At 46.6% G+C, this 57,671-nt stretch carries 46 protein-coding genes and 1 riboswitch (1 of these 47 cut by a window edge); of the genes, 11 read left to right on the top strand and 35 right to left on the bottom strand.

The genetic code is table 11. The features are described from left to right. Positions 1–36: 36 nt before the first annotated feature. Both L4D06_RS02960 and L4D06_RS02955 read right to left on the bottom strand, forming a co-directional pair. Positions 37–417 carry a nuclear transport factor 2 family protein gene (locus tag L4D06_RS02960; protein WP_274163897.1) on the bottom strand — a complete coding sequence of 127 codons (381 nt, stop codon included), beginning with the start codon at positions 415–417 and terminating at the stop codon, positions 37–39. A 16-nt stretch (positions 418–433) separates the two neighbouring features. Further along, positions 434–919, bottom strand: a complete 486-nt coding sequence (locus tag L4D06_RS02955; RefSeq protein WP_429737805.1) for a VOC family protein — start codon at positions 917–919, stop codon at positions 434–436. 131 nt (positions 920–1,050) lie between these two features. On the opposite strand from L4D06_RS02955, the gene L4D06_RS02950 reads away from it, so the two are divergent. The 5 genes from L4D06_RS02950 to L4D06_RS02930 all read left to right on the top strand — a co-directional run bounded on the left by L4D06_RS02950 (position 1,051) and on the right by L4D06_RS02930 (position 10,021). Then, positions 1,051–1,968, top strand: coding sequence for a LysR family transcriptional regulator (locus L4D06_RS02950; RefSeq protein WP_429737804.1), 918 nt, complete (start codon positions 1,051–1,053; stop codon positions 1,966–1,968). A gap of 412 nt (positions 1,969–2,380) precedes the next feature. Continuing rightward, on the top strand, positions 2,381–3,694 hold the full coding sequence (locus L4D06_RS02945) for an anaerobic C4-dicarboxylate transporter family protein (RefSeq protein ID WP_429737803.1): 1,314 nt from the start codon (positions 2,381–2,383) through the stop codon (positions 3,692–3,694). A 387-nt stretch (positions 3,695–4,081) separates the two neighbouring features. Further along, the gene (locus tag L4D06_RS02940) at positions 4,082–6,337 is read left to right on the top strand and encodes a hypothetical protein (RefSeq protein WP_429737802.1); all 2,256 of its coding nucleotides are present in this window, start codon (positions 4,082–4,084) and stop codon (positions 6,335–6,337) included. Between the two features lie 4 nt (positions 6,338–6,341). Next, entirely contained in the window at positions 6,342–8,246 is a 1,905-nt protein-coding gene (locus L4D06_RS02935) for a toxin-antitoxin system YwqK family antitoxin (RefSeq protein ID WP_429737801.1), read from the top strand. A 92-nt stretch (positions 8,247–8,338) separates the two neighbouring features. Further along, on the top strand, positions 8,339–10,021 hold the full coding sequence (locus tag L4D06_RS02930; protein ID WP_429737800.1) for a toxin-antitoxin system YwqK family antitoxin: 1,683 nt from the start codon (positions 8,339–8,341) through the stop codon (positions 10,019–10,021). Positions 10,022–10,154: 133 nt separating this feature from the next. Here the strand turns inward: L4D06_RS02930 and L4D06_RS02925 are convergent, their stop codons facing one another. The 6 genes from L4D06_RS02925 to L4D06_RS02900 form a co-directional block, all read right to left on the bottom strand. Continuing rightward, the gene (locus L4D06_RS02925; protein WP_429737799.1) at positions 10,155–11,195 is read right to left on the bottom strand and encodes a histone deacetylase family protein; all 1,041 of its coding nucleotides are present in this window, start codon (positions 11,193–11,195) and stop codon (positions 10,155–10,157) included. Then, positions 11,195–12,223 (bottom strand): ABC transporter substrate-binding protein, encoded by a 1,029-nt coding sequence (locus tag L4D06_RS02920; protein WP_429737798.1) that lies wholly within the window; start codon positions 12,221–12,223, stop codon positions 11,195–11,197. The genes L4D06_RS02925 and L4D06_RS02920 overlap by 1 nt, the downstream gene beginning before the upstream one ends. Before the next feature lie 374 nt (positions 12,224–12,597). Further along, positions 12,598–14,580, bottom strand: coding sequence for an alkyl/aryl-sulfatase (locus L4D06_RS02915; protein WP_429737797.1), 1,983 nt, complete (start codon positions 14,578–14,580; stop codon positions 12,598–12,600). A 105-nt stretch (positions 14,581–14,685) separates the two neighbouring features. After that, the gene (locus tag L4D06_RS02910; RefSeq protein ID WP_429737796.1) at positions 14,686–15,594 is read right to left on the bottom strand and encodes a LysR family transcriptional regulator; all 909 of its coding nucleotides are present in this window, start codon (positions 15,592–15,594) and stop codon (positions 14,686–14,688) included. A gap of 133 nt (positions 15,595–15,727) precedes the next feature. Beyond that, on the bottom strand, positions 15,728–15,904 hold the full coding sequence (locus L4D06_RS02905) for a DUF6435 family protein (protein WP_274163907.1): 177 nt from the start codon (positions 15,902–15,904) through the stop codon (positions 15,728–15,730). 168 nt (positions 15,905–16,072) lie between these two features. After that, positions 16,073–16,837, bottom strand: coding sequence for a nuclear transport factor 2 family protein (locus L4D06_RS02900; protein ID WP_274163908.1), 765 nt, complete (start codon positions 16,835–16,837; stop codon positions 16,073–16,075). Between the two features lie 360 nt (positions 16,838–17,197). On the opposite strand from L4D06_RS02900, the gene L4D06_RS02895 reads away from it, so the two are divergent. From L4D06_RS02895 to L4D06_RS02885, 3 genes are all read left to right on the top strand, one after another. After that, positions 17,198–18,058, top strand: a complete 861-nt coding sequence (locus L4D06_RS02895; RefSeq protein ID WP_274163909.1) for a PA4780 family RIO1-like protein kinase — start codon at positions 17,198–17,200, stop codon at positions 18,056–18,058. Between the two features lie 309 nt (positions 18,059–18,367). Beyond that, positions 18,368–19,741 (top strand): tetratricopeptide repeat protein, encoded by a 1,374-nt coding sequence (locus L4D06_RS02890; RefSeq protein WP_429737795.1) that lies wholly within the window; start codon positions 18,368–18,370, stop codon positions 19,739–19,741. A gap of 74 nt (positions 19,742–19,815) precedes the next feature. Continuing rightward, positions 19,816–20,451, top strand: coding sequence for a DsbA family oxidoreductase (locus L4D06_RS02885; RefSeq protein WP_429737794.1), 636 nt, complete (start codon positions 19,816–19,818; stop codon positions 20,449–20,451). A gap of 95 nt (positions 20,452–20,546) precedes the next feature. Here L4D06_RS02885 and L4D06_RS02880 read toward each other — a convergent pair whose 3' ends face one another. The 10 genes from L4D06_RS02880 to torC all read right to left on the bottom strand — a co-directional run bounded on the left by L4D06_RS02880 (position 20,547) and on the right by torC (position 35,471). Then, positions 20,547–21,170, bottom strand: a complete 624-nt coding sequence (locus L4D06_RS02880) for a CDP-alcohol phosphatidyltransferase family protein (protein WP_429737793.1) — start codon at positions 21,168–21,170, stop codon at positions 20,547–20,549. Then, complete coding sequence (locus L4D06_RS02875) at positions 21,163–21,843, bottom strand: ATP-binding cassette domain-containing protein (RefSeq protein ID WP_429737792.1); 681 nt, start codon at positions 21,841–21,843, stop codon at positions 21,163–21,165. The genes L4D06_RS02880 and L4D06_RS02875 overlap by 8 nt, the downstream gene beginning before the upstream one ends. Further along, the gene (locus L4D06_RS02870; protein ID WP_429737791.1) at positions 21,806–23,512 is read right to left on the bottom strand and encodes an ABC transporter permease; all 1,707 of its coding nucleotides are present in this window, start codon (positions 23,510–23,512) and stop codon (positions 21,806–21,808) included. Before L4D06_RS02870 ends, L4D06_RS02875 begins: the two co-directional genes overlap by 38 nt. A 40-nt stretch (positions 23,513–23,552) precedes the next feature. After that, the gene (locus L4D06_RS02865) at positions 23,553–24,692 is read right to left on the bottom strand and encodes an ABC transporter substrate-binding protein (protein ID WP_429737790.1); all 1,140 of its coding nucleotides are present in this window, start codon (positions 24,690–24,692) and stop codon (positions 23,553–23,555) included. A 25-nt stretch (positions 24,693–24,717) separates the two neighbouring features. After that, complete coding sequence (gene lpdA, locus L4D06_RS02860) at positions 24,718–26,874, bottom strand: dihydrolipoyl dehydrogenase (protein ID WP_429737789.1); 2,157 nt, start codon at positions 26,872–26,874, stop codon at positions 24,718–24,720. A 1,246-nt stretch (positions 26,875–28,120) separates the two neighbouring features. Next, positions 28,121–28,714, bottom strand: coding sequence for a TfoX/Sxy family DNA transformation protein (locus tag L4D06_RS02855; protein ID WP_274163917.1), 594 nt, complete (start codon positions 28,712–28,714; stop codon positions 28,121–28,123). 123 nt (positions 28,715–28,837) lie between these two features. Next, positions 28,838–28,934, bottom strand: a riboswitch (cyclic di-GMP riboswitch). A 302-nt stretch (positions 28,935–29,236) separates the two neighbouring features. Continuing rightward, positions 29,237–30,247: an HTH-type transcriptional repressor PurR gene (purR, locus tag L4D06_RS02850; protein WP_274163918.1), complete on the bottom strand. Its 1,011-nt coding sequence runs from the start codon at positions 30,245–30,247 to the stop codon at positions 29,237–29,239. 684 nt (positions 30,248–30,931) lie between these two features. Further along, on the bottom strand, positions 30,932–31,579 hold the full coding sequence (gene torD, locus L4D06_RS02845) for a molecular chaperone TorD (protein WP_429737788.1): 648 nt from the start codon (positions 31,577–31,579) through the stop codon (positions 30,932–30,934). Positions 31,580–31,693: 114 nt separating this feature from the next. Beyond that, complete coding sequence (torA, locus tag L4D06_RS02840; protein ID WP_274163920.1) at positions 31,694–34,222, bottom strand: trimethylamine-N-oxide reductase TorA; 2,529 nt, start codon at positions 34,220–34,222, stop codon at positions 31,694–31,696. Between the two features lie 85 nt (positions 34,223–34,307). After that, positions 34,308–35,471, bottom strand: a complete 1,164-nt coding sequence (torC, locus tag L4D06_RS02835) for a pentaheme c-type cytochrome TorC (RefSeq protein ID WP_274163921.1) — start codon at positions 35,469–35,471, stop codon at positions 34,308–34,310. A 412-nt stretch (positions 35,472–35,883) separates the two neighbouring features. Between torC and torR the strand changes: the two genes are divergently transcribed. The 3 genes from torR to L4D06_RS02820 all read left to right on the top strand — a co-directional run bounded on the left by torR (position 35,884) and on the right by L4D06_RS02820 (position 37,875). Next, entirely contained in the window at positions 35,884–36,594 is a 711-nt protein-coding gene (gene torR, locus L4D06_RS02830; RefSeq protein ID WP_274164025.1) for a two-component system response regulator TorR, read from the top strand. A gap of 23 nt (positions 36,595–36,617) precedes the next feature. After that, complete coding sequence (locus tag L4D06_RS02825) at positions 36,618–37,088, top strand: DUF2947 domain-containing protein (RefSeq protein WP_429737787.1); 471 nt, start codon at positions 36,618–36,620, stop codon at positions 37,086–37,088. Between the two features lie 391 nt (positions 37,089–37,479). After that, a complete protein-coding gene (locus tag L4D06_RS02820; protein WP_274163923.1) occupies positions 37,480–37,875 on the top strand; it encodes a hypothetical protein in 396 nt (131 codons plus the stop codon). Between the two features lie 408 nt (positions 37,876–38,283). On the opposite strand, the gene L4D06_RS02815 is transcribed toward L4D06_RS02820, so the two are convergent. The 17 genes from L4D06_RS02815 to L4D06_RS02735 all read right to left on the bottom strand — a co-directional run. Then, positions 38,284–39,336: a TRAP transporter substrate-binding protein gene (locus L4D06_RS02815; protein ID WP_274163924.1), complete on the bottom strand. Its 1,053-nt coding sequence runs from the start codon at positions 39,334–39,336 to the stop codon at positions 38,284–38,286. A 283-nt stretch (positions 39,337–39,619) separates the two neighbouring features. Further along, positions 39,620–40,942, bottom strand: a complete 1,323-nt coding sequence (locus tag L4D06_RS02810; protein WP_274163925.1) for a TRAP transporter large permease — start codon at positions 40,940–40,942, stop codon at positions 39,620–39,622. Beyond that, positions 40,939–41,520, bottom strand: a complete 582-nt coding sequence (locus L4D06_RS02805) for a TRAP transporter small permease subunit (protein ID WP_274163926.1) — start codon at positions 41,518–41,520, stop codon at positions 40,939–40,941. The genes L4D06_RS02810 and L4D06_RS02805 overlap by 4 nt, the downstream gene beginning before the upstream one ends. A 35-nt stretch (positions 41,521–41,555) precedes the next feature. Further along, the gene (locus tag L4D06_RS02800) at positions 41,556–42,269 is read right to left on the bottom strand and encodes a glutamine amidotransferase-related protein (protein ID WP_429737786.1); all 714 of its coding nucleotides are present in this window, start codon (positions 42,267–42,269) and stop codon (positions 41,556–41,558) included. A 12-nt stretch (positions 42,270–42,281) separates the two neighbouring features. Continuing rightward, a complete protein-coding gene (locus L4D06_RS02795) occupies positions 42,282–43,448 on the bottom strand; it encodes an iron-containing alcohol dehydrogenase (protein ID WP_429737785.1) in 1,167 nt (388 codons plus the stop codon). Between the two features lie 9 nt (positions 43,449–43,457). Next, the gene (locus tag L4D06_RS02790; protein WP_429737784.1) at positions 43,458–44,843 is read right to left on the bottom strand and encodes an aldehyde dehydrogenase family protein; all 1,386 of its coding nucleotides are present in this window, start codon (positions 44,841–44,843) and stop codon (positions 43,458–43,460) included. Positions 44,844–44,852: 9 nt separating this feature from the next. Beyond that, positions 44,853–46,223, bottom strand: a complete 1,371-nt coding sequence (locus L4D06_RS02785; RefSeq protein WP_429737783.1) for a glutamine synthetase family protein — start codon at positions 46,221–46,223, stop codon at positions 44,853–44,855. 218 nt (positions 46,224–46,441) lie between these two features. After that, entirely contained in the window at positions 46,442–47,425 is a 984-nt protein-coding gene (locus tag L4D06_RS02780) for a LysR family transcriptional regulator (protein ID WP_429737782.1), read from the bottom strand. A gap of 137 nt (positions 47,426–47,562) precedes the next feature. Further along, positions 47,563–49,242 carry a pyridoxal-dependent aspartate 1-decarboxylase PanP gene (gene panP, locus L4D06_RS02775; protein WP_429737781.1) on the bottom strand — a complete coding sequence of 560 codons (1,680 nt, stop codon included), beginning with the start codon at positions 49,240–49,242 and terminating at the stop codon, positions 47,563–47,565. 185 nt (positions 49,243–49,427) lie between these two features. After that, positions 49,428–49,964 (bottom strand): hypothetical protein, encoded by a 537-nt coding sequence (locus L4D06_RS02770; protein WP_429737780.1) that lies wholly within the window; start codon positions 49,962–49,964, stop codon positions 49,428–49,430. 332 nt (positions 49,965–50,296) lie between these two features. Further along, positions 50,297–51,364, bottom strand: a complete 1,068-nt coding sequence (locus L4D06_RS02765; RefSeq protein ID WP_429737779.1) for a sn-glycerol-3-phosphate import ATP-binding protein UgpC — start codon at positions 51,362–51,364, stop codon at positions 50,297–50,299. A gap of 48 nt (positions 51,365–51,412) precedes the next feature. Next, the gene (ugpE, locus tag L4D06_RS02760; RefSeq protein WP_017009426.1) at positions 51,413–52,261 is read right to left on the bottom strand and encodes a sn-glycerol-3-phosphate ABC transporter permease UgpE; all 849 of its coding nucleotides are present in this window, start codon (positions 52,259–52,261) and stop codon (positions 51,413–51,415) included. Next, positions 52,261–53,142: a sn-glycerol-3-phosphate ABC transporter permease UgpA gene (gene ugpA, locus L4D06_RS02755; protein WP_429737778.1), complete on the bottom strand. Its 882-nt coding sequence runs from the start codon at positions 53,140–53,142 to the stop codon at positions 52,261–52,263. Before ugpA ends, ugpE begins: the two co-directional genes overlap by 1 nt. A 115-nt stretch (positions 53,143–53,257) precedes the next feature. Then, a complete protein-coding gene (gene ugpB / locus L4D06_RS02750) occupies positions 53,258–54,562 on the bottom strand; it encodes a sn-glycerol-3-phosphate ABC transporter substrate-binding protein UgpB (protein WP_429737777.1) in 1,305 nt (434 codons plus the stop codon). 328 nt (positions 54,563–54,890) lie between these two features. After that, positions 54,891–56,174 carry an ABC transporter substrate-binding protein gene (locus tag L4D06_RS02745; RefSeq protein WP_429737776.1) on the bottom strand — a complete coding sequence of 428 codons (1,284 nt, stop codon included), beginning with the start codon at positions 56,172–56,174 and terminating at the stop codon, positions 54,891–54,893. Between the two features lie 10 nt (positions 56,175–56,184). Beyond that, on the bottom strand, positions 56,185–57,627 hold the full coding sequence (locus tag L4D06_RS02740) for an ATP-binding protein (RefSeq protein ID WP_429737775.1): 1,443 nt from the start codon (positions 57,625–57,627) through the stop codon (positions 56,185–56,187). Beyond that, a protein-coding gene (locus L4D06_RS02735; RefSeq protein ID WP_274163938.1) for a response regulator crosses the window boundary here: on the bottom strand, positions 57,617–57,671 show its final stretch. The gene runs 668 nt beyond the window's last position; 55 of the gene's 723 nt are visible here — the last part of the coding sequence; its start codon lies beyond the right edge, outside the window; it ends in the stop codon at positions 57,617–57,619. The genes L4D06_RS02740 and L4D06_RS02735 overlap by 11 nt, the downstream gene beginning before the upstream one ends.

Raw genomic sequence — 57,671 nt, 5'->3', positions numbered from 1 at the left:
CCGAGTACGACACAAACCTCGGTTTTTACGCGCGTTTTATAAGCCTGAAATGTCTGCGAAAACTAAATAGTCCTCAATCAAGCCATTTTTCACATCGAGAAATGTAGAGAAAACGGCTGAGTACTCGCTACCATCTAACCTGACATAGTCTACGGTGCCAAAACAACTGATACGGGTAGAATCGGTTTTAACTGAACCTTGAAACATAATGTCATCGATGGTGTGTTTCATGGATTCTATGCTGGAAAAAAACTGACTATTTCCCTCCAAAATCTTCGCTTTGTTCGTCACTTCAGGGTAGTTCCCTAGACGAAAACGGCTGTGCTCGCTCAGTGCGGTATTCAAATAATCGACGTCTTTATTGTCGACGGCTTGGTATAAGTTTCGTACTAGGGTGTCGACTTGTTGGTTGTCCATGCTGTTCTACCTCTATTTATGCGTTGGTTGATATTTTGTTTGTCTGTTTCTTTTCAAGCTCACCACTTTCGCCGCCATACATGTTTTTCTCTGAAGGCTTTTCACTGCTGTATTGAATAAACTCAAACTGAAAGCCTGCGGGATCGTTGTAATACACGGTTTGGCGGAAAGGGTGGTCGCGGCCTTTGATATCTACGCTAAAGCCTTTAAGTGATAAGCGATCAATGATGCTCTGTAGGTCATCTACTGCAAAACCGATATGTGCTACGCCTGGTTCGATGCCTTTAACACTGCGAATTTGGCCAACGGCACTGTCGTTTAGCGTCAGGTAATAATCATCGTCGCCGACATGCAGCCAATGACGCGTGGAGGCGTTGTCTCCCGATCCCCATGCCATATCGCCTTCGCCACGCACTCGCCATTGTGGAAACGCAGTGAGTAAGAATGCCAATGTGGGTTGAATGTCTTCCATCACTAAATTGATATGTTCTAAGCGCACCATAGGTATCTCCAATTTGCTGCTGGTATGTTCTCAGTGGATGGTCAAACTTTAGATTCATCACGTTGCATTAACAATACGGTTACATGTAGACTCTGAGTTGAGTTTTTCTCAACAATAGTGTGGGTAGGTCTTTGGATACGATTAATGCGATCCCGATTTTTGTTGCTGTTGCGGACAGTGAAGGCTTCTCTCGTGCTGCACAAATGCTGGGTATTTCTAAATCGGCGGTGAGTAAGCGTATCACTCAGTTAGAGGCGCAACTCGGAGCGCGATTGTTCCATCGCACAACGAGAAAATTGAGCCTGACGGAAGCTGGGGAGCGATATTATCAATATGCCGCTCAGGCCAATCGTGCAGCACAGCAAGCCGAAGATGCAGTGAGTGAAATGCAAGGCGAACCCAAAGGGCTATTGAAAATCCTGTTGCCGATGACGATTGGGCAATTGCACATTGCCCCGCTGATTCCTGTGTTTCTTGAGCAATATCCTCAATTAGACATCGATATTATTCTGGATGACCGTGAGGTGAATCTTGTTGAGCTGGGATTTGATTTAGCGATACGAACAGGCGGAGATTTATCTGATTCGACGTTAGTGGCGCGTCGTTTGGTGCCATTGCACAGTGTTGTATGTGTTTCTCCAACGTTTTATGAAAAGCATCAGGCACAGTTGATGACACCGCATCAATTGGTGGATCTCAACTGTCTTATCTATAGCTATTCCAGCAACGCATCCCTTTGGCAGTTTACGTCTGAGAACGGAGAGGTGTGTAAGATAAAAGTGGCGGGAAACTACCGCGTGAATAATATTGCCGCGGTTCGCGATGCGGTGATCGCTGGGCTGGGTGTAGCACGGCTCCCGACATTCATTGCAGGAGATGCCATTCAACGGGGCGAGTTGGTCGCACTATTCCAAGGCTATAACATGCCGCATAAACTTCTCTATGCAGTGTACCCAGAGCGACATTATTTACCTGCGAAGGTTAGAGTGTTTTTAGATTTCATTGTCGAGAAGCTAGGAAATGGATCTGCCTATTGGGATCGCTTTTGACATGAAAACGACATACAAATCGCCATTAGCACGACGAGCACTTTAAACATCATTAGCACCATTCGCATTGATTGGGCTGGTGTGATGCCATCCTGCATATGCTCAATTCTATGCAAAATCCGTTCAATATGTTTAGTGCCTCCTTAGATATCTCCTTTAAGCTTTCCTCCAATACATCCGTCAAGACCAGCAATAGGAAAGTAAGAACCACTTCCGTGTTACATCTTTTACTCTTTTTTGATCGCATTACGTTTCGGAAACTCCGTAAAACTAGATATCACTCTAAATTATTGAAGTTAAGGTATTTACATTTAAAATTTGACCATCTTCTGTGATGTTAATTCGATAATTCGCGAGAATAAATATCTATGATTTGCGCGTTAATAATAACGTTGTCATCAAGGAGTTTGATGTGTTTTTCATCGAGTTTTTCATTGTTCTCGGTTGTATCTTAATTGGTGCTCGCATCGGCGGGATTGGTCTAGGTGTATTGGGGGGTGTTGGTCTTGCTATCCTGAGTTTCGGCTTTGGTCTTCAACCTACGAGCCCACCTATTGATGTCATGCTAATGATCATGGCGGTTGTGGCGGCTGCGGCAGCAATGCAAGCGTCAGGTGGCTTAGATTACCTCATCAAGATTGCTTCAAGCATTTTGCGCAAAAATCCTCGTCACATCACTTTTATCGCGCCACTTGTTACCTATCTATTTACCTTCCTTGCTGGTACTGGCCACGTAGCGTATTCCGTGCTGCCTGTTATTGCTGAAGTTAGCCGTCGCAGCGGTATTCGTCCTGAACGCCCGTTGGGTATGGCGGTTATCGCTTCTCAGTTTGCGATTGTAGCGAGCCCAATTGCCGCAGCGGTCGTTGCCTTGGTTGCGTTTCTTGAGCCTCAAGGCATTACCCTTGCACAAGTACTGGCTATCACGATTCCAGGTACGTTCCTTGGTTTAGCATCAGCTTGTGTCATCGTGAACAAGCTAGGTAAAGAACTGAAAGACGACCCTGAATACCAACGTCGTATGCAAGATCCTGCATTCCGTCACGAGATGGAACAAGATGTTGAAGTGGCGGAAATCGTTGTTAAAAAAGAAGCGAAAACCGCCGTTGGCCTGTTCTTATTTGGTGCATTGGCTGTGGTCCTCATGGGGGCATTTCCTGCACTTCGCCCTCAGTTTAATGGCTCGGCGATGGGCATGGCACACACCATTGAAATCATCATGTTATCAATGGGTGCATTGATCATCCTGATCTGTAAACCTGATGGCAATGAAATCACGCAAGGTTCGGTGTTCCACGCGGGTATGCGCGCGATCGTGGCAATCTTCGGTATTGCATGGCTGGGTGATACGTTTATCGCGGGTCATGGCGATGTCGTGAAAGAAACGGTGTCTGGTCTTGTTGAAATGGCACCGTGGACATTTGCTTTTGCGCTGTTTGGTTTATCTGTGATGGTAAACAGCCAAGGCGCAACCACTGCGGTGTTGGTGCCCGTTGCTATTGCGCTTGAGTTGCCAGTGGAAGTAATTATTGCGACGTTTGTGGCGGTGAACGGTTACTTCTTCATTCCTAACTATGGCCCAATCATTGCGTCTATCGACTTTGACCGCACGGGAACAACCAAGATTGGTAAGTATATCTTTAACCACAGCTTTATGATCCCGGGTCTATTGAGCATGGTGTTTAGTATTATCTTCGGCTTTATCTTTGCAGGCTTCGTTCTGTAATTACTCACGCTGAAATAAAATGATACAAATTTGCCGCCCTTCGGGGCGGCTTTTTTATTGTTTATTATCATGAAAACGCGAGTTGCATATGCGTGCAGTTCAATATTTGAAGTCAGCGCAGAAATCTAGAATTGAGGTTTAAATCAATATGTTGTGGTGTAAATATAGCGCGCGTTAGAAGAGAGGCTGTTGGCAAAAGGTTACCTGCTTCTTGAATTAAACATGAATAGTTTACATGGCAAACACAGCGAGAAAAAAACAGTTTGATCTTAGACATTACTAGGTGATGTGCCAATCGCCTTTGTTGTACCCACCTACCTACAGTTTTATTTATTTTGGAATATATGGATGTACCTGAATAATTGTTTTAGAACTCTTTTCCTACCAATGGTTTTATTCCTTACAGCATGTGGTGAATCTGTCACTTTTTCCCCAGAAATCGGTGATGAAAAACGCTATTGGGTATATGCACATACCACCCGCGATGTGGCGACTAACCCTGAAACAGTGATGCTCAGTGAGAGTTTACTTCACTATAAAGTGGAACAAACGGGAGATGTTCTGAGCTTGCATGTTACTCCTGAGCACTTGCAATTTTCGACAGGGCGTTCGGGTTTTTCAAGTGTCGATTCGTCTAAACGTAACCCACAGATACAGACAATATTTAGCGCTGGCTTTGATGTTTCGCTGAATTCGGAAAGCGGAGAACTGACCGATTTTACAGCAAGAAATAGAGAACAGTGGGAGTCGTTTGTTAAGCGAGGTGGTCAGATTTTGATGAACAGCTTGCAATCAACCATTAACGCGCCGGGGTTCATCCAATCCATTCCGGTTAAAGTTGGCAGCGAAGTGCAATTAACGAACTTTAAAGGCGTTCCTGTCACATTGACGGTTCAGAGTGTTTCTGAAAAAGCGGTGTTTGCAACAATGTCTTCTAGAGGCACAGAGGCTTCTAAAGACACAGAGGCTTCTTCGGTAGAGCAAAACGTCTTAGAAAAACAGCTGTTTGGTCAAGTCGAAATTAATCGTGCTACCGGCTGGTTAGAACAGATGCTGCTTGTGATGAATATTCCCGTAGAGGTTTATGGCAAAACCAAAATGACACAATTCGCTTTTGCTATGCATCCTGAAGATGAATCGGTAGGGACTTTCGCTGAGATTTTTTACAACACCTATTACGATGACGAACAGCATTGGTTTGATATTTTTCCGTTACCAGAGGGGCAGCCAACAAACGAGATGCTGACTGCGGAAGATGTTCTACCTTATCCTCGCGGTATGCTACTTGAAGAAGATGCGGGTTTTCGCCTTGCTTACCCGACGGACATAGCTAAACAGCAACAGATCGGGCGAATCGCATTTCGCGATGTTAGAGGTTATATCGACGGTCAACCTACCAAGGTGAAATTTTCTGCACCGCTAGATCAACAATTCATTGATGAAGGGATGAATGTCTCAGCGCATATTCAGCCCTTGGGGTGGCAGATCGAGCGAGAGCTAAATGATCTGGAAACCGTTGCTGCCTACGTTGATTACTACAACGTATCGGAGGCGCGTTACAACGTGCCGTGGACAGGTGGGAAAACACAAACGTTCCAGTTGGGAGAGATAACGCTTACTGCCACCTTGGTTACAGGTACACATAATGAGTATCGACTTGAATATACCAATACGGCTAATAGCCGATTAGCGTTAACTGTTGGTGGACTTCAAGGTCAAATGAGCTTCCCATCAGATCCGAACCTCCCGTCATGGTTGGCACCGAGTTCAAAACAAATGCTTAGCTTCTTAGGAAACTCAGTTCTCCAACAGAATGCTATTGCAGTGAAGCTCTTTTCAGCCCCAACTGAAGTGACCTTCACTGTGCATAGTCAAAGTGAGACCCCGAGCTTTTCTCGCGAAGTGGTTTTTTGGGATCAAGCGTGGTTCTTGTCCAGTGCTGAAATGCCGCCTATGGGTCTAGTGCCTTCAGAGAATTATTTGTTTGACGCGGAAGACCTTGCAGCGTCAAGCGAGCAAGAATCAACGTTTGATTTTAATAATGACCTGCACATTGCGACCGAATCTCCTCACAACGCGGTCGTTGCACTGCCTTATGTATGGGAGAACGTGTGCCAGTTAAGTATTGATAATACGCCGAACGTTAACGGTCATCCTTTGGTGTGGAAACCGCAACCAAAAACCAGCAATGACGTAGCGGGTGGACCGAACAAGATTGAAGACAACACGACTGCGTACCAACTGACGACGCCAGATGGCATACGACGCTATTTCTATGACATGGAAGTTACAACACGTTTATCGTGTGAAGGAACACCGTCATGGGAAGAGATGGCGCTTGCCCCGAGTCCATTTCCTTGGCTGATTGATGTGAGTAAGGTAGTCGATTTTGACCATCAGCAATCAGTGAAACAGTTCATCAGCGGATACCGAATTTACAATAAACATGGTGAACCATTGTCACCCATCGATCGATATGGCAAGGCGGTGACTGTCGATGATAGCCCGCTTTCAGAGGCTCTTTTTGATGGAACCTACATCAAAATGTCAGGCAAGATTTCTCGCATTGAGCACTTCAAGGTTGAAGGTGAACCGTTAGAGAAATCCTTTGTCACTAAGCTTCCACCGATCAAGAAGGGGTAAGACGATGCAATCAATACTGAAGCATATACTTCCTCTCGTTTCGTTGTTAAGTGTGTCGGTCGCTTGGGCTGCCCCAGTATGGCTTGATGACGATTGGAATATCGTAAAAACTGAATCTCAAGCCAGTTATTACCTCGCTGAACCTCTGGCTGAACGAGATGGCGTATGGCCTGTTAACGTCTACTTTCAGGGTGGAGAAATACTCAATTTTGAAGGGACGCTTAACAGCGCTGATATTTCTTCGGGGAAATCCGTGGGAGCCTACAAAATTTATCGGGAAAACGGCAACTTGCTGACAACGGGTAGCCGCAACGAAAAAGGACAGTATGAAGGGTTAACGCGCTTATATAACGAAAACGGTGTGTTAATTGAAGAAGCTGATTTTCTCGCGGGGAAAAGGCACGGAATCAATCGAAGCTTCAATCTAGATGGTAGCGTTGAAGAAGAATATACAAACCGAAACGGTATCAAAGAGGGTGAGAACATCCATTACTTCGAAGATGGAACGGTGTCGCATCGCTTTCATTTTGTTAATGGGAAATCAGATGGCCTTCAATTGTATTACTACCCAAATGGTGCGATGAGTTACAGCGTCAACTACAAGATGGACAAAGTGCATGGTGAATACGCCAGTTTCTATAAAAACGGGCAAGTTTCGCATCGCGTTAATTATGTTGATGATAAGACAGAGGGGCTGGGCTACTCCTACAACGAGAATGGCTTCTTGTACCTAGAAACCCCATACCAAAGAGGGAAGAAACACGGTGTTGTTCGCGGGTGGCACATCGAAGGTAAGTTGCGTTTTGAGGAAAGTTACCGTGATGGAAAACAACATGGTGCAGTGACTCACTATTACGAGTCCGGCAACTTAAAACGCACCAACAACCTTGTTAAAGGATTGCAGAGAGGCACTCAGCGAACGTATTTCGACCAAGTTGATGCGGTGCAAGAAGAGTCCATTATCAACAATAACGGCAACGTTAAGTCTAAAACGCGATTCAATAAGGATGGTGAATTGACCTACGAATATGTTGCCTCTTACCCCAACCAAAGAGAAATCAGCGATGAGAAGAAATATCGCGACGGTGTGCTGATTTCGCGTATTCAAACAAATGCTCAGAAGAAGTGGGAGCTGGAAGAGCGCTTCGACAACAATGGCCAGCTAACTCGTCGCTCGGAAGAGGTCAACGGTAAGCGAAACAAGGCTTTTATCCAATTGGATGTCTACACCAACAACATAGAAACGACTCATTACAAGCATGGGATCCGCCATGGCAAGCGCCTTGTTGTTTCGCCAAAGGGTGAACCAGTTGAAAGTGGCACTTACCATCAGGGTAAGAAAAGCGGTGCTTGGGTCATGCACTTCGATGGCACCGTACGCACGGAGAACTACAACCGCAAAGGCCAATTACATGGCGAACTGACCCAGGTGAACGCGAGTGGTCAGCAAACCACGTCGGAGCATTACCTCAATGGCAAACGTCATGGCTTGACCGAAAACTATAACAACCAAGGCATGTTGCTCGCTAAGGGGAATTATGTTGCCGGTGAAAGAGACGGCCAATGGCAACATCAAGAAGACTATGAGTACGATGTAGTGCTTTGGTCTGGAGAATATCAACAGGGCAATAAAGTCGGAAAGTGGTTTGCGCACTCAGAGGCAGGTTATGAGTTGGGGCGTCAGCAGTTTGATATTCAAGGTCGTAAGCAAGGAGCATTCTACTACTTTGGCGAAAGCGGCAATGTAAAACGCGTTGAGCGTTATGTCGATGATGAGCTGGATGGCGATGTCGACACCTATGGAACCGATGGAGATATTTACCAGACGCAAAGTTATGACATGGGTAAATATGTGCGGAGCAATGACGAAGACGACTCGTCGTCATTCCTGTTTAGTGACGACAAGTAACCATAGACATAGCACGTGCAATATCTTGGCACCCAAAAGGGTGCCATTTTCAATGTTAAACCCATTTAGTCAAAAGCATAAACGAGGGATTGATGCGCTTTTTTACTCTAATTTCACTCATGATTTTATCATTGAGCATGATTTCACCCGCTTTTGCAGAACGAGTATTACTTGATGCCAATTTAAAGGCAGTGACGGGTGATAAGAAAGCCACGTATTACATGACGGAGCCACTTACGGAGCAAGACAAAAAGTGGCCTGCGGTTGTCTATTTTGTTGAATACGACACTGTCTACTTTAAAGGCGGGTTTAACGGCAAAGAGCCTGCGAAAGGGAACGTCGTTGGAGACTATGAGTACTATACGTGGAAAGGGGTGATTAAATCTAAGGGACACAAAAATAGTGAAGGCAAAGAACACGGATTGAAGCAGACATACTCTTCAGGCGATTTGAAAAAAGAACAACACTATGTGAACGGGGTTTTGAATGGGACGCAAAAGGTCTTTTATTCAAATGGTCATGTGTCTGAAGAATTTGAAATGTTGAATGGAAAACAAACGGGTGAAAGTATCAGCTATCAGTATGACGGTTCTGTCAGGTCTTTGACCACATGGCTGGATGGAGAGCAGCATGGGCCGATGTTTAATTACTACCCAAATGGCAATCTCAATTACGAGATGAACTTTCAACATGATCAGCGGCATGGAAAATACCGAGCGTACTATTTTGACGGTCAGCTAAAGAGTGAAGGTCAATCCGCATTTAGTCAGTATGAAGGTGTGTTTAATCGGTACGACAAAGCCGGGAACAAAATTCAACAGCAAAACTACAAGAACAATGTAGAGCATGGCGTGACGTTGAGCTGGTATGCCGATGGCCAACTGTCTTCTGAGCAACACTTTGTTGCTGGCGAGCTGCACGGCGTTTCAACTGAGTATGACGAAGTCGGAAATACCACGAAAATCTATCATTATATGGATGGAAAGAAAGTGGGTGAGCAGCGTGTATTTCATCAGCAGAGTGATGTTGTTGAGACCCTTTATGAATACAATGCTGACAGTCGTTTGATCGCGAAAAAAGAATTCAATCAACAAGGCGAGAAAACCTTCGATCTTTCTGTGAGTTTTAATGAAAACGGCGAACGTATCAGTGATGAATATCGATATCGAAAGGGTGTTGTCACGGCAAGGCTTCAGGAAGATGAAAGTAAGGCTTGGAAGCTGACTGAGTTTTTTGACGAAGGCGAGCTAACTCATCGCACAGAGAGCATTGATGGCAAATACCACAACCTGTATTTCACTCAACTTGTGGATCATAAAGCAAGGAAGCAGCACTATAAACATGGTGTTAAGCATGGCAAGTTTTCGGTGACACAGTTTGGTGAAATCATTGAACAGGGCGAGTATTTTGAGGGTGAAAAATACGGTTATTGGGAGCATGACTGGGATGGTAAGCGCGTCTTTAACTATAACAAGAAGGGCGAATACCATGGTGAGGTTAAAAAATACTACCGTTTGGGTGGGTTAGATCGATTGGACACCTATGACAACGGTATTCAGCATGGCCTGTCAGAATCATACAGGGATGACGGCACACTTTGGTCAAAAGGCAACTTCGTGGACGGCAAGGAAGAGGGGGAATGGCAAACCATTATTCCTGAAAAAAGTAAAACCGCGATGTGGACGGGTGTTTATCGTGCGGGGGAAAAAGTAGGCAAGTGGACCGGACATTATCCTGATGGCAGTGACGCTGGTCACCTGCTTTTTGATAATTAGGTGGAGTTTGATATTTAGGTGCAGTTTAATGATTGATACCTCGTCGAATCTCAACGCCTTTGACGCAAAGCAAAGCTAGATTCGCATAAAGCCTCACACTTTCGTGAGGCTTTTTAGTTTGAGTTATCTGCAGTTAGTAGGTGGATTTAAACCCGTTTAACACAGCAACCGTATTATGGCCTAGATCGTCAACGGCGTATCCGCCTTCAAACACAAACAGGGTTGGTAAACCAAGCTCGCCCAGCATCTCACCGATGTTCAGGTAGTCTTCAAGCTTTAGCTTGAAGTGGCTGATTGGATCGTGCTCATACGTGTCCATGCCCAATGAAATCACGAGAGACTCCGCGCCAAAGCGGCGAATTCGCTCGATAGCGGTTTCAAGCGCAGGGCGATACAAAGACCAATCGGTTTTACCTTGTGGCAATGGCAGGTTGAGGTTGAAGCCTTCACCTTTGCCTTCGCCGTGTTCATCATCAAAGCCTAAGTAGTGCGGGTAATCGTAATCTGGGTCACCATGAATCGATACGAAAAGCACATCGTCACGGTCGTAGAAAATGCTCTGGGTGCCGTTACCGTGGTGATAGTCGATATCAAGAATCGCAACTTTCACGTGCCCTTGTCGGCGTAAGCCTTCTGCGGCAATGGCGGCATTGTTGATGTAGCAGTAACCGCCCATCAGATCTGGCGCGGCATGGTGGCCGGGTGGACGACACAATGCGAATGCGGCTTTCTCGCCACTTATCAGAGCTTCAACACCTGTCAGGGCGCAATCTACCGCCGATGAAATGGCTTCAAAACTAGTTTTGGTGATGGCTGCGGTCATGTCAAAGCTGTAATAGCCCAGTTTACCTTCAATGTCTTTCGGCACGCGGTTGCGAAGGTGGCGAGCAGAAACAAAGCAGTAAGGCGAGGCATCACGCTCTGAGCCGTAGGTTGCTTCCCACTCGTTCCATGCGTTTTGAAGAAACTCGACGTAATCTGGGGTGTGAACCCACAGCATAGGGTCGATGCCAAACGTTTTTGGCTCGATAACGTCGTAGCCACCATTGCTGTTTATGGCGTTGAGTACCATGTCGGCACGCTCTGGCTTTTCAAAACACGCGGTGGGTTCACCACCAAGGAATTCGTATTTTACTTGGTGAAGCTTTTGCTTCTCGCTGTAAATGACCTTCATTATCTTTTTAGCTCCAGCCAGTACTGATTGTAGATAGACACGGCATCACCAATGTCTGACAGGAATTGACCTTTGTCTTTAACCTCTTTAGGAGGGAAGATCACGTCACTGTTTCTCAGCTCGTCAGGCAGATGGTTAAGTGCGCCAAGGTTTGGAACTGCATAGCCAATCTCTTTCACTAACACCGCTTGGTTTTCCGGTTTCATCAGGAAGTTGATGAAGGCGTAAGCCGCGTCTTTGTTTTCAGCATGTTTTGGAATGACGATGTTATCCATCCAGAAAATGGTGCCTTCTTCTGGGTAAACATAGTGGATGGAAGGATTTTCAACCGTTGCGCGGTATGCCGTACCGTTCCACTGCATGCCAACATTCACTTCACCCATGATGAGCGGCGTGTGCGGCGCATCTGAGTTAAACAAGGTGACGTTTGGCTTCAGCGCTTTTAGTTTGTCATACGCTTGGCGAATTTCATTTTCATCGCGGCTGTTTACGCTGTGACCATTCATGATCAGTGCCATACCGAACACATCGCGTACATCATCAGTCAAAATCAACTGACCTGCGAATTCATCTTTCCAAAGGTCAGCCCAACGCTTAACGTCTTTTCCATCTACCATATCTGCGTTATAACCCATGCCAGTGCTGCCCCACATGTACGGGAGAGAGTAGCGGTTTTCTGCGTCAAACGGTTGGTTAAGGATAGATGCATCAAGATTGGTAAAAGCAGCGATTTTGCTTTTGTCTAATTCGTGCAGCAGGTTTTCTTGTGCCAGCAAAGAAACGTAATACGTGGAAGGCACTACTAAGTCATAGCCTTTTGCATTGAGTAATTTCAACTTGGCGTACATGGTTTCATTACTCTCAAACGTAGAGTAATTGACCTTGATGTTGGTTTCTTTGGTGAACTGTTCGATCAGTTGTTGTGGAAGATATTCTGACCAGTTGTAGATGTTCAAGAATTGTTCAGCATGCACAGAGGCAGAGAAAAGCAGGCTAGAGGTCGCTGCGATAACAAAGGTTTTTTTCATTTATGTCGTGTTTTCCGAAAGCATAATATCAGTAAAGCTCGCTGAATCCTGCACCTTCAGGATGGTTGGGTGTTCAGGTTGCTTGGGTATATTGATAAAGCGCGATATTGCGCGCGCGAATTACATAGGAAATCGAAGTCAGTCGCAATAATTCCCTCGAATTTTTCGATATTTAAGCGCGTTCAATTGATCTCACCCCACTTTTGTCTTGGTGTCATTACGCCAAGGAATAATAAGCCATACATCGTGTTGAGATAGCGCGTAGTTCTTGTCGATAAAGGGGAGGGGAAGCGGAAAAAAAACCTCCCCTAGATGAGGAGGTTTTGCTGAATCAGGCGTTAGTAAAGCCTGTTTTCTTGATTAGCGTGTAGTGATTACTTTTTCGGTTCGATGATGTTGAACCAGAAATCAAAGCTGTCCATCATGCCTGCGATATCGGTTAGGGCTTTACCGTTACCCTCGACATTTGCTTTACCCGCTTTCACTAACTCAGAGATACTGGTAGTGCCCATCAGGACTTTGTTAAGCTCTGAACGGTTTATGGTGAGCGTCATGTCTGGGTTTTCAGATTGCACACCTTTGAGGTTGTTCAAGTGCGCGTTTTCTAGCTCTACCAAGAAGGTTTCATTCACGTCAGGCAGTACAAAGTTGATGGTGTAATCCACGTTGGCCGCTTTCATGCCGTTCAAACGCACGCCGAGGTAATCCAAGAACAGCTCGGTATCCATAGCGACCACCATGTCAGCACTCGCAGTTTTGGTTGCGTCACCTTTCGGCGTGCCGTTACGAAGCTCAAATGCGCCCATTAGGTAGGTGTTTCGCTCTCCCGCAGATTCACTTTGGTAGCCCAATTGCTCTAAACAATCAGCTTGCAGGAAACGTGCTTTCTTATTGGTTGGCTCGGCGAATACAGCCTTATCGACAATCTCGGCACACCAACGGTAATCGCCGCTGTTAAAGGCTTTTTGCCCCACACTGATGACATTTTCGATACCACCCATAGCTTCAACATACTTTGGTGCAGCATCGGCTGGCGATAGAGGGCGCAACGTTGCTGGGTTCATGTCGAAGTAACCCAAGTATTTGTTGATCACTGCTTTCGCGTTGCGGTGGTAACTGCCGTGATAGCCACGGTTGTACCATTCATTCGCAAGTACGTCTGGCACATAGAACTCATCTTGAATTTCGTTGATGGTGACACCGTGGTTTGCCATGCGAAGCGCTTGGTCATGAATGTAGCCATACATGTCACGCTGTTTACGAAGGAAGTGATTGATCTCTTCTTCGCCCCAACGTGGCCAACTGTGCGATGCGAACATCACGTCAGATTTGTCGCCGTACATATGAATGGATTCATTGATGTACTTGCTCCATGCTTTGGCATCACGCACTTCTGCGCCGCGTAGCGTATAGACATTGTGCAGACCGCCTACGGTATTTTCCGCCATCCATAGCGCATCGAATTGCGGGAAGTAGGTGTTCATTTCAGCTGGAGACTCGGTACCCGGTGTATTTTGGAACTCCATGGTGATGCCGTCGATAGTTTTGGTTTCGACTTCTTCGACAATCACTGTAGTTGGTGCGATCAGGCTGATTTCACCCTGCGCTACACCTTTACCGATGGCTGCATCCACTTGCCCTGTTGCCGCTTTTTCCAAAGCGTTACCGTATTGGTAGGTCACGCGGCGAGACATAGCATTGCCTGCTAGCACGTTTTCCGCGACAGCGTGATGCAAGAAACCGCGAGGCGCGATAATAGCGACTTCACCGCTGTCAGCTTGTTCTTGTGTCACGATTCCTTTTACGCCGCCAAAGTGATCAGCGTGCGCGTGGCTGTATACCACGGCTTTTACTGGGCGTTCGCCAAGTTCTTTGTTCACGAAATCCAGCGCGGCTTTTGCGGTCGCTGGCACGGTGAGTGGATCGAAGACGATCCAACCAGTATCACCTTGAACAAAGGTAATGTTTGCAAGGTCATAGCCGCGGACTTGATAAATGCGGTCGGTGACTTTGTATAAACCGTGGTGCATGTTTAGTTGTGCTTGGCGTTGGAGGCTTGGGTGAATGCTGTCGTAGTCTTTACCTTCAAGCAGGAACTCATAGTTACCGAGCTCCCATACGACTTTTCCGTTGGCATCTTTAATTTCTAGATTTTCTTGCTGCGCGATAAATCCTTTTTCGACTAACTCAAAATCCTTCTTGTCTGAGAAAGGAAGAGTGGCACGTTGCTCTGCGGCGAAGGCTTGTGTGGTTGCCGTCGGCGCTTTGGTGTTTGGTGTGAACGTGTGGGCAACGGCAGGAATACTAACAGCTGCAACTAACAATGCGATTAACGTCGGTTTGAATGTTGTTTTCATTGTGATCTCGCTTTCTTCACTAATAGAACAGGAAACGAGATTCACTATAAGGAAACAGGCGTGTGGGAACGATTCGTGCTTCAATAATCTATTGTTAAGCCTCGCTTAATAGTTGGTAAGGATTTCTTCAATCTGTTGGCGAAGCCAAGTGATGCCTTCGTCATGTTGTTTAGCTTGGTGCCAACACACAAATGTTGGGACGGGACGGATTTCGAACGGCAGAGTTTGTACGCTCAGCCCTAGTTTTTCTGCCCATAGATCGGCTAGACGTTTTGGCGTAAAACACAGTAAATCGGTCATCGCTGCTGTTGCCATTAAGTTGAGCATGGAATCGCTTTGATAATGCACTTTACGTGCTGGCAATGGCTTATCAATTAGGTTAGAAAACATAAAGCTACCAAAGCGACGGCTGGTAAGTGCAGTGTGTTTTTCAGCAAAAAACTGTTGGAGCGTGATTTTCCCTTTTAGCCTAGGGTGGTCTTTTGTATAGGTGACGACAAGCACTTCCTCCGACACTTTCTCGGTAATAATCGAAGGGTGACTGATTGGTAAAGAAGAGAGGAATAAATCAACATCTCTTTCACTGAGAACCTGACTTGGTGTGAAGTGATTGTCTTCGTAAGGCGTCAGATTTACGGTGATACCTGGCGCTATCTCATTGAGTCTTCGTAATAACTGTGGAAGTACTGCAAGATCAAAGTAAGCGTGACCGCCTAACATAAATTCTCTTGTGCTGGTTGCTGGATCAAATGATGTGTTTGCCTCTAGGCCAAATCGAATGGCACTCAATCCTTCTGCAATATGCTTGTGCATATTGATCGCCAATTGTGTCGGTTGAATACCGCGACCTTGGCGAATGAATAGTGGCTCTCCAATGTGCTCGCGCAATCGGGATAAATTCTGGCTGACAGCGGCGGATGTCATGTTGAGTTTGTCGGCAGCTTTGGCAACCGAGCCCAAAGTCATGACTGAGTCAAAAACAGTAAGAAGGTTTAAATCGCAATCTCTAAGCATGACGTTATATTAAGCAGTGGTTAATATTCGAGAGCTTAACATGACGGAGATAACTGGACGACACAAAGAAAAGCCATTGATTGAATCAATGGCTTTTAGGATGAATATGGGCTGAAAAGGTGAATTGAAAACGTTATTTGGCGTTGCTTTCGATGCGTTCTATTTCTCGCCAAAGATCTTCAGCCTCTGCGTGGATAAAGGAATAAGCACTGATGTCACCATTGCGTTGCGCTTGCATCGCACGCTCTAGCTTATCGTTGTATTGCTCACGCAGTTTCTTGGTTGGGTCTCTCTTAAATAGTGAAAACATACCACACCTCTCTACATACTAGATGTACTATCACTACGCAAAGTATTGCATAAATGATCAACGTTGTCGTTATGGTAGCTTGTTAAATGCGACGAACTCATGACGCATGGGTGACAACTTCAAGACATACTCCACAGCCTGTCTGCAAGGTCAAGAGAGGGTGGATGTTTAGAATTTACCATTGTCGTTGTTCCACTCTTTACGGGGCGGGACGGTTTCTACGGTGTCCCAATGCTCTACAATTTTGCCATTTTCTAGCCTGAACAGATCGTAGAAAGCGGTGTGTTCCCCTGCACGAAAACCTTCGCAAACGGATAACACGAAATTGCCTTCGGCAAGGGTACGGTGATGGGTTTCATAATGAAGGGTGGAAGGATTGTCCGCTGTGCCTAATGCTGCTTTCAGCAACTGCACATCGTCACTTAATTCTGGGCTGTGTTCGCGGTAATTGGTTGCGTCTATATAGTCTGTGAGCGCTTCAATGTTTTTGTTGATCAAAACGTTGTCGACAAAGTGACTGATGGTTTGTCTGTTTGCTTCTGTCTGAGGCAAGTCGGTAACGTCAGTAACGCCATCGATCATTGAGTGGCCTGAAGCATTTGGGGGTTGTCGAAGTTGGAGGTTGTCCCAATGTTCAACGGTTTTGTTTCCTTCAAAACGAAAAACTTCGAAGCAAATCTTCTCGCTGCTGAAATCGTATTCGGTATGGGCAAAAATGTAGTCGCCGTCTGAGAAAATGCGAATGATTTCCACATGAGGATTGGTCAAAGCAAGGCGAGCAAACAATTCGGCCAAACCTATGCCGCCTTCTTTTGTTAGTGGATTATGTTGAACATATTGAGATTCGTCCACGACAGCGACGGCTTCAGCATCGCCATTTTCGATACCTTTTTTTAAAAGGTCATGAATCCATTGCTTGCGTTCTTTACTCATTGCTTCGATTCCCTTCACTAACGTGCACCTATTAACTTTTGTAAGCGCTGTTCTGACAGCGGGCAGAAGAACGTGTGAAATAGTGTAGCCGAAAGCGTTTTGGACAATTGTCTGTCTTTTGCTCTGTATTTAGTAAAAAGTGCACATTGGTCATAGAAGCTGATGTTTTGATGCCATATTGTTGAGTAGTGATGGTTGCGCTTGTTATTAATGCAGCGAATCAGTTTTTGCACTGTTAAACTGCCTATCTGTGTACTGCAGCGTATGTTTCTTTACTTATGCCGCGATGACAATTATTGTGCCGGAAAATGTATTGTCGCTAATACAAAATCACTAGGTTTAATCACGTACGAAGGTGTAATGAAAATACCGACAAGGTTACTGCCATTGGTCGAAGATGGCATGGTTGATGAAGTGATTTCTCAGCTAATGAGTGGCAAAGAAGCTGACGTTTTTGTTGTTTCGAGCAATGGAAACATTTGCTGCGCCAAAGTGTATAAAGAGATCGATCAGCGCAGCTTTAAAAAGGCCGCTGCTTATCGAGAAGGACGTAAAGTCCGTGACAGTCGCCGAGAGCGTGCGATGTCGAAAGGTTCGAAGTTCGGACGAGAAGAAGCAGAGAAAGTGTGGCAGAACGCAGAAGTTGATGCTTTGTATGCGCTGTCAGCTGCGGGTGTTCGTGTACCTACGCCATACGGTTGCGTTGATGGCGTGCTATTGATGGAACTCGTCACTGATGACCAAGGCAGTGTTGCGCCACGCTTAAACGATGTGACGCTAACGAAAGAGCAAGCATTGAGAGATCATGCCACGGTGATCAAAGATGTGGTTCGCATGCTTTGCGTGGGAATCATTCACGGCGACTTGTCAGAATTTAATGTTCTGGTTGATCACCTCGGCCCTGTTATTATCGATTTGCCACAAGCAGTGGATGCATCGGCAAACAATAACGCGAAGTGGATGCTTGAGCGTGACGTGAACAACATGACCAGCTATTACGGCCAATACGCGCCAGAGTTGATTGGTACGCAATACGCCAAAGAAATGTGGGCGCTTTACGAAGCGGGTGACCTTACACCAAACACGGAACTGACAGGTGTATTTGTCGACGATGGCAGTGACGCTGATGTTGATGGACTCATGGCGGAAATCAATGCTGTGATGGAAGAAGCGCGTTTACGGAAAGAGCGTCGTTTGCAGGCGGAATCTGGCGAAGAATAGTCTTCCCGCATTCTATCACTTTGCTGAACACATACCTTTTGAAGCCAGTCTTATGACTGGCTTTTCGCGTTCAGAGCTTTGTTCAGAACCCTTGCGATCCTAATGTGGGGGTTGTGAGCGCGTATCGCTTTACCGGCTTCGTTATTTCTTCCCCCCGATAAACAATTTCTTTCTTACCCGCCAATTTATGCTGCGTTGATTGCGCCCTAACTGCTGCTTATGCTCAACGAACGTTAAGTCAGTGGCTAAAGCGTCTTTATAAAACAAGATTGAAATGCGCAGGACGCACGAGATAAGGAGATAAATACCATGCAAAAAGACAGTCGAGGTCTTTTATATTCAGGAACCGATCAAGAAGGTATTGCGACATTTGAAGAAGCATTGGCATGGAATTTCGATTATCGACCCAATGGATTGGCAAAGGTCGATGCATTGTTAGCGTCGTATCCAAACTTTTTGATGGCATGGGTGTTAAAGGGGTACAGCATCGCCAGTGAAGGGCGCTTTGGGGCACTGAGCAGTATTCCGCTGACGTTTATTGAAAATCGTACTATCAGCATTGCCTCTACGCCAAGGGAGAGGAAGCATGTGTTGGCGCTGGCGGCTTATGCACAAGGCGATATTAAAAAAGCAGTGGAAATTTGGGCTGATATTTTGAATGAATGGCCACTGGATTTACTCGCATTTCGCCAATCAACGGGGAATTTGTTTTGGATGGGTGAGCGCCAACGCTTGGTGGACACCGCTGCGAAAATCGCACCTCATTGGACTGAAAATACCCCTGGATATGGCTATTTTATTGGTGCGTTTAGTTTTGCATTGGAAGAGGTGGGGGAATATTCGCTCGCTGAGAAATATGCGCGCCGAGCGGTTGAGTTGAACCCATCCGATATGTGGGCAGTCCATTCAATGGCACATGTATTGGAAATGAATGCGAGAACCGATGAAGGCATCGCCTGGATTGAGGCGAGACAAAATGACTTACCAACACACAACGCATTTGTCGGTCATATCTGGTGGCATCTCGGATTGTTTTATTTAGAGCAAGGCCACGTCAATAAAGTGCTGTCTTTGTTTGACGAATATATCTACCCAGAAGCGTCATCGTTTTATCTCAGTGTACAAAACGGCGCCTCCTTGCTTAAACGCCTTGAGTTCGTGGGGGTTGATGTTGGCAATCGATGGGAGCGTCTTTATCAAGGGGTTAAAGATTCCGTTGGTGATTACCTCTATCTTTTCACTGAACTGCATACCGCGATGATACTGAATCGATCGGGCAATGCCTTTCAACTGTCACAACTTCATGCTTCGTTGTCAGATTGGAGCAAAACCAGATACACCAATGAAACGTCGATTGCTCAAGAGATAATTTCAGGTATCTCGGCTTATGAGGCTAAGGAGTACGACATCGCAGCAAAGATAATGCACCCTCAGCGTTACAGCCTTTCTGTTCTTGGGGGAAGCCATGCGCAACAAGACATTCTTATCCAGTATCTCATCAATGCACAGCACAAAAACAGTAACGTGAATGCGGTGACAGGGTTGATGAAAGAGCGGGTATCTCGTCGTACGCAATGGGACCAAAAGCCAGAGCGTTTTATGGAAATGTGGCAGAAAATTGAGGCGATGAAAGACGGTATGTCAGACGATATTTTCCGTCAACTATTGAGAAAAGTTCAGTGAAGAATGGGTAAACCGAAGCCATCGGATAGGTAACCACTTCGAAGTAAGTACGCAATGAAAAGGACAAATTGAACATGACGGTAACCATCAACTTTTATAGCGACTTGCTTTGTTTTTGGGGTTGGGTCGGCCAACAACATAACGATCAAGTGATGCCACTTTGTGATGACAATGTGGAATGGAAACACCATTGTTTAGATTTATACGGAAACGTGCCGGAGCGAATGCGCGCGTTAGGAGAGGGTGACAAAGGCTACATGAAATACGCTGAAATCACTGAGCGATTGATGGCACGTTTTGATGGTTTAGATGTTCACCCTGACCTTTGGCGAAAAGTGCGCCCAACCAGTTCACTGATGCCGCACCAAGCCGTTAAAGCGGTAGCGTATGTTGCGGGGGAGAAAGAGGCGCATGACGTTGAACGTGCTCTGCGTGAAGCCTTTTTTTGCGATGCCCGAGACATTAGCCACTTTGGTGTGATGAAAGATGTGCTTTCTGACCTGCATTTGGCGGTGCCAGACGTAATGGAATGTCTGCAAAGTGGGTATGCATTGACCAGTGTTTATGGCGACATTAAGCGTGCTGAAACGGATAAAGTACCGGGCAGCCCGGCGTGGATATTTGACGAAGGGCGCTATCGTTTCTTTGGTCAAGTGGATGTCGAGTCGCTGGCATTTACCATTAATAGAGTTGTAGCAAAGCAGTCATAGCGTTGTGTTGTTCGTACTGAGCATCAAAACAAATAGTGCGGGTGCGAACCACTATCAAATGTTCTGTCTGGTTCTTTTTGAAGCTTGTTGCTTGACTATTTGTCGCTGTTTTCTACTTTCAATGTTTGATATCCCGCCCAAACCCGAGTTGCTGTTGTCGCCCAACACAGTGCGCCAAAGGTCCAAGCGATTTCTGCAAAGTAGCCGGGGAATAAACAGAACAGCACGAAACAGCCTATGGTTTCTGTTCCTTCGGTTAACCCACCGATGTAATAAAGCGACTTGCTTTTATAAACGGGGTTTTCAATGTTGCGCTTGCTTGCCATCACCGCAAATGCCAGGAAGCTAGAACCCGTTCCCATGAATGAAAACACCAGGAAGGTCGCAGCCACAGCATTTTGTTCAGGGTTAGCCAATGCAAAAGCAAACGGAACCATGGCATAGAACAAGAAATCGAGGGTGATATCGAGAAATCCGCCCGCATCGGTGATCCCTTGTCGCCGAGCCAATGCACCGTCAAGCCCATCAAATATACGATTCAACGCGATAAATAATAACCCAAGCCAATAATGCTCCATAGCGATAGCAGGCAACGCGAGCAAACCAATAAGAAAACCGACCACAGTGACCTGATTGGCTGAACARCCGATTTTATCTGGCAGTTTTGCCGCTTGTTTAAGCGGCCATCGAATGATGGGAATTGCGTAACGATCAAGCATGTTTTTGCTCCGATTGACGCTCGTCGATGGATAACTCATTTGATGCTATCGGCCAGTTAAGCAATATGCTTTCAGGTGGCACGTCATCTTCATCGTGGGTCACCATGACGGCGGCGATATTCCGATTTCTGATTTGCTGAAATACAAAGGCTCGAAAGGACTTTCGAAGCGGCTTGTCGAGCTTACTAAATGGCTCATCAAGCAAAATAACGTTAGGGTGCGAAAGTAGGGTACGCATGAGGCTTATTCGTGCCCGCTGCCCACCTGAAATTTGGTCCGGTGCTTTGTAGGCAATATCGGCCAACTCAATGTCTTCTAATGTTGCTAATGAACGTGCCTTTTTTTCTGGCGCGGACATTGTGGAGGGCAAACCAAAAGCTAGGTTTTGCCAAACACTGAGGTGAGGAAAAAGCAGATCGTCTTGAAACAAGATACCGACTGCCCGTTTTTCAGCAGGCAAAGTCAGCACACTTTTATGACTGACTTGAATGTCTCCTTCGCATTCGAATTCTGGTGACAAATGTCCTGCAATCGCACTCAACAAGGTTGATTTTCCGCATCCGCTTGGCCCCATGACCGAGAGAATATTGCCATTCTCAACCTCGAAGGACATATTGGTCAACAAGGTCGCTTGTTTAGACTTTATAGTCAGGTTTTGTACGGACAAACTCATTCATTATTTCTCTTTTTGGGGCGCGTTTTGCAATACGTCTACGTGGGTCGGCAAAGCGGCTTGCTGCCAATGCAAAGCAAAAGAATACGAGTGGTAAGAAGGCTTGTATCAAGCCATAAACCGCACTGATGCGACGATCTTGCCCGCTTGCAAGGCTAACTGCCTCTGTGGTTAAAGTGGTAATGCGGCCGGCGCCCAATAGTTGTGTGGGCAAATATTGAGAAAAACTCACACTAAGGCCTACCGCCCACGCAAGCAAAATCGCAGGTAGCACGATCGGTAACTTTACCGACCACCACGCTTTTGTTGCACTCTGGCCTAAGCTTCGTGCTGTTTGGGTCAGGCGCTGATCGAAAGAACGCCAAGGGCCATCTAATGCTAAATACACATATGGAAAGGCAAACAGAATATGCGCCCAAATGGTGGCAGGGACATGCCATTGACCGGGTAACATATAAATGGCGATTTGTATGCCAAACAGGATTGAAAGCTGCGGGATCAGCATAGGAATTGCGATCACGAGTTGTGGCAATGATTTGTGGTATCTGTCTCGATGCTCTAAGCAGCCAATGGAAAAAATCAGCGCGACAGTGGCGGAGACCAACCCCAATATCAAACTGTTGGCGGCCAGTTCTAGAAGGTTTGAAGACTCTTGCTCCCAGAAACGCATACTAAGACGTGATGGCCAAATGTCGGGAAAACGCCAACGCAGGGCGAAAGACCAAACCAGTAAAACAGGGATCATGAGAAATGGCACAATGGCGATCAATTTGAACCAGTGCTTTCCCGGTAGGTTGAATGCTTTGCTGCCGCTGAACTGCCAATTCTGCCAACGACAAATCAGCACATATTCGAGCAAGCGATACACTGACAAAACACCGAAACATAATATGAATAGGGTAATCGCACCGGCGGCAGCACGAGGAAGTTCAAGTAAGTCAGGGTCGTTGAACCATTGCCAGACCAGTACAGCAAATGTGGATGGGGTGGAAGGACCGAGGATCATGGCGACGTCTACCACTGATAAGCCGTAAGCGAGTACCGCATAGATAGGGAAGCGCATTTTGGGCAGCCATTGCGGTAACACGACTTTTAGCCATGCCGCACTGCGGTTATATCCCAAACTTTGTGAAGCGGCCAATAAGCGATCGACTTGCATTTGACGCAACACCGATAGGCTCATTAGCAACAGAAACGGGGTTTCTTTGATTGCCAACGCAATAATTAGCCCGAAGCCATTACTGTCTTGAACTAATGACCATGTATAGGGCGTTGATTCTTGCGTAAATAAAGCAAAGAAACGAAACAGCCAACCAGATGGCGCGAATGTTAGGGCGAACCCAATAGCAAACGCCACGTGAGGCATGGCAAGTAAGGGCGAAAGCCATTTTTCAATGCGATTCCAACCACGCGTCCCCCAACAACGCTGAAGAATTAAAAATGTGATTGTTACTGCCAGCAATGTGGCGGTGACGCCAGAAACAACCGACAGTTGAAGTGCATTAAGGCTACCAGGCCATGCCAGCATGGCGCGCCAACCATCAAGGTTTGGTTCGGTTAATCCTAGAACGGGAAGGTAGCTGGTGGCAGAAAGTAACACACCACCAAGCCCAGGAATTAAGGGTAAACAACATACTGTCAGCGTCATAACGTACAGCAGACGTAACATGCTTACCCCTTAATTAATGGTGATGTATAGCACATTACCATTATTGTCCGTAGCGCTCGAGCCATGCTTTTTCTAACGCAACTTGCCAGCTCGGATGTGGTTCAGGTTGCGATTTAAACAAGGGTTTGCTGCCAACACTCGACAGTGTGACCACGGCGGGATCTCCCCATACATCGCTGTTAGCCTTGCGGGCTTGTGCTTCTTCACTCATGAGGAAGTTAATCGCGACTAATGCTCCTTCTTTGGCGTTGGCATTCCAAGGTACACCCATGTAGTGAATGTTTGAAAGCGCACCTTTATCAAATGCAAAGGTCTTTGCTGAAGGGGCGAGTGTGCCGTTTTTAACCGCGGTTTCCGCCGCGTTTGGATTAAATGTAATGGCGAGTAATAGCTCACTGTCGTCTAACAGTTGCATGGTTTCTGCACTACCGGCAGGGAATTGTTTACCATTGCGCCAAGCGACGGGGTGGAGCTCATCTAAGTAAGCCCATAGTGGCGCAGTGATCTCACCAAAACGTGCTTCATCAACAGGGACGTAAAGTGGGTCACTGTCTGTTGCGAGTTCAAGCAGAGCCGCTTTCAAAAAGCTGGTGCCATGAAATTGCGGTGGTTTTGGATAGGCGATTTTGCCCGGATTCGCTTTCGCCAAACTGAGCATTTCTACAAAGGAACTCGGTGGATTTGCTAGGGTCTTTTCATCATGAATAAAGACAAGTTGGCCGACACCCCAAGGCGCTTCTAAGCCATTCGTTGGCTCAGTAAAGTCAGCGGTGACTGGAAGTGACTTATCGACAATTGACCAGTTTGGTAGCTGTTCGGCAAACGGGCCAAATAGCAGTCCATTGGATTTCATCGATTTAAAGTTTTCACCATTGATCCATACCATATCCACACTGCCGCCTTCGGTTTTACCAGCGGCTTTCTCTGCAACCAAGCGGTTAACGGTTTCTGCAATGTCTGACACCTTTACATGCTCAAGCGTGACACCGTAACGTTCATTGAGTGTGTCACCAGCCCAGCGTAAGTAAGCATTGATTTCTTGGCTGCCCCCCCATGCGTTGAAGTAAACCGTTTGTCCATTGGCATCTTTTTCAATCTGTTCCCAGTTTGAGAGGTCAGCTGCGATGCTGACAGAACTAACACTGAGTGCACATGCAGCAGCGATTGATAAGTAATTCATGGTTAATTGTCTTCCTTAATGTCAATTAAGCGCGATTGTTTTTTGGCGCGTTACGCATCCAAGCGTGGAATTTCTCGACCCATGCCAGTAATCCTTGTGGCGCGTTGTTTTGTTTCCAAACGCCTGCAGTGTACTTTGTTGCCTCACTCATGGTGGGGTAAGGGTGAACCGTACCAAGAATTTTGTTCAGACCCAGCCCATGGCGCATGGCGAGTGTGAATTCTGCGAGTAAGTCGCCAGCATGTGAACCGACAATGGTGGCGCCTAGTATTTTGTCTTTGCCTTTTAGTGTGATGACTTTGATAAAACCGTGGTCTTCGCCGTCAGCAATCGCGCGATCTAGGTCGTCTATACCGTAGTGTGCCACTTCATATTCGATGCCTTGTGCGATGGCTTCTTTTTCATTGATGCCTACACGTGCAACTTCTGGTGCGGTGTAAGTTGCGGCAGGCATCACAGAATAATCGGCTTTGAACTTCTTGAAGTCGCCAAACAAGGCATTTACAGCGGCATACCATGCTTGGTGGCCTGCAGCGTGTGTTAACTGGAACGGGCCAGCTACATCGCCAACAGCAAAGATATTTGGATAATTGGTTTGCAGATAGTCGTTCACTTTTACTGTGCCGCGCTCTGTTAACTCAACACCGATGTCTTCAAGGCCAAAGCCTTTGGTGTTGGCAACGCGCCCTAGCGCGAGCATGACATGGTCAAATTCCACCACGATTTCTTCGCCACTCTTATCAAGATAAGCGCGTTGAGTGTCGCCGTCTTTTTCAAAGCGAGTGGCTTTGTGACCAAGCAAGATATTAACACCATCTTCCGTTAAGCCTTTAACAACCAACGCTGCGGCATCGGCATCTTCACGGATCAATAGTTGGTCAGCCATTTCGACCAAGGTAACATCGGAGCCTAGACGAGAGAAACTTTGTGCCAGTTCAGCGCCAATAGGGCCACCACCTAATACCAGCAGTTTCTTGGGTAACTCTTCCAGTTCCCATACGTTGTCTGAAGTGAGGTAGCTAACGTCAGCGAGTCCAGGAATGCCCGGAACTAATGGCCGCGCTCCAGTGGCAATTACGATGTTTTTGGTTGTAAGCCGCTCCCCATTCACTTCGACTTCCCAAGGCGAAAGGATTTTCGCTTCTCCTTGAATACACTCCACACCAAGCTTTGTGTAACGGTCGACTGAATCATGGGGCTCAATATCCGCAATCACTTGATGAACGCGGCCCATAACCTCTTTGAAGTTCACGCTAGGCTCGCCAACAGTGACGCCGAACTCACTGGCACGTTTGATTTCGTGCACTGAGTGTCCCGCGCGAATCAACGCTTTAGATGGCACGCAGCCCGTGTTTAGACAGTCTCCGCCCATTTTGTGTTTTTCAATCAGCGTGACTTTCGCCTTCACTGCTGCGCCAATGTAAGTCGTTACCAATCCGCCAGCACCGGCACCGATAGCGATGAGGTTACGATCGTAAGTCACGGGTTTTTGCCATTTCGCGTAAACACGGCGCTTTTGAATGAAGTTCATAATAACCTTTGCAATAACGGGGAACAGACCAAGTAGCACAAGTGAAAGCAGTACGCCGGGAGACACAATGCCGCTTAGTGAATCAATTTGGGCGAGTTGCGTACCAGCATTGATGTATACCGCTGTGCCCGGAAGCATGCCGATTTGGCTGACAACATAGAAGGTCAATGTGCGGATAGGGGTTAGACCCATCAGCAGATTAATAAGGAAGAATGGGAAGACGGGAATCAAACGAAGTGTCAGTAGATAGAAAGGACCATCGTTCTCGACGCCTTCGTTAATGGTTGTAAGTTTGTTGCCAAATTTGTTTTGAACAGAATCTTTCAACAAGAAACGGCTGACGAGGAAAGCCAGTGTGGCACCGATGGAGCTTGCAAAAGAAACCAGAAGCAATGCCCACCAAAAGCCAAAAAGTGCAGCCCCAAGCAAAGTCGCAATGGCTGCGCCTGGCAATGAGAGGGCGGTCATGGCGATGTATACCAAGAAGTAGACAACGCTGGCAGTTAAGAAGTTTTGTGAAATGCTGTCTTTGAGAGACTCATGCTGTGCTTTTGCATTTTCAAGTGTAAAAAGCGCCCCTAAATCAAAGGCAAACCACGCAATAAATATGGCTGCGATGATAAAGATAATGCCTAACTTCTGTTTATTCATCTGTATTCCTTTATGAGTCACTTACTGCAAATCAGTGTTCCGAATCTCGGGCACCATCGCCAAATGACTTAAGCAATTTGAAAGTGCTTGTTCAGTGAGAACATGCTCACTGCCCATCCTTAGCTTAAGTGTATAACGTCATTGTTATTGAATGGCTTATCTCAATGAATTATTGCGTTTATTTGCCAAGACTGTGACCACAATAGGCCCAATCAAAATTCGAAATATGCAGCAAGTTGTGTTTTGGGTTTCAGTGCTTTTGCTAAGAAATAAAGACCTGCAAATTTGGGATTTCATTACACTCTTCATCAATTTTTTCGAATCTAGTACGAGAGTTGTCGAGGTTTGGATTTGAAATTTCTTTTAATTTATTGATTTATAGTGGTTATATTGCGAATTGCGTATTGGAATGATAGCGGTGCTCAGAGCGAAAAACGGGAACGAGCAGAAATGGTCACCGAGAGAAAGTGATAAAAGAGGTGGTTATAAGCAGTATTTCGAATATTGAATGGCTAACAATGACAAAGGAACCACGGCAAGTGTTGTAGCACCAACGATGTGATAGTTACGGTGCCAGTATCTTTGTGCAAAGCTATTGAGCCTCAAGCCCCATAGGATGACAACAGCATTAATGCTAATAAAGACGATCACTAATACTGAAAGAAATGACGGCGCAAACATTCCGTCGACAAGCGCTGCGTAAAATGAGATCGGCAATAAGAAGCAGAAAAACACTGCCCACTTAAAACGTCGAGGCCACTTACGAAAATGGTCTCTAAAGATCCTGTCAATTTGGTCTGGATAGGGTCTGCTGTAATGCATCTTATTGTTGCCATTCATCTATCTACTCTTTTGGCTTAGTTCAAAATTCCAACCAAAGATAGTCAACTAGATGCATTTAGCATAATAAACGTGACGAATGTCGCATAAATGGGATTATTGGTTTTTTGGCAACCTTAAAATGAGATTTGTGATAATTGCTTATTTATAGATAAAAAGCTCGTTAGAAGCATGGCCTATAAGCAATGGAACATGATGTTCTTTTCGATTAACTGAAAGAATTGAACGTAATATTGGGGTAGATGATTGGTTGTTTGTGAAGATACGGTATGAAATGCGCTTAGTGCGGTGTGAGAGGCGAATTCGAGAGAGTGGTGAAACTGAAAGACTGGGCGAAGATAGATTCGCCCAGTCGATCCCTTGATTGTTCACTTTAGGGTACCGACAGGGCGAAATAATGAAATTTTTACTGTCTTAGTGTTTCTAACAGTTCATCGCGTCTCTGAGGAGAGACGACAGACCAGTGTTTACCTTCAATTGCGCCTTCTAGCGCCCAAAGAAGTTCTAGACTTAGCGTATCGCTATGTGACTTTTGTAGAGCTTGATAAGCCCTTACGGCACCTTCAGTTTGCAATTGCTCAACAGAATCGATTCCTGCTTTTTTCAGCATACGTTCTGTCGCAAGTCTTAGGTTTGGCAAATCTTTGATACGCGTTGGCGCCGCAGTCTTCTTTTCTTGTTGATCATCTTTGGCGATGGCATACGCAATATTCGCATAATTCATCAGAACCTCTGATTGATCCCACAACGTTTCTGGTATGGCATAGTATTTTGTTGTGACAGGGAAGCCACGTTTCTTGTAGACGTAGGGCGTCATCGAAAGTTTAATGAAATCGGCTTCATTCGCTTGACCAGCGCGAAGATGAAGTTGGTCGTTGACGACCAAGGCGAACATTGTCTCGTCGCAAAAGACACCAAACCCGCCAAACATAGAACGCGATTTGATTTTGCCCAGACATTCGAAGAATTTTAACGTGTTTTTTAGTGTTGGTTTATCCATGTGACTTATTCTCAATCATTACGTTCCGTTCCTGGATGAGCGGTCAAGGAGCAACGTAGCAAAGCTAATTCAGAGAATTGTCAATGTACCGAAAAGTAATTTCGGTGTATGAATGCTAACGTCATCGGTAACTCCGCTACCACCAACACAAAATTTTTGTGTGCTGTGAGGCCGGAAGCTTTGCGTCCCACGCTTTCGCTGTGGTTTGCCTTTTTCTTGACGACTATTAGCTTAACTGAATCGCATCATATTGTCGTTATTGCTAGTCTCAAAAAATGTGATCTTGCTTCAGATAGAGTCTTATTGATATGAATGAAAATATCAGGTTCTCTTTGTAATTGAAGCCATTTTAACCAAAGCGGTCATTTTTTAATTGAGTTAAAGATTAGCACTAGAAAACTAGACAAACTATGCTTATTGAGCTGGATCTCAATAATGAGAAGATTTTGTTAAATTTTCTTGTCACATAAAAAAATAGCCCGCCAAAAATGGCGAGCTATTGATGAACTTTGTGCGTTAAAACTATTCGGCGTTTAGATTTTTCACTGAATTACGAATAATCAGTTCAGGCTGCATAACGAAAATCTGTTGCTTGTTTTCTTTGTTCGCTAAACGTTCCAACAATAATTTGATTGCCGTTTTACCCAAGCGGTTTTTGGGCTGATGGATCGTCGTTAGTGGTGGCGAGAAAAATGCAGCCAAATCGATATTGTCGTAGCCAATGATCGAGATGTCGTTTGGTACGTCTAGACCCGCTTGGCGGAATGTACTGATTGCTGCCAATGCCATAATGTCGTTAAAGCAAAATAGTGCCGTTGGACGCTCATCAAGTGCTAACAATTTGTTTGCTGCTTCTACCGCTGTGTCGCATTCGAAATCTGCATCTACAATCCAATCTGGATTTTCTTGTAGTCCAGCTTCTGCCAGCGCTTTGCGGAAACCGGCAAGTCGTGTTTGGCAGGTTAGCTTATCCAATTGGCCTGACATACAACCAATTTTCGTATGGCCGTTATCAATAAAGTATTTCGTCGCAATATACCCACCGAGTTCTGCATTGTCTTGAATACAGTCAGTATTGACGTGCTGCGTTCCCCAATCCATGACAACCATTGGCAAATCTTGCTTTCTCTCAAGAAGGGCAAGCAGTTCCTCATTGAGGTCTGAACACATTACTAGCAAACCATCGACACGCTTTTCTGCCAACATGCGTAAATAGTCGCGCTGCTTGGCGAGGTTGCCTTCTGTGTTACATAGGATCAGTGTATAGCCCTCTTTGTAACAGTACTCTTCTACGCCATGAACAACTTCCGCAAAGAATGGGTTTGTTGATTTGGTAACAAGCATGCCAATGGTGCGTGTTGAGTTGCATTTCAAACTACGCGCAACAGCACTGGGTGCGTAATTTAGGTCATCCACCGCAGCCCAAACTTTTTTGGTCGTATTCTCTGCGACAAAACGTGTTTTGTTGATCACGTGAGAAACCGTTGTGGTTGATACTCCGGCCATGCGTGCGACGTCTTTAATCGTTGCCATTTGGTATTCTTCTTATCATTTTCATCGGCAGCATGAGAAATGCTGGCTGCCTTACATGTTTACGCCGCTAACGAGGAGCGGCGTACTGGGTTCGACGAAACAGGTTTCCATTTTCTCGACCGTTTCGTATCAATGTGTGAAAGCACGTTTTTGAAGTGCATACATGCTTTCTTTATCTTGCATCGTAATAGGTAGTGCTAGAACACATGTCGGTTGTTTGCCGTTGATTAAAAGAATCAGCTTAATTCGTGACTCTTTATTCTGATGAACGTTCATTAGCACTGACGATGTGAACATTATGCTGGTTCAAGCATGTTCTCTTATGATTCGTCTTACACGGAAAGCGGCGAATCGTTCGAAACGAGTTGGAGTGACCTTGCCATCTATAGCTACTAAAGATCGGCTCAAAATGTCACATTGAGCACGCCAAAAACCATTCCATCGACACAACATTAGGTGTTATGACCTTGTTGCTGTGAAAGAGATTTTTCAGCAATTTCTCAATGCCAATCGCTTGCGTTCACAGTTTACTGGCTCATGGACGCAGTCGCAATTATTCAATTGAAGCGACTCGCATAAGCTTGATGCGTATCAAGCTTGCGAAATCGCTACGATTTTCACTTTCTATCTCTAAAAAATGAAAAAACCGGGCAAGCCCGGCTTTTTGGTTTCGGGAGTTGGACGCTATTCGCCTTTTAGGAACGATAGGTCTAATGCGACAAATGCGTTGAGGAGCACGCCAGACGCTTTATAAAAGCCAAAGCCATCGAATTGTTCAAGCGACTTCTGGAAGCTGCCTAACCATGTAGTAACCATGGTTTCTAAGAATACCTGTTGCTCTTGCATCAAGGCTTCTTGTTTGTCTTCTTCGGTCTCTTTGTTCGTAAGAATGACCAAGTTACCCATGAAATCGAGGACGACAGCAAGATGGTCAAAGGGCTCATTGAAGTCTTTTCGTTGAGCGATGCCATATTTCTCCATCCATTGACCCATCTCTTGCGCAGGTTTGTCGTTGAGCAAACCAGTCTCGCCGATGTACATGGAGGCATAAGGCAATGCGCCCGTTTTTGGGGTGCTAAGGAACAAACCACAAAAATCAGCCGCGAGTTCCAATTGCGCGTCTTCGCGCAATTTTAATGCGGCTAGTGCGCTACGAAAACCTGCGATTGGGGCTTTCAATTCATCGGTCATGGCGAGCGCGGAATAGTAACTATCCATGCTGCTACCTTGATAGTTGATGAGATCTTCTTGGGTCAGCTCATTAGCAAACAGAGAAGACATCCACCAGTAAAACTCGGCGCGTTGTTCGTTGATGGCGTTAAATTCTTTCATTGTCATTCCGTCGTTAGGGAAGGGCAGAGAGAGTAAAAATGTGTAAGAGTATAAGTGTATAGAATATGGAGTAAAAAAGGGCAGCTAAGCTGCCCTTTTTCTTCACACTGTCTCTTATGCGATATCCATCGCTGGGAACAGTGGGTTCACATCATCCACAGAGGTTGGGCCGCTAAAGCCAGTAACCGCTGGAATTTTGCCTGTGAACTTCTCGATCTCAACCAATGCAGTGTGCGCAGAGGTAGCTTGAGCGAGCTTCGATGTCCCGATATCTACAGTCAATACGTTTGGATCGCCGTAGGTACAAAGCGTGCCTGGCTTACCGCCTTCAAGAGGGGCATACCATGCGCCTTCTTCAATACGACATACGCCCGCTTTATAGTCGTCAGTCACCACTGCGCCTGCTAGCACTTGACCACGGTCGTTAAACACGCGAACAAGGTCGCCAGACACAATACCGCGCACTTTTGCATCCGCTGAGCTGATGTAGCAAGGCTCGCGACCCGCAACCGCATAGGTGTTACGGAAAGCGTCTGATGAACACAGTTGCGAGTGCAAACGGTAGTTCGGGTGACAGCTTTGCATGTGAAGCGGGTAGCTGTTTGACTTAGGACCACCATGGCTACGTTCTACTTTCTCGAACCACATTGGGTGACCTTGACAGTCGTCGTAACCCATATCGGCGATTGTTTTACAGTAGATTTCGATTAAGCCAGATGCAGTACCCAATGGCTCCAAATCTGGTTCGTTACGGAACGCTTGGTGGCGAACCCACTCTGTGCCTTCAGGGAACGAAATGAATTGCTCTTCTTCCCAGAACTTAACGAAGTTTGGCATACGAACGCCGATACCACGGCCTTGCAAACGCGCACCGTTGTAGATCTCTTCGATCCATTCCATTTTGGTTTTGCCGCCAGTGAACGCTTCTTCGCGATCGTAACGGGTGCAAAGCTCACGGAAAATATCAAAGTCATCTTTCGCTTCAAACATTGGCTCTACGATTTGTTTCATCGCAATAATGCCTTTGTTTGAGTGGTTACCAAATGACTCAATGTCATTTCGCTCGTAAGTTGTCGTTGCTGGCAGAACGATATCTGCAAAACGGCAACTTGCTGTCCACTGATGGTCAATAGACACATAAGTTTCTAGCTTACGCCACGCCTTGATCATGCGGTTACGGTCTTGGTGCTGGTGGAATAGGTTACTACCACATGAAATTGCCATTTTAATGTGCGGGAATTTCACTTTCTGACCATTGAAATCAATGGTTTCACCTGGGTTTTCAAGGCAATCTACAATACGTGCGATTGGGATATAGCTTGAGTAACCGTTGTAGCTACCGTTATGGATTGGGTCAACGCCAGTGACAGAGTTGAAACCAGACATAAGAGGGCCAGCAGAGGTCACGGTACCTGCATCGTTATAGTGCCAGCCGAAGCCGAAACCACCGCCAGGTAGACCAATTTGACCTAGCATTGCTGAAACAACAACGATCATCCATGCGTACTGTTCGCCGTGCTGCATACGTTGCAAACACCAGCCAGCCATGATTTGCGTGCGACCACTTGCCATGGTGCGTGCAAGATCTCGGATATCATCAGCAGGAATGCCACAGATTTTCTCTGCCCATTCTGGTGTTTTTGCTACGCCGTCTTTTTCACCCAACAGGTAAGGCAAGAACTTGTCAAAGCCTGTGGTGTAGTCCGCCAAGAATTGCTCATCGTGCAATTTCTCTGTGTATAGCGTGTACGCAATAGCTAGCATCAATGGCACGTCAGTTTGTGGGTTAACCGCAATCTGTTTGCCACCGAAGAATTTATAAGAAGAGGTTTTTACTGGGTCAACGTGGAATACCTTGATGTCGCCAGATTTAACTTTCTCAGCCAATTGCTGGTAGTAGCCATAAACGCTGTGGTCTGGAATCTGCCAACCAACTTGCAGGTTCTTAACAGGGTCGTTACCCCAGATCACGATGTTTTTGGTGTTTTCCAGTACGACAGGCCATGAAGTTTGTTGTTCGTAAACTTCCATTGCACCAGCAACATATGGCAATACCACTTGCGCTGAACCTGTTGAGTAGTCGCCCATCTTCGCAAGGAAAGTACCATGCAAACCAATCGCACGATGCATCATGGTACCAGCAACGTTGAGCTTGCCAACTGATTGCCAACCCGTGTTACCTGCGTACAGAGCACTAGGGCCATAAGTGGTTTGAACACGCTCCAACTCGTGGTGGAGGAAGTCCAACGCTTGAGACCATGGCACACGTACAAAGCGGTTATCACCACGTTGTGATGTGTCAGATTTCCAACCGTGTTTCAGCCAGTCAAGGCGCACCATTGGGTATTTAACGCGAGATGGGTTGTAAACCACTTCGCGAACAGCGTTAAGCATTGCTGTTGGGTGCGGGTCGTGCTCAAACGGGACGGTGTCTACCCAAATGCCATTTTCTACTTTCGCGCGGAAAGCACCCCAGTGTGAGCCGTGGATCACGTCACCTGAGAAGGTGTTTTTCGCGTCAGTCGCTGCCATTGCAGAGCGTGGTGCTAGTAAGCTACCACCGATAACAGCACCCGCACTTGCGGTTAACATGCCAGAGAGAAAACGACGGCGGGTAATGCCTTGTAGTTTTTCAGTCGCCATGTAGGAATCCTTATTCGTTTAAAGTTGAATTGGACAGGCACTTGAGCACCTGTCCATTGTTTATTCTTTTTATCGCTGCGGCAGATTAGTGCGCGCCAGCACCACCCGTGTCGCTACCATGGTTCTGCAGATACTTCAGCAGGGTGCGCTCTTCGGTTTTGCTCAGGCGGTAATATGCACTCATTGCTTTCAGGCTCGAAATCCAGCCGTTAGCGGTGAAGTGGCCTGGAGCAGGGGCTGCGTGACAAGAGTTACAAGAAGACGAGTACATTTCAGACGCGTAATCCCAAACAGGATCAATGCTGTCAATCAGGCCGTCTTTGGTCACGTAGGCGTTAACCGCGACTTGTTTCCAAGCGATGTTGGTCGCTTGGTCAACTTCTTCTGAAATTACAGTTTCAGTTGTTTTAACGTCTCCACGAATGGTTGCCTTGAATACACGTTTACCCATGTACTCGGTCATGACGCGGCCTTTGCCGTTGGTTTCGATCCAGCCTTGGATGCGAACTTTCAGCATGTCGCCTTCTTCAGCAATAACATCGATTTCAGACGCAGGAAGCAGTTGACCTTCTACTTTGCCGTTCGCATCAGCGGTCGCGAACAGGCTTTTCTCTTCGATTGAGAACAGCTTTTTAGCACCAGCAGGAACGGTTGCAGATGCGGTCAAGGTTTCGAATGTCTTACGGAAACCACCTGCCATGTTTGGCAGTTCGTGGGCAATACCTTTATGACATTCCACACACGCCATGTTTTCTTTCGCAGCAGGGATCATCTCTTTCATCGCTTGAACAGATTGCTTGCTGTGATCCATAGCGTCGTATGAGTGACAAGTCGTACAGGTTTTGTAGTTCTCGTCAGCCATGCGATCCCAGACTTTCTGGGCGAGCTCGAGCCGGTGCTCTTCGAATTTTTCAGGCGTATCGATCTTGCCAGTGATGAAGTGGTGATAAAGGTCTGTCACTGCGCCCATTTTACGCCATACCTTGCCTGTGAAATCTTTTGGCTGGTGGCAGTCAACACACTCAGCACGAATACCCTTGGCATTGCTGAAGTGGACAGATTGTTTATATTCTTCGTAGTTCTGCTGCATGGTATGGCACGACGTACAGAATTCAGTCGACGAGAACACCTCAAAGGTTTTGTTCATCGTGACCACACCTGCGATCGCAATGATGGCACCGATCAGTACCAACGCAATAATTGGATACTTGCGGCTTGGTTTCATCAGCTTTTGCAATAGCTTTTTCATAAAATGGATACACCCATAATGTTCTTGTAGTTAGTGATGGGTCATTCCCTGAACCGTGTTAGGAAAGCAAACCAGCGCACTTTAGCTACGTGTTTTTGATGCGTTATTTCGAGTGGCGCATAGTAACGGTTGGATGTGAATATGGTTACGCACCAAAATGAACGGTCAGGATCAAGTTGTGAAAGATTGTGAATAGCGTCAGAAAGAGTGCTGAGGTGTGCTAGCTATGTGCTTCTAAATGCTTAAAAAATTGAGGTTTTGCAATGTAACTCGCAAAACCTTAATTTTTGCCTTTTTGAAATCATCAGCTTGAGTGTGTAAAAAACTGAAAAAACCGTGAGATAAATCAAATTTCATCACCCATTTACTGTTACAGTGCGCGCCTTAGTGACGAATTGTGAACAGGATTGCGTTGAGCTATCACATTTTGGTCGTAGATGACGAAGTTGTTACTCGCACAATGATAAGCGGATACTTCGAAAAACAAGGATATAGTGTCAGTCAGGCCGCTGACGGCAGGGAAATGCACAAAGTTATGAATGACCAGCATATTGATCTCGTTTTACTCGATATCAATTTGCCGGGTGAAGACGGATTAATGCTGACACGAGATCTACGCAGTAAATCTGATGTGGGTATTATTTTGGTCACGGCGCGTACCGACAGCATCGATCGCATTGTTGGTTTAGAGATGGGGGCGGATGATTACTTCACCAAGCCTCTTGAATTGCGTGAGTTGTTAGTTAGGGTCAGAAATTTGCTGTGGCGGATATCTCGCAACAACAAAGCGTCGGATGTCGAGAGTTTGCCTCGAGAAAATGATAAAATCGTTAACTTCAACGGTTGGACATTTGATATTGATCGACGCGCGTTAAGCAATAAGTACGACGCAGTAAAGCTGACTAAAGCTGAATATGAAATGCTAGTGGCTTTTACGGCAAACCCTAGTCGAGTGTTGAGTCGAGAACGCCTTCTCAACTTGATTAGCCATCGTGTCGACGCACCAAATGACCGCACCGTTGATGTGCTGGTTCGTCGCTTAAGAAATAAAATAGAAGCAGAACCTAAGAAACCACAGTTGTTTATTACTGTGCATGGTGAAGGTTACATGTTTGCAGGTTAATTGCCCTGCAATCTGAGAGAGCTATGAATTACATTCCCTTTGAAGATTACAAGCGTAAGTGGATTTTCACGCATCAGTCTATGCCTGTTGCCCCCGAAGATTACACGGAAATTAAGCCAATGGCAGAAGCACGTGGTGCGCAGTTATGGCGAGATTTCATTAGCAATGAAAGCCCGACACCAGACCATTTTGGTAAAGGTGATTGGCCTGTGATGCAAAGTGTGTGGGAAGGTGATGTTAACTGGCAAAAGGCTTGGGAAGATGAAGCGGATTTGCCTGAGGCATTCATTGCGCATTTCCCTTGGGAGGACAATGCCGTTGTCTATTTTTGCTATGAGAAAAGTAACATCATAGAAACGCGCTGGGGCATGTTCAAAAAGTACTGGAAGAACTTTCTGTTTTACGATGACAAGCCATTGCTTATTGGTCGTAAGAACAAGCAGGTAGCCATGTTTGACCAAAACGGTGCGGTGAAGTTGGGTACGCGCCCATAACTCTTATTATGTTTGCCTTCTTCGTTAAGGCTTACTGGTTGAAAGTGTTCATTTTATGAAAAAGCAGAAGCGGAAACGCTTCTGCTTTTTTTGTTCATATTCAATAAGGTAAGCAATGCGTGTGAGCTTTTACGACTGCTAGTTGATGCTAATTAAGCCGATATTCGTGTAGTAACGAGTAATCATTCATGTCATTTGGATTGTTTGGGAGTGCCTTTCTGTTCATTTGTCGGAGTTTATCTATGTTTGGCACCCCTTGGTGGTGTGTTGCGGACATTTTATGAACAGAGTTGAGCGTTGCTGATAATAGAATCCCACCGGAATGGCGCGATACTTGCAGTTATTTTGTACGTTGCCGCTAGTTAAAAATGAATAGATAAAGGGACTTAGAATGAGAACCGCATTTTTTGCCGCCATGGCGTTGTTAGTATTGACTGCATGTTCATATATACCGACTTACGGTGTACATGGAAAGCTGGTATCCGTTGAGCAGCAAGTGATTGATTGCGAATACGAAGCGGCGTTGGATACGTTGCAACGATTTACTGTGGTGGGGAGTGCCAAAGAGAAAATGTGGGCATTTGAATATATGGGTGTCGTTTATCAAGAGAAGATGGATCTCGAGGCGTTCAATCACACGGTTGACCGTTTTCTGTTTAATGAAGTGGGCAGAGGTGTTGATCGCGCTGCAATAATTCATCAGTGGAATGAAACCCGCCGAACCATTCGTGAAAAACGAGTTTATCAATTAGGTCGTGCGGAATGTGCCACAAACTTTGTGAAATAGGAATGAACTGATTGTTGTATTTTATTGTTAGCCTAGTTCCACTTTTTTAGGTGGGTCGCATTTTTTACGCATCTATTTAAAAGATAAAGGAACTTTTTATAGACCTCACAGTTTTCTTATTCATCAGATACTAAATTAGCCCTGTGTTCAAAATCAGTCAGTAATGCAGGCCGCCACTTATCGACTGATTCTGAACCACAAGACTTTCATTTCTTTCTGTTTTTAGTTTGTAAGCTGAAGGAAATAAATGAGAGGGCGGAACTCTAAAGCCGCTAGCAAAACTCGAGGAAAACCAGTGTCGGTATTGGCCTATTGACGCTGGTTTTTTTCATTTCTGTCGTTTGTGATTTGCTTCAGGCAAAGAAAAAGCGGCAATCATCAGCCGCTTTTTTCGTTCACTGTCTTTGACTAGGAATTACGATACGGCTTACCCGCTTTCTCCATCACAGCCGCATACTCTTTGAATACTTCTACCACCCGTTTGTTGCGTGGGCTGGTTTCTGCCACTTCATCCCAGAATTTATACGCTTCTAACTCCACTTGTCGCCACTCTTCGTCTGGAATCGTGGTGAGCTGCATTTTGGTGCCCTGAGTTCTAAGTTTCGCCTCGCCGCCCCAGTACCAATGCTGACGATAGTAGTGAGATGTATCCATCATCATGTTGAACAGCACTTTTAGGTGTTCTGGTAGGGCATCCCAACGTTCAGAGTTTGCGAAGAATGACCCGCACCAAGCGCCAGAAATATTGTTGGTTAAGAAGTAGTTAGTGACATCTGCCCAGCCTACTGTGTAGTCTTCGGTAATGCCTGACCATGCTATGCCATCAAGTTCGCCAGTTTGAACCGCCACTTCCACATCTTCCCATGGCAAGGTGACTGGAATAACGCCGAATCGTGATAGGAATCGGCCTGCAGTTGGGAAGGTGAAAATGCGTTTGCCTTTGAGATCTGCGAGACTATTGATTGGATCAACGGTGGCGAAATGGCAAGGGTCCCAAGAGCCTGCGCTTAGCCAAGTCACACCTTTAACTTCATCGTAGGCTTCTTTCCAAATTTCCTTCAAGCCATATTCTTCAAACAAAACTGGCACATCAAGACTATAACGGGTTGCGAAAGGGAAATAACCACCAAATACGGAGATATCTACCGGGGCGGCAATCGAGTCATCGTCACTTTGTACGGCGTCGATGGTTCCTTTTTGCATTGCGCGGAACAACTCGCCTGTTGGAACAAGCTGGTCGGCGAAATACAACTCGATCACCATCTCGCCATTGGCAGCAATGTTGAATGCATCCACGGCTGGCTTAATGACGTGTTCGGCAAGAGCGGGGCCAGCATATGTTTGCAAACGCCAACGAATCGGCTCTTTGGCAGAAACAACGGCGGGTGCGCCCATGATGGCGGTCGCACTGCCCGCACCGACGATCCCTGCTTTTTTCAAAAAATCGCGTCTATTACTCATAGCGGTGTCCTTTTCACATATAGGTTTGATGTTGCACTGTTTGACGCTACATCGTTTGGTTTACGTGTCTCGGTGTTATACCAATCTGATTAAATATTCGGTCATTCTTGCTGGTTAAAATCGACAATAACGGCGTCAGATATTTTGTTGGTAGAATAACTACTTACTGCAATATCTTCCTTGCTCTTGACGATTTTCCCGGCGCAAATTTATGACCACCTACTTAATCCAATTGGTATTACACCTTGCTTGTCTTACTTTTGAGTCTAGGTTCTTTTGCCAGCTATCGGCTGTAATGCCATTCTGGCAGCCACAAGGCGACTTGTGGGAAAACCATCACGATGACAAGCGCGCCCATCATGATGAGTACAAACGGAATAATGGAACGGTATATATCAGTCAACGAGACTTCTGGAGGCGCCATTGCCCTCATCAAGAAGAGGTTGTAACCGAATGGCGGCGTCATATAGGCAATTTGGCAGGTAATGGTGTAGAGCACGCCATACCAAATGAGGTCGAAGCCAAGTAATTTGACCAAGGGGACATAAAGCGGCGCGACGATGACCAGCATGGCGGTATCGTCGAGAAATGTGCCCATGATGAGATAAGAAAGCTGCATCAATATCAGTACTTCCCAAGGCGTGAGCCCCAATCTGTCGACGAATAAGGCTTCAATCGCTTTGACTGCACCTAGCCCGTCGAATACTGCACCAAAACACAGTGCTGCCAGAATAATCCACATGAACATACAGCTAATGGCGAGGGTTTTTCGCAGTGTGTTTTCGATAACTTGCTTTGTCATACGACGCTTGATTATGGCGGCGACCGTCGCAGCGAGCGCACCGACAGCGGAGCTTTCGACCAGGCTGGTTACGCCCATGAGGAACAGGCCAGTCATTGAGAAAAAGATCCCAAGAGGAAGTACACCTGCACGCAGTAGCTTGAGTTTTTCAGAGAAGGGGACGTTACGTTCTTCTTCTGACAGCGCAGGGCCAAGTTGTGGCTGAAGTTTACAACGTATGACGATATACATGACGAACATGAACGCCATGAGCAAGCCGGGGAACACGCCAGCTAACCATAATTGCCCAACGGGTTGTCTCGCGATCATGCCATAGAGCACCAGTACCACACTGGGAGGTACGAGTATCCCAAGAGAGCTACCCGCCTGAATGACCCCTGTGACCATGATTTTGTCATAGCCTCGCCGAAGCAGCTCGGGAAGGGCGATACTGGCACCGATAGCCATGCCCGCCACACTTAAGCCATTCATGGCAGAGACGGCCACCATTAAGAGAATTGTCCCAATAGCTAACCCGCCGTGAATCGGCCCCATCCAAACGTGGAACATTTTGTAGAGATCTTCGGCAATACCGGATTCTGACAGCATGTAACCCATGTAGATAAACAGGGGTAGGGTAAGCAGTGGGTACCACTTCATGAGTTTCATTGCGGCGCCGAAGGCGATTTCTGAGCCGCCATCGCCCCAAAGCAACAATGAAGCGATAACGGCGACAGAGCCTATGGCGGCAAAGACGCGTTGGCCTGTTAGCAACATCAACATCATGGAGGAGAACATCAGAAGTGCGATCAACTCATAGCTCATTGTGCATCTCCTTCTGCTGAACTCGCTGGCGGATCAAGAGGTGCACGTAATTTCGCGATATCTTTGAGCATGACGGCCGTCGCTTGAAGGATCATAAGGAAGATGCTGACGCACATGATAATTTTGATAGGAGACATATAAGGTCGCCAAGCGGAATAGCTACGTTCGCCATATTCCAAGGCGTAAGTGGTGCTGGAAATACCGCCGTAAAGCAACACGGCGAGATAGATAAACAGAAAGAGGACGGTAACAGTGTCAACCATTGCCTTGGTTCGCGGTGACCAATTTCCATACACTAAATCCATGCGTACATGGCTATTGAGTTGCATGGAATAGGGACCACCTAGCATGTAGTAAGCAACCATGACAAACTGCGCCATTTCCAATGTCCAAAGTGACGGAAAGAAAAAGGTTTTGGTGACAGAGGAATAAACGAGGATGCCAAGCATGAGAAAAATGAGGTACATAGCGAAACGGCCTACATAGTAGTTAATCGTTTCTACAAACCTGACATAGCCTGCTAGCGGTGAGGGCAGATACTTCAGTGTCTCATCGGCTTCATCGCGGGTAGAGTCCATGAATCATATCCTTATGATGATCATTAGTTTCGGAGTTAATTGCGCGTAGCTTGGCGCAAGAAATTCAGTAGCCATTTGGTGACATTGCCGCTATCAGGTGTATGAGTCAGTGATGCCTGACCTTTATCGATAACGGCTTCGGGAATACGGTCACGCCGAGTTTCCATGAGATCGAAAGAATACGCGCGGCTGAATTCGGGGTGCCCTTGAATGGCAAGAAAGTGATTGTCTACGGTGAACATACCAATGGGACAAAATTCACTTCCTGCTAGGTTTTTTCCGTGCTTGGGTAAACGACTCACTTGATCTTGATGGCTGACGACCAATGAGAATTTTCTCGTTTCAGGATCCAGCCAATCAGCATTGGCTTTGATTTCGCTGGTGGCGATACCAACACCCCAGCCACGTTCTGATCGGCGGACCTCCCCACCTAGCGCTCGCGCCATCATCTGATGGCCAAAGCAAATACCGACAGTCGGCTTGCCTTCAGCGTACAGAGTGCGAACAAAGGCTTCGAACCTATTTATCCATGGCAGGTCGTCGTACACGCTGTAGCGACTCCCTGAAATAATGTACCCATCGCACTCGTCGATTTGCTGCGGATATTCTCCGTCAATCACCCGATAGAAGTGCAACGACAATTCTGGATCTTCGCGATATAGAATCGCGGCGAACATGTTTGAATAGTTCTGATGTGTCGCCTGAAGCTCTGTTTTCACATCATCGCAAAGTAAAATGCCAACCTGCATACGTCGTCCCCACTACACGCCGTTGCCATTTACAGCATCTGAGAACAACTGGCTGTATTGCTTCGCGGTGAATGAAATCGGGTTACCGCCCGCTGAAGGGTCGTTCAGCGCCATTATGCCCACCAGTTCGGCGTCTGATTCAGTAATGCCGATTTCACCCAATGTATGCGGTATGCCAACCGATTTTCTCAGCGCTAATACCCAAGCCAGCACGGTATCTGTACCGGTTCCTTGAATATCTAAATCAAGGTACCGAGCAAGTCGTGTCATTTTGTCTTCGATTTGATCGCGATTGGCGTTGAGCACATAGGGCATCAAAATAGCGTTGAGTAAGCCATGATGACTGTTATACAAAGCGCCAAGACTATGAGCGATGGCGTGCATCGCCCCCAGCCCTTTTTGAAAAGCCGTTGCGCCCATGCTTGATGCGACGAGCATTTGCGTTCGTGCATCTATGTCTGCGCCATTGTCGACGGCGGTTGGCAAGTTGTGCTTGATAAGTCGAATGCCTTCTATTGCGATCCCTTCAGCCATTGGGTGATAGAACGGAGAGCACAGACCTTCGAGATTATGTGAGAGGGCATCCATGCCAGTTGCCGCCGTGATAGCGGCTGGCAAACCGACTGTCAGTGTGGGGTCGAGGATAACTTTTAGCGGCACCATAGCTGGGTGAAAAATGATGATTTTTCGCTTCTCGTGCTCGTTGGTGATGACTGAGGCGCGACCCACTTCAGAACCCGTACCAGCCGTGGTTGGTATAGCAATAACTGGCGCAATTTTGTCTTCATTGGCCAGCGTCCAGTTGTCGCCGACATCTTCGAAATCCCAAAGCGAACGTGTCTGTTGCGCGGACAATGCAATGGCCTTGGCGCAATCTAGTGCTGAGCCGCCACCGAGCGCAATAACGCCATCATGTTCGCCGCCAACAAATGCACGATTTCCTGCTTCTACATTTTGGCCAGTCGGATTGCCTTGCACGTCACTGAACAGGGTCGGTTCAATGCCTGATTGCTGACATAAATCAATGATTTGATTGGTCATCGGTAATGCCGCGATTCCAGGATCCGTCACCAGTAATGGTCGGCGCATACCGAGATTGTGACATGCATCAGGGAGTTGCGAGATTGCACCTTCACCCGCGACCATGGCTGTGGGGTAGTTCCAAGAAGAAAGGCTCATGGTGTGCTCCTAAACGCGCTTAAAGTGAAAAGATTTGGGACGTGTCAATTGTTCAAAGCCAACTTGGGACAGTGTGCAACCGCGTCCACTGTTTTTGATACCCACCCAAGCAAGCGCAGGATCGAGGTAATCACAGCGATTAAGAAACACGGTACCAGCCTCTACCCGCTCTGCCAGTTGCTCTCCTCGTGCTTCGTCTTGGGTAAAGATTGCCGCTGTCAGACCAAACTCGCTGTCATTCATTAAGCGAAGTGCTTCATCGTCATCTTTCACTTTTTGGATACCGAGTAGTGGACCGAAGGTTTCTTCGGTCATCACACGCATAGCATGAGTGACATTGACCAGTAACTGAGGGGCAAGGTACGGCGTATTGGGTTGATCGGCAGGAAAGTGATGCGGGTCGATCAGGGCTTTAGCGCCTTGATTGATCGCCTCTTGTGTTTGAGCGCGCACGAAGTCTGCAGATGCAGTACGAACTAGCGGGCCTAAAGAAGTTTCTGGATTATCTGGGCGACCGAGTTTGTACTGTTTAACCAGTTCAATGGACTGATTGACGACATCGTCGTAGACATCTTCATGTACATATAGACGTTCCATGCCACAACAAGACTGCCCTGAATTGAAAAACGCACCATCAATGACGGTTTCCACAGCATTCTTGACCTCAGCGTCTTGGCGAATGTACGCAGGGTCTTTGCCGCCAAGCTCTAGACCAGTACCGATAAATCGACCTGCAACGGCACGTTCAACCATTGCACCGCCAGGAACTGACCCTGTGAAAGCGACATGGCGAATGCTGTGGTGTTGCATAACGTTTTCTGTGTCTGCATGAGATAAATGCAGATATTGAAAAACATCCTCTGGAATGCCTGCCTCAACAAAGGCAGCAACCATACGTTCTGCGCAAAGTGGTGTTTGAGCAGAATGTTTGAGGATCACTGTATTGCCCGCCAATAATGCAGGAACGATGGCATTTACGGCAGTAAGGTATGGGTAGTTCCAAGGCGCAACGACGAAGACAGTTCCAAGGGGAACACGTTTGATGTATCGGCGAAAACCTTGTTTCTCGGGTAACATGATTGGTGCTAGCGCCTCGGGCGCAATATTAATCATGTGTGTAGCACGCTCTACAAAACCAGCGACTTCCCCTTTGGTGTAAGCCATTGGTCGGCCCATCATCCACGTGACTTCTTCACCAATGGCATCTTGGTTTGCCACGAAACACTCCACTGCCTTTGTGCAAATGGCTTGGCGTGCTTCAAGAGGCAATGCTTGCCAATGTGTTTGCGCGGTCTGTGCTTTTTCCAGCGTAAGATTGATGACGTTGGCTGTCGCGTAAGGACGCTCGACATACACTGAACCATCAACGGGTGTGATTGTTTGAAAACGTTCCATGTTTCCCACCTAAATAATTTCGAAGTAGCGGTCTAATTCCCAATCCGTCACATGCTTACGGAACTCTCGTTCTTCCCATTCTCTTGATGCGGCATAGTGTTCAACAAAAGCATCACCGAGCATGGCCTTCGCGGCTTCGGACTGTTTGAACGATTGTGCGGCCTCCCACAAGGTGCGAGGCAGTTGAAGCTCCTCGGGATGCGTCATTTCGTATGCGTTACCGATGATTCGGTCATGAGGTTCGAGTTTGTGCTCGATACCGTAAAGACCTGAAGCCAGCGCAGCAGCAAGGGCGAGGTAGGGGTTAGCATCTGCCGCACCGAGGCGATATTCAATACGTTGAGATTTCTCAGATCCTGGGATAACGCGAAGTGATGTGGTGCGATTTTCCACACCCCACGTAGCATCAGTCGGCGCCCAGAAGCCGGGGATCATTCGGGAATAACTGTTAATTGATGGCGCAATCATGCACAAAAACTGTGGCATGAGACGTTGCTGACCTGCGAGGAAGTGACGCTGTATGTCGCTCATGTTGAGCTCTGCGTCTGGCGCATAAAATGCATTCTTTCCTGTTTGTTTGTCACGTAAAGAGACGTGAATGTGCCCGCTTTGGCCGGGGTAGTCATTGCTCCATTTCGCCATGAAGGTCGCCATCATGTCGTTTTTCTGTGCGAGCACTTTCATGTAAGTTTTAAACAGGGCTGCTTTGTCAGCGGCATTGAGCGCTGAGTCATAGGCTAACGCGGCTTCAATTACACCAGGGCCCGTCTCGGAGTGGATGCCCTCAATGGGAAAGTCCATGGATTCGCTCATGGCGAGAATAGCTTTATACAACCCAGAATAGGTGGAGTTGCGGATCATGGAATAGCCAAACCAATCTGGCGTAATGGTTTTGAGGTTACGGTACCCTTTCTCTCGTGCGGAGTGTGGCGTTTCGTCGAAGATAAAAAATTCGTATTCTAGGGCCGCAAACGCATCAAATCCCATTTCATAGGCTTTATCGAGTACGCGTCGCAGTGTGGCGCGTGGGCAAACTGCTTCAGCTGCACCTGCAAACTCGGCAATGAACATCACCATGCCATCTTCGTCCAGCACATCACGACACGTTTCTGGCAAAATTCGAGCAGGGGCATCAGGGTATCCTGTGTGCCAGCCTGTGAATTTCACATTGTCATACAATTGGTCTTTGACATCCCAGCCTAGCACCACATCGCAGAAGGCGAAGCCGCCATCTAGAGAGGAAAAGAACTTGTCTTTAGACATGTACTTGCCACGCATGACACCATCGTTGTCAAATACTCCCACTTTCACATGAGTCAGCTTTCTTTCTTCAACAATGCGCTTTGCATCCTCGGCTGATTTTACTTCCCGCGCTTCCATTGCCGCTCCTTGTATTGAAACCTTTGGCTATCGCACTAAATAACATTCACTGATCAACGATAGTTGACGCACACCCAGAAGCACCGTTTCCAGTTTCATAGTCTGGCGTTCGGTAACGATCTAATGAAATTAAGGTAGGAGATGAAGCAAAAAAACTGCCACAACAATCACGGAAAGTGAGGCAATACTATAAGGATTGCTAATAGTAACGATCGTGATCACACTGCAGAGTAACGCCCGATGCGGATTTTCCCATCCAACCATGGATGATCTTGGCGTATTTTATTTAAGTAGTGGTCTCTGAGTATTTTGCAGCTGTCGTGGGCAAGCGTTTCCGGTAAATCACCCAGCTCATTGCGTCGAGCTATGAGTGTTAAGTAGCGGAAAAATGTATCTTTTTCAGGAAGTGGCAGACAGGTGATTTGCTGACGAAACAACTCACCTTGCATGAGGCACAATGGCGTAGTGAGAGCCCAACCTAAACCTTGTGCCACTGCAGATAGCACCGCATAGGTGTTGTCGAGTTGCATGCGGTCCGGCACATCTAAGCCCTGCTGGTGAAGATAAGTCTCAATTGACTGACTAATAAGACTTTGTTGACTGTATCTAACCATGTCTAAATGTCTGCTAAGAGCGGGTAATGACGTGCATAAATCTGGGAATCTTTCGTGGAAGCCACGAGGAATGACAAGCACGAAGGGCTCTTTGAGTATTTGGCAGCGCCTAAGGTTATCTTGTTTTTCGAGTACATCATCAGAAATGATAATATCAATACTACGACTCAGTAACCCTTGCTGGTGGAGATGTGAGTAGCCCGTCATCATGGTCCAATTCTCGGTGTGCTTTTTCACTACCTCAATCAGCGGCTGCCCGACAGTTGCGGCGAGTGAGTCCACCATGGCAATTCTTACCAAATGAAGACGATCAAAACTCCCTTTCGTCACCTCATGCTGAGTTTTGTATGCCTGATCGAGTAAATGAACGGATTGGTCATAGAAGTAACGCCCTGCCACGGTGAGTTCGACGGGGCGAACGCTGCGGTCGAGCAGTTTGACTCCGAGGTTGGATTCAAGTTGCGAAAGGATCTGAGAAACAGCGGATTGGGACATATTGAGCTGTGCGGCGGCGGCAGTCATATTGCCAATCTTTGCCGTTGCGACGAAAACATCTAACGCTTTTAATTCAAATCCCAATGCTGGCATTGTCACCTCATCATCTGTTGCTTAAACACTGTCGTGTTTAAGCGTAGCAACCAGGCGAATATTGGGGTGTTATTTCAGTGAGTTAACAATCGCAAAACCAAGAAACTGCCAATAGCAGTTTCTTGGGGGTTGGTATTTTACTCAGTGGTTAGTGCCTGAGTTATAGGGGCGTAAGCGAGGAGAATGCTATTTGCTAACGCCATCAGCTCGGGATAGACAAGAGTACTTTGCTTCGCGATACAACGTTGCTCATCAAGCACATCTTGCAAAATATCTTTTGTGGTAAGCGGGTTGGCGAGTACCACACGGAATACATGCGTCGACCGCCCATCAAGATGAGTGGGCGTTAATGTGGTACGTGATACAAAGTTCTGACCCGCTTCTCGCTGTCGTTTTTGAATGAAAACCGTCAACGCATTCAGTTGTTCATGGAGCGTATCTTTTTGGTTTGATGTGGCAATGGCGTAGGCTTGCTTTACAGATTCAGGAACGTAGCGATAGGTCAGTAAGCACAACTCGGGTTTGCTGATGATCTCAAAATCAGACTGCTGCGAGACTAGGTTGGAAAAGTACTCGGCTTTTTCGACGCTTTGGTCAATCAACAATTCGTAACCTTGACGACCAATGATGTTGAGGCTTGCAAACAGCAGCATTGCCATGCCACCACGTGACCCCTCAAGGGTATGGCTGCCGAGATCTTTTGAGCCCTTACGTAAAATGTAATCAGCGTGATGCTCAATAGCTGAAACCAACGATGGGTCTTTGAATATCACCATGCCAGCACCCATGGGCACATACATTTGTTTGTGAGCGTCAATGGTGACGGAGTCTGCACGCTCAATGCCTTTGAGCTTTGGACGTTGCGTGTTCGAAAGCAGGCTTGCTCCTCCCCAAGCGGCATCAACGTGAAAGTGCATACCTTCGCGTTCGGCGATATCTGCCATGGCATCTAGCGGGTCAATGTTGCCCGTTTCAGTTGTTCCAGCAACACCAATTAGCGCAAATGGCTTGATGTTTTTCTTCTTGAGTAATGCGACAGTTTCTTCAAGCTTATCGATACGAATACGATTGTTTTCGTCGGTAGGAATCGCAATAAGAGATTCACGACCAATGCCCAGAACATCGGCAGATTTCTTTAACGAATAATGCCCGCGTTCGGAGACAAGAATGGCGAGATCCTCGTAACCATAATGTTTCATGGCGCGAAACAATCCTTCCTCAGCGACACCTTTAAAAGCGCCATCTGATTTTAGGGCAGCATTTCGAGCGACCCAAAGCGCAGTAATGTTTGCGATGGTGCCGCCAGAGCAGAATGCGCCAAGCGAGTGCTCAGCACTGTGCATCCAGCTATCATAGAATGCATCATCTTGCTGATAAATAAGCTTATGAAGCATGCCCAACACTTGACGCTCTAGAGGCGTGAATGCTTTTGATGTTTCGATTTTCACCGTGTTCTGATTGAGCGCAATCATGATCTTAGAGAGTGGCATCAAAAAGTAGGGTAATGCTGAGGTCATGTGCCCAATAAATCGCGGCGAAGAAGTGTGTACAGATTGCGCGACCAGTTTGTCGAGTAAAAACTCTGTGTGGTCAGAAACAAAAGACGGCTGTTCTGGTACGTTGGCGTTACAGAAGTCTTTTTCTATTTCCGTCAGTGAATATTCGGTGGCAATGATGTGGTCTTGCAGGAAACGATTTAAGTTCTGCGAGATCGCCTGTTCAATCGTTCCCAAAGTGGAGTTTGGGGCTTCAGGTACAGTAAAAATACGGTGAAGGCTTTCTAGTGATGCTTTTGCCTTCTTTGTCTCAATGACCATATCAGGAATGCTTTCTCGAAGTTGGGTGGGGTTAGCTTACGCGACGCCGAACAATATGTATCGATGAGACACGACGAGAGTCATGCAACTTGGAGATTGTTCTTTCTAGTTGTCAGTAGGTAGATGAGGTCGCGATCGTCAAAAATTAAGGCAGTCCGTGCCGAACTGCCTGTTGGCGATAGCGACTATGCTTTTTTGTCACATTGAGTCTGGGACAATGCTTGCATCTCACTGTTATAACGTTCTAGCGGTACTTCAATTTCTTTTGGATGACTGAGTAGATCAGCGAGTGCAGAACGCAGATCATAGTTACCTTCATGGGCTTTGCTTTGACGGAACTCAAACACTTTCTTTGCCGCTTCGGCAAGTTCACCTTGTGAGTGGCTCAGTGCTTTTATGTCTTCTTGCGTCAAGTTCAACCACGATTCAACGGGTGCGTCGAGGTTTAGTTTACTCGGGTCGTTTGCAATGTAGTAATCAAACGCTTCGTTATTCAGGGTAAAGTGATTGCGTCGGCCTTCAAGAAACCAGTTAGCAACGCCTTCTAAATTTGGGTCTTTCTTAATGGTTAAATCTACCAAGTTTTCGTACCAAGAAATCGACGCGTTGACGTAGTTTTCATATTTCTGAGTCGCACATGCAGGATCAATTTGATTGATGTCTTTGGCGACGGCAATGCCGGGAAGAAGAGTGGCAAGAAGAAGCAGGGCAGAACGACTCATATCGCAAATCCTTTTTGATCGAAGTATATAGCCATTGCAGAACGGCATATTTTTATTGTTGTTATGGTAATGGTATACCCAAATGACCTCAAGGTGCATGTTTCACTGAGAAAAAATCGTGATTAACCCATGGCTTTGACGAGGTTTTAAAGGGAAATTGTCATCAGGTCAGAGTCATTGACCTCAGGAAGCTCAGATTGAAGGTAAAACGGTTATAACATCGAGAGAGTGGGCGCTTGGAGGTTACGAATATTCGCTTCAGCCTAGACGATTCAGAGGATGAACGCGCCTAGGCTGAGTGATTACAAGCCGTAATATGGACTGAAAAAAGATTACACTCTGAGTGCTTTCTCAGTGTCTTTGTCGAACAGGTGCACATTGTGTGAGTCTATGGTTAACGGCAGCGTAGCGCCATCTTCAACCACAATATGTCCTTCCACTCGCAGTGTAATTTGATGCTCAGTACCAGATACATTGCCGTAAACCAGTAAGTCAGCACCTAAAGACTCTGTCAGAATGACATCCATAGACAGTTGTTTATTCGCTGGATCGTCAGCAATTTGAAGATGCTCAGGGCGTAAACCGATGAGCAATTCTCTATCAGCGACGTCCAGTGGTTTCACGCAATCGCCATTCTCAAATACAAGCTGCCCGTCTTTGATTGCGCCGGGCACAATATTCATTGATGGGCTGCCAATAAATGTCGCCACGAACAGAGACGCGGGCTTATCGTAGACTTCAAGCGGTGTTCCGATTTGTTCAACGTCACCACCATTAAGCACCACGAGGCGATCAGCCAATGTCATGGCTTCAACCTGATCGTGCGTGACGTATACCGCCGTGGTATTGAGGTTGCGCTGAAGCTTTTTGATTTCAAGGCGCATTTGAACACGCAGCTTGGCATCAAGGTTCGACAGTGGCTCATCGAACAAGAAAGCCTTTGGACGACGAACAATCGCACGTCCCATAGCGACACGTTGGCGTTGACCACCAGACAACTGGGAGGGTCGTCGTTTTAGTAGGTGGTCAAGTTCGAGCATCTGTGCAACGTCGTTGACTGTCTTTTCAATTTCATCTTTCGGTACACCACGGTTACGCAAACCATAGGCCATGTTATTGAAGACGGTCATGTGTGGGTACAATGCGTAGTTTTGGAACACCATGGCGATATCTCGCTCGCCCGGCTCCCGCTCATTCACGCGTTGTTCATCAATGGAAAGCGTACCGCCAGAAATGGTTTCTAAGCCTGCAATCATGCGTAGTAGGGTTGATTTTCCACAACCACTTGGGCCGACGAGGACAATCATCTCACCATCATTGATGGCTAAGTCCACGCCATGAATTGCTTTGAACCCGTTTGGGTAAACTTTGCTTATTTGATCGAGTGTTACTGTTGCCATTCACGCATCCTCTGTGTGAAAGATTTCTATCTACCGGATAATTGGTGTTTATTTTTCTGTTTCTACAAGACCTTTCACGAAGAGTCTTTGCATACCAAGTACCACTAATACGGGGGGCACCATCGCCATCAAGGTGGTTGCCATCACTCTGTTCCATTCCACTTCGCCATCACCGACTGCCAGCATGCGCTGAATGCTCATTACGATGGTGTAGTAGTTGTCATCCGTCGTGATCAACAGCGGCCAGAGGTACTGGTTCCAACCGTAGATAAAGGTGATAACAAACAAGGCTGCGATGTTAGTGCGAGAAAGCGGAAGCAAAATATCAAAGAAGAATTTGATAGGGCCTGCGCCGTCAATTCGCGCCGCTTCGAGCAGTTCACCAGGCACGGTCAAAAAGAACTGGCGGAACAAGAAGGTAGCGGTAGCACTCGCAATCAAAGGAATGGTGAGTCCTGACATGGTGTTAAGCATGCTGAGATCAGCAATGACCTGAAATGTCGGCATGATCCGCACTTCAACAGGCAGCATGAGGGTCATGAAAATCACCCAAAACGCCAACATACGACCGGGGAAGCGGAAATACACCACGGCATAGGCTGACAGGATGGATATCGACAGTTTGCCGAAGGCAATGCCCAGCGCCATTAAGGTCGAGTTCCACAACATGCCCGCAACCGTGATATCAAGCTCACGCGATGTGCCTTCGGTGAAGACTTCAATGAACACATCAAGGCCACGGTCGCCAAACCATAGCGGTGTCATGCCACTAACGAATTCTTTGCTATCGTGCGTTGCGGCCGTTAATGCCAGCCACACGGGCAGCGCGACAATCAGTACACCGACAATAAGCACAAAGTGGCTAAAAAAGGTGAGTAGGGGTCTTCTTTCTACCATTAGTAAGCCACCTTCTTCTCAACGTAACGGAACTGAATCACGGTCAAAATACCTACCAAGATCATGAGCAGAACAGACTGTGCCGCTGAAGAACCTAAGTTCAAGCCAACAAAGCCATCTGAATATACTTTGTAAACCAAGGTGGTGGTTGAGCTGCCTGGGCCGCCTTGTGTCATCGCGTGGATAACGCCAAAGGTATCGAAGAAGGCGTAAACCAAATTGATAACTAATAAGAAGAACGACGTCGGTGACAGCAGTGGAAAAATGATGGTGAAGAAGCGTTTTGCGGGGCCAGCACCGTCAATCGCACCTGCCTCAATCAGTGAGCGAGGAATGGATTGAAGGCCGGCCAAGAAAAACAGGAAGTTGTAACTTATCTGCTTCCATGTTGCGGCGATAACCACCATGGTCATACCATGACTGCCATTGATAAAGGGATTCCAATCTACTCCCATGGCAGTAAGTGCATGGGCAAGCACGCCGACAGTCGGGTTGAACATGAACAACCAAAGAACACCTGCAACGGCAGGCGCGACGGCATAAGGCCATATCAACAGGGTTTTATAGGATGTTGCGCCTTTGATGACATGGTCAGCCATGACGGCCAACAACAAAGAGACACTCAGTGCGAGCACCGCAACAGCGAAGCTGAAGAACAGTGTGGTGCCAAAGGTTTCAAAATACGTACTGTCTTCGAATAGCTCGAAGAAATTGCTAAGCCCTACAAATTCAGTGTTTAAACCAAAAGGGTCTTCTAGCAAGGTTGATTGCCAAACTGCTTGTCCTGCCGGCCACAAAAAGAACACAAAGGTGATGATTAATTGTGGAGCGAGGAGCATGAGTGGCAGTAGGGTGTTTTGGAAAACGGGTTTGTTATCCATAAGCTATCTGCATCTCTTCCATGAAGGAGGGGGGCGAACCCGCCCTCCGTCTGATTACTTTAACTAGCCAAGTTAAGAACTGACGCTGTTATGAGTTCAGCGTTACGTTCGAGGGTTATTTGTTTGCTTTGGCAAACTTAGCGAGTAAGACATTACTGCGCTGTACTGCTTTGTCTAAGGCTTCTTGCGCCGTTGCTTCGCCAGACCAAACGTTCTCGAGTTCTTCGTTGATCACATCACGGATTTGTACGAAGTTGCCAAGACGAATGCCTTTTGACGCTGGCGTAGGCTCGACAGATGTCATCTGCGTGATGGCGACGTCGGTACCTGGATTTTTGTCGTAGAACCCTTCTTTCTTGCTTTGCTTGTAAGCAGCATGCGTGATTGGTAGGTAACCCGTGAATTGGTGCCAATCAGCCTGAATGTCACTGCTCGACATGAACTTGAAGAATTCCGCTACACCTTCATAGTCTTTCTTGTCGTGGCCTTGAAGTACCCACAATGTCGCGCCACCGATGATGGAGTTTTGAGGGTTCTTAATTTCAGACTCGTAGTATGGCAATTGCGATACACCAAACTCGAAGCCATCAACGTTACCTTTGATACCCGCGTAAGACGCTGATGAGTTCATATACATCGCACATTCACCGCTATAGAAAAGTGGTGCGCTGTCTGAACGGCGGCCTCCGTATTTGAATGTCCCATCTTTTTGCCATTCAGCCAGTTGATTGACGTGTTTAACAAACGGTTTGTTGTTGATGAGAAGTTTTGCATCTGTGCTGCCAAAGCCATTGTCAGCAGTGGCAATCGGTTGGTTGTGGCGCGCACCGAAGTTTTCGATTTGAACCCATGATTGCCAACCTGTGGTGAAGCCACATGTTACGCCGTTGTCACGCAGCTTTTTGGCAACGTCGCCCATCTCTTCCCACGTTTTTGGTGGTGTAACACCCGCTTTGGCAAACAAATCTTTGTTGTAATAAAGCACAGGAGTTGAGCTGTTAAATGGCATAGATAGCATGTTGCCATCTGTGTCCGTGTAATAGCCTGTTACGGATGAGAGATATTCTGATGAATCGAACGGCGTTTCCGTGTCTTTCATCAGTTCGTATACTGGGTAAATTGCCCCTTTTGCGGACATCATAGTCGCCGTGCCTACTTCAAAAACCTGCACAATTTCAGGCTGTTGTTTGGCGCGAAACGCTGCAACGGCACCCGTCATGGTTTCTGTGTAGTTACCTTTATAAACAGGCTTAACCACGAATTCCGTTTGGCTTGCGTTAAATTTGTCAGCAATCTCATTCACTTTTTCGCCTAGGTTGCCACCCATGGCATGCCACCACTCAATCTCTGTTGCTGCATAGGATGGTGCTGCGAGCATGAGTGAAACAGAGGTGAATGCTGCCAATTGACTTAACTTCATGTAGAACTCCTTGTCTGTCGGAATAGTTGCAATTCTTGTTCTATCTGTATCAACGTCCTAACTGCTCGAACGAGCAGCATTAGGTGAGCATACGAGCAAATTGTTGCAATTTTGTTATAGCACTCGAAAGGCGGAGTGTCATGATCGCAAACCACACAACAGATTAAATTTGCATCAGATCAGATGGCTTTCTCAAAATTTGGAAGCTTAGATAGGTAAAGAGATATATACCCAAACAACCTGAATCCTGCATCTCCAGGTTGATTGGGTATACAACGAGAACGGATGGCAGACACCGAGGTGGTGTCTGCGACAGTGAAGGAATTCGCTATAGTTTGTCAGCAAGAACAGCAGCGCGAACGTGGCGAAGCGTTTCGTCGATATCGACGTTGTCGTTGTTGTAAAACCGGGAGATGACATCAAAGAGCGCGATCTGGGAAGCGCGTCCAATGGCCATGTTGTGCGAAAGACTTGCAACAAGGTTGTCGGTCGCAGCGGCACGCAGGAAGGCTTGCATGGCGTCTTGTGCACAATCATCGAAGCTCTTCATGTCGATATCAACACGTACAGGAATTGATCCTTTGTTTTGGTTAAATTCTCTCTGAAACTCCGGATCAAGGATTAGCGTCGCTAACTCTTTTTGAGAGGCAATGGTTTGTGGGTTGTCTTTGTTAAAAAATACGAAGCTGTCGATATTGAATGAAAACTGATTAGCGGTTCCAGGCGCCGGCAAACAGACGAAATCTTTTCCTGCGATTTTGTCGGCTGCTAAAAACTCGCCCTTTGCCCAATCACCCATTATCTGCATGGCAGCCTTACCTTCGATAACGAGCGAAGTGGTGTCACTCCAGCTTCTACCAGGACTGTTTGCATCTGTGTATTGCTTCATTCTCCGAAGCGTTAGCAAGGTTTCACGCATTTTAGAGCCAGTAAGCAGTTCGGAATTATGCTCGGAAAATGCGCGTCGAAAATCATCGGTACCCATGATGGCAAGTGCAATGGATTCAAATAACGTCGCTTCTTGCCATGCTTCGTTGCCTAGCGCGAGAGGGATATAGCCAGCAGCTTTGATTTTTTCAGCGGCGACAAAGAATTCATCTAGCGTTTGTGGCAGCGCTGCGCCTACTTCTTCAAACACCTTGCGATTCGCCCATAGCCAATTGACTCGGTGAATATTGAAAGGGACAGCAACATAGTGACCATCGACTTTGAGATAGTCCGATACTCGGCGAGGAAGTAATTCGCTCCAGCTTTGCTGTTCAGCAACGTCATCGATATTGGTGAGAAAACCCTGAGCGCCCCATTCTTGAATTTCAGGACCTTTTATTTGTGCTACATCGGGCGGGTTGCCTGAAAGTGTGCGAATTCGAAGGGTATTGATCGCACTTGCTCCTGCACGTCCTGGAACGGCGAAGTCCTTCCAGTTGTGGCCTTGCTCTTTCATCATGTCTTTTAGTTCTTTGACGGCTAGGGCTTCACCACCGCTGGTCCACCAGTGAAGGACCTCGATTTCACTACCGTTTGTGTTTTCGCTTGTGCTTTGAGTGTCTGCTGCAATGGCAAACACTGGGACGCTTAAGCTCAGCGAGAGCAAAATGGATACAATGTTCATAGCGTCACTTTTATTGATCGACTTTAGGGAACGCAATGTCAATTTGAAGCCCCCCAATGTTTCTGTTAGATAAAATCAATTCGCCACCGTGGGCGCGAATGATGTTCTTGGCGATACCCAAACCTAATCCTGTTCCATGTAAATCAGTATGAAGACGGAAGTAGGGATCGAACACTTTCTTTAAGTATTCAGTTGGGATACCGGGACCGTTGTCCATTAGCGTAATATCGAGAGATTTTTCGCTGTCATGAATATAGACAAGGACTTCGTCGCCATATTTCACGCCGTTATCGATGAGGTTAGTCAGGCATCGTTTAAAAGCGAGTGGTTTGCAACTAAATGGTCGACTTTGCTCGCCGCGAATGATCACGCGTTGGCGTTGTTGATTGTGGATTTCCGCGATACTGGTGATGATTTGCAATACATCAATTTGGGTGACGTTCTCGTGAATATCGGTATCTTTTACCGTCTGTAATGCGCCTTTAACCATGATTTCTAGCTCATCCAAATCCTTATTGATTTTGGCTGCTTGAACTTCGTCGTCGATTAATTCTGCGCGGAGTCGTAGCCGAGTGATCGGTGTCTTCAAATCATGAGAAATAGCGCCAAACAGCTTTTCTCTATCATGCATGTAGCGTTGCAATCGCATTTGCATCAGGTTGAACGCACGAGTCACTGTGGTTATTTCGCTTGCCCCTTCTTCGACTAATTCTGGCTGCTCAATATCGGTGCTGAGTCTGTTCGCCGCTTGCGCGAGGCGTTTAAGCGGGCGGGTCTGATTGCGTATTAAAGTGAAGGTAAACACCAGCAATAGGGTGGTAATTGCAAACAGGAACACGATTTGATCGGCATTCACCAAATCATTTTCTAACGTAATGTATGGGGCTGGTAAAACAGCGGCAATGTAAACCCACTGCGATGCATCCAACTCGATTTGTACGACCAAAATGGGAGGATTTAGCGGTTCTAGGCTCAACGTATGATGCGCCCAAGACTTTGGAAGATCAGAGAGCAGTAAGCTGTTATTTAACACGCGAAGTGTTTCAGGACGAGAAAACTCTACGTGAATCGCGTCAACGGTGGGTAGCTCTTTTTGTAGTACGGTTTGGATAGTCTTTACGGCTTCTCTTTTTGCCAGACTTTCTTCGACAGGCTCAATGTCGATTTCTTCTGTATTAAATGAAACGAAAAAGCGTGCGCCACCCATGTTCCGCAATTGATCCAGTGCGATATGACGATATTCAACAGGCAAGGATTGGAAGAACGTCGTCGTTGAAGCGAACATTTGCGCCATGCTTTCCGACGCGGCTTTCAATCCGTCGACTTCCCGCTGCTTTGATTGGGTATACCAAAAGAAACTGGCAATACTCTGCGCGAGGATCACAGATAAAACAGTCAAAATTAGCGTTCGCGACAATAGCGAACGCGGCCAGAAATATTGCTTAAGATTCATAGGTAATATCTGCGACGAAAATATAGCCTGTTCCGCGCACTGTC

It is taken from the genome of Enterovibrio makurazakiensis, assembly GCF_050336585.1.
GTDB classification, from domain to species: Bacteria; Pseudomonadota; Gammaproteobacteria; order Enterobacterales; family Vibrionaceae; genus Enterovibrio; species Enterovibrio gelatinilyticus.
This window is presented reverse-complemented; position numbering and strand designations above follow the sequence as displayed.

Coding starts and splice junctions, on each gene's coding strand:
- L4D06_RS02960 (WP_274163897.1), bottom strand. CDS start 417: ATGGACAACCAACAAGTCGACACCCTAGTACGAAACTTATACCAAGCC.
- L4D06_RS02955 (WP_429737805.1), bottom strand. CDS start 919: ATGGTGCGCTTAGAACATATCAATTTAGTGATGGAAGACATTCAACCC.
- L4D06_RS02940 (WP_429737802.1), top strand. CDS start 4,082: ATGGTTTTATTCCTTACAGCATGTGGTGAATCTGTCACTTTTTCCCCA.
- L4D06_RS02935 (WP_429737801.1), top strand. CDS start 6,342: ATGCAATCAATACTGAAGCATATACTTCCTCTCGTTTCGTTGTTAAGT.
- L4D06_RS02930 (WP_429737800.1), top strand. CDS start 8,339: ATGCGCTTTTTTACTCTAATTTCACTCATGATTTTATCATTGAGCATG.
- L4D06_RS02925 (WP_429737799.1), bottom strand. CDS start 11,195: ATGAAGGTCATTTACAGCGAGAAGCAAAAGCTTCACCAAGTAAAATAC.
- L4D06_RS02920 (WP_429737798.1), bottom strand. CDS start 12,223: ATGAAAAAAACCTTTGTTATCGCAGCGACCTCTAGCCTGCTTTTCTCT.
- L4D06_RS02915 (WP_429737797.1), bottom strand. CDS start 14,580: ATGAAAACAACATTCAAACCGACGTTAATCGCATTGTTAGTTGCAGCT.
- L4D06_RS02910 (WP_429737796.1), bottom strand. CDS start 15,594: ATGCTTAGAGATTGCGATTTAAACCTTCTTACTGTTTTTGACTCAGTC.
- L4D06_RS02905 (WP_274163907.1), bottom strand. CDS start 15,904: ATGTTTTCACTATTTAAGAGAGACCCAACCAAGAAACTGCGTGAGCAA.
- L4D06_RS02900 (WP_274163908.1), bottom strand. CDS start 16,837: ATGAGTAAAGAACGCAAGCAATGGATTCATGACCTTTTAAAAAAAGGT.
- L4D06_RS02895 (WP_274163909.1), top strand. CDS start 17,198: ATGAAAATACCGACAAGGTTACTGCCATTGGTCGAAGATGGCATGGTT.
- L4D06_RS02890 (WP_429737795.1), top strand. CDS start 18,368: ATGCAAAAAGACAGTCGAGGTCTTTTATATTCAGGAACCGATCAAGAA.
- L4D06_RS02885 (WP_429737794.1), top strand. CDS start 19,816: ATGACGGTAACCATCAACTTTTATAGCGACTTGCTTTGTTTTTGGGGT.
- L4D06_RS02875 (WP_429737792.1), bottom strand. CDS start 21,843: ATGAGTTTGTCCGTACAAAACCTGACTATAAAGTCTAAACAAGCGACC.
- L4D06_RS02870 (WP_429737791.1), bottom strand. CDS start 23,512: ATGTTACGTCTGCTGTACGTTATGACGCTGACAGTATGTTGTTTACCC.
- L4D06_RS02865 (WP_429737790.1), bottom strand. CDS start 24,692: ATGAATTACTTATCAATCGCTGCTGCATGTGCACTCAGTGTTAGTTCT.
- lpdA (WP_429737789.1), bottom strand. CDS start 26,874: ATGAATAAACAGAAGTTAGGCATTATCTTTATCATCGCAGCCATATTT.
- L4D06_RS02855 (WP_274163917.1), bottom strand. CDS start 28,714: ATGGATAAACCAACACTAAAAAACACGTTAAAATTCTTCGAATGTCTG.
- purR (WP_274163918.1), bottom strand. CDS start 30,247: ATGGCAACGATTAAAGACGTCGCACGCATGGCCGGAGTATCAACCACA.
- torD (WP_429737788.1), bottom strand. CDS start 31,579: ATGAAAGAATTTAACGCCATCAACGAACAACGCGCCGAGTTTTACTGG.
- torA (WP_274163920.1), bottom strand. CDS start 34,222: ATGGCGACTGAAAAACTACAAGGCATTACCCGCCGTCGTTTTCTCTCT.
- torC (WP_274163921.1), bottom strand. CDS start 35,471: ATGAAAAAGCTATTGCAAAAGCTGATGAAACCAAGCCGCAAGTATCCA.
- L4D06_RS02825 (WP_429737787.1), top strand. CDS start 36,618: ATGAATTACATTCCCTTTGAAGATTACAAGCGTAAGTGGATTTTCACG.
- L4D06_RS02820 (WP_274163923.1), top strand. CDS start 37,480: ATGAGAACCGCATTTTTTGCCGCCATGGCGTTGTTAGTATTGACTGCA.
- L4D06_RS02815 (WP_274163924.1), bottom strand. CDS start 39,336: ATGAGTAATAGACGCGATTTTTTGAAAAAAGCAGGGATCGTCGGTGCG.
- L4D06_RS02810 (WP_274163925.1), bottom strand. CDS start 40,942: ATGAGCTATGAGTTGATCGCACTTCTGATGTTCTCCTCCATGATGTTG.
- L4D06_RS02805 (WP_274163926.1), bottom strand. CDS start 41,520: ATGGACTCTACCCGCGATGAAGCCGATGAGACACTGAAGTATCTGCCC.
- L4D06_RS02800 (WP_429737786.1), bottom strand. CDS start 42,269: ATGCAGGTTGGCATTTTACTTTGCGATGATGTGAAAACAGAGCTTCAG.
- L4D06_RS02795 (WP_429737785.1), bottom strand. CDS start 43,448: ATGAGCCTTTCTTCTTGGAACTACCCCACAGCCATGGTCGCGGGTGAA.
- L4D06_RS02790 (WP_429737784.1), bottom strand. CDS start 44,843: ATGGAACGTTTTCAAACAATCACACCCGTTGATGGTTCAGTGTATGTC.
- L4D06_RS02785 (WP_429737783.1), bottom strand. CDS start 46,223: ATGGAAGCGCGGGAAGTAAAATCAGCCGAGGATGCAAAGCGCATTGTT.
- L4D06_RS02780 (WP_429737782.1), bottom strand. CDS start 47,425: ATGCCAGCATTGGGATTTGAATTAAAAGCGTTAGATGTTTTCGTCGCA.
- panP (WP_429737781.1), bottom strand. CDS start 49,242: ATGGTCATTGAGACAAAGAAGGCAAAAGCATCACTAGAAAGCCTTCAC.
- L4D06_RS02770 (WP_429737780.1), bottom strand. CDS start 49,964: ATGAGTCGTTCTGCCCTGCTTCTTCTTGCCACTCTTCTTCCCGGCATT.
- L4D06_RS02765 (WP_429737779.1), bottom strand. CDS start 51,364: ATGGCAACAGTAACACTCGATCAAATAAGCAAAGTTTACCCAAACGGG.
- ugpE (WP_017009426.1), bottom strand. CDS start 52,261: ATGGTAGAAAGAAGACCCCTACTCACCTTTTTTAGCCACTTTGTGCTT.
- ugpA (WP_429737778.1), bottom strand. CDS start 53,142: ATGGATAACAAACCCGTTTTCCAAAACACCCTACTGCCACTCATGCTC.
- ugpB (WP_429737777.1), bottom strand. CDS start 54,562: ATGAAGTTAAGTCAATTGGCAGCATTCACCTCTGTTTCACTCATGCTC.
- L4D06_RS02745 (WP_429737776.1), bottom strand. CDS start 56,174: ATGAACATTGTATCCATTTTGCTCTCGCTGAGCTTAAGCGTCCCAGTG.
- L4D06_RS02740 (WP_429737775.1), bottom strand. CDS start 57,627: ATGAATCTTAAGCAATATTTCTGGCCGCGTTCGCTATTGTCGCGAACG.